This window comes from Ferrimonas gelatinilytica, assembly GCF_039544205.1.
Taxonomy (GTDB): domain Bacteria; phylum Pseudomonadota; class Gammaproteobacteria; order Enterobacterales; family Shewanellaceae; genus Ferrimonas; species Ferrimonas gelatinilytica.
In genome coordinates, this window is sequence record NZ_BAABLF010000008.1 from 57,346 (window position 1) to 114,615 (window position 57,270).

The following is a 57,270-nucleotide window of genomic DNA, read 5'->3' on the forward strand; positions in this document are numbered from 1 at the left end:
GGCACTGGAATAGAGCAGGGTTTTATCAAGAAAAAGACGGTAGAAATCGTTGGAGAGGTCATAATGCGCAGCGATGTTTTTGCGCGCATTGGCCCGCGAGTTGTGACGACGCCAATGACCAACCTTGTGCCCCAGGGAGAGCAGCCAGCCAAACCGGGCTTCCAACCGATCCAGCAGTGCCAAGTTTCGGGCAAACAGTGCGACCAGAGCGGTAAGCTGATCACTCTCCCAATAGCCCTCCATGTAGGCTTCCGCCATGCCGATGCTGCCGCCAAACAGCAGCTTGGGCCAAGCTCGTCCATCGTGGATCACCAGGTTTACTGACCGCCCACCCACTGGCCCCAGCTCGACTCGCTCGCCGCCCTCAAGAATGGTCAGTCGACCGTGTTTAAGCCCACGAAGCAGGCCCAGCGCGGCGTTGCGGCAGAAACGCTGTTCCAGGGTCAGGTCCGGGTAGGGCTGGCTAATCATGGGTCGACTCCTTGCTGTTTCGGGTGGGGGTGAAAACGGGCGCCTTTGCGCCAAAGCTTTATCGCCTCAAGGTAGATCCCCGCGAGGATCTTGACGCTCATCATCGGCGTCCGCCTGATTACGCGGCGAAGGTTCGTGGGGTTCAACGGCTCAGGTTTCAGGTTCACTTCGGCAAAAAATTGCCGCTTGGGATCTCGACAGTCGATACCAATCCGGATCTGCTCCTCATCACAGCGCACTGTCCAGTGGTAATCCAGGGCCATCGGCATGAACGGTGAAACATGGAACGCCTTGCTGTGGGCCCTCTCTCCCGACGACAGAGGCACCAGGTAACAGTGGCGCTCATTCCATGGCGTGTTACTGACCTCCGCCAGCAGGTAACTCCAACCCGAGCCCTGATCCAGCAGGTAGAAGTTGACCGGGCTGAAGTAGATCCCAAAGCAGCGGATCTGGCACAGCATCAGCACCCGCCCCTCCAACCTCTGGCCGGACAGCTCGCTCATGCGGTCGAGCACGGCGGCCTTCAATGGCCCCTGGCCCAGGTAGTCACGGCGTCGAAGGCCGAACCAGGGCCGACGCCACATCGACGCCAGCTCCGGCAGTTCGTCCAGGTCCAGTGCCAGCATGTGCATGGCATAGCGAAAGCGGTGGCGGGGTGGGCGCAGGCGATCGTGACGCACCTCACCGACGGCGATAGCCGAGTTCATAAGCTCACTCCGAAGCGCTCGCACACATCCAGGGCACTGCGAACGCCATCTTCGTGAAAACCGTTGTACCAGTATGCGCCACAGTAATGGGTTCGCCGCTGACCGCAGATAGCGTTTCGCCGCTGCTTGGCAGCTTCCGCGGCGACATCAAACTGCGGATGGGCGTATCGGAACCGGCCCAGCACCTTTTCGGGCGCAATCTCCGTCACCGGGTTAAGCGTCACGCAGTAGGTAGTGGCCCCCGGCAACCGCTGTAGGATGTTCATGTTGTAAGTCACGGCCACGGGAGCATGGGCATCCTCACTGCGCCCCAGCTGGTAGTTCCAGCTGGCCCAGGCGCGAGGTGCTTTGGGCAGTTGCGCGATATCCGTATGCAGCACGACCTCGTTCTCCTGGTACCGGATATCAGACAATATGGCCCGCTCATCCTCACTGGGATCCGCCAGCATGGCGAGTGCCTGATCGCTGTGACACGCCAGTACCACCTGGTCAAACTGATGCTCCTCTCCCCGACTGTCCAGCAGCCTCACGCCATCGGCATCACGCAGGACTTGCTCGATAGCCACCCCCTGCTGCAGGGAGAATCGACCCGCGGCGTGGATCGCCCTAACGTACTGCCAGGAGCCCCCCTCCACCGTGTACCATTGCGGCCGGTTAGTGACCGAGAGCAGACCGTGATGATGGAAAAAGCGCAGGAAGAGGTGCACCGGAAATTCACGCATGTCCGCCAGACTGGTGGACCAGATCGCCGCCCCCATGGGCAGCAAATAGTGGCTCACCATCCAACCTGAAAACCCCTCCTGCTGGAGAAACTCACCCAAGGTGATGTCGGGACAACGCCCCTGCTCCACCAGCTCCCGCCCCAGCTTGTTGAAACGAAGGATCTGCGCCACCATGCGCCAGAACTTGGGGCGAAACAGGTTGCGCCGTTGCGCCAGTAAGGTGTTTAGGTTGTGCCCGTTGTATTCCAGCTTTCCATCCGAGACGGAGAAACTCATCTCGGTCTTTCTACCCTTAATACCCAGGCTGGCAAGCAACGCCTGAAACTTTGGGTAGGTTCGATCGTTGTAGACGATGAAGCCGGTATCCACGGCCATGCCGTCCACCTCCACGGTGTGGGTGTGGCCACCTAGCCAGGACTCGGACTCAAACAACGTCACTCGATGTTTTTGCCCCAGCAGGTGAGCCGTCACCAGCCCCGATACCCCACCACCGACAACGGCGATATTCATGGGCGTTTCATCCATTGACATATCCTTATTTTCAGTCCTTTGGGTAACCAAGAAAGCAGTGTTAGTGTCCAATGCAGACGCCGGGGAAAGGCGATAAACCGACGTCGGCTGGCGAGCCCCTGACGGATCCTTTCGCTGGCTTCCTCCACCGGCATCAGGGTTGGCATGTCGAAGGTGTTACGATCGGTCAACGGTGTTTCGACAAAGCCGGGGGAGATGGCCACCACGCGAACCCCTCGGGGCTCCAGATCCACCGCCAGGGTTTGCGTTAGGTAATGCACCGCAGCCTTGCTGGCACCGTAGGCCTCGGCCCGGGTGAAGGGAAGCAACCGGGCAAGGCTATCAACCAGCGCCAAAGTGCTGCCCGATTGAAGCCTGGGCAGCAGGGGCCCTAGGCAGTGAGAGATGCCGATGAGGTTTGTCGCGACAACAGAATCAAAGGCTTCCCCGTCCCAATTCTCCACATCGAGATATTCACAGGTGCCGGCGTTGAGTATCACCATGTCAGGGCGAGGGCATTCCGTCAGGGCGCGTCGAGCCCCTTCAACGTCCATCACGTCAAAGGAAAGGGGCTGAATCTTATCCGACGCCACCGCTTCGAGTCGTTCAGGATCACGACCGCAGGCGAGCACATCCCACCCGTCTGCCGCGTAATCCCGGGCCAACTGGCGACCGATGCCTGAACTGGCGCCCGTGATCAGAACTGTTGCCATAACTGCCTCATAGTTAACAGAGTTAGCGGGTTTAACGTGCCCTTGCAATGAAAAGATCAGTGAACTAACCGGCCCAGAGCGACGTATGTACAGACATCTTAAGTTGCGCTGAGCGCCTCTGCTTCTTTAAGGAGACGACATGAGTCAGTACCGAGCCCTGCCGCTATTCCCCCTCCCAAGCCATGTGCTTCCAGGCGGACGCATGGCTCTGCGGATCTTCGAGCCCCGCTACTTGAGGATGGTCAAGGAGAGTTACAACGGTACCAACGGATTTGCCATCTGCATGCTCAATGAGCAGGGAAGCGTGGACGCCAACCAGCATATCTGGCCCATCGCGACCCGGGTGCAGATCGTTGACTTTACCCCCCTCGAAGATGGTCTGCTGGGCTTAACCGTCGAGGGGGTAGAGCGGATCGAGATTGGCAGCATTCAAACGCAGTGGGATGGACTTCGAGTCGCGGACGCATCGGCACTGCCTAACTGGCCCGAGCAGCCTGTCAGTGCTGAGCACACTCAGGCCAAGGACTGCCTGAAGCGGGTGTTCGACGACTACCCGGAGCTTCACTCCCTCTATCCACAGCCTCACTTCGATGATGCCAGCTGGGTGGCGCTGCGCTGGCTGGAATTAGTGCCGCTGCCCGGAAACGAGAAGCAGGTGCTCTACCGCCACGCTGATGCTGGCCCTACCCTCACGATGCTCTCCTCTCTGCTGGAGAAACACTGAGGGCCTTCGTGGCTAACTCGGTGATCCCGGGGGAGGGGTGGCGCGTTTAAGTGGAAAATCTCAACCATAGACGGGATACTGAACTCATGTCGTTAGCCACACGGACAGAGCACAGGATGACCACTTCGGCTGAAGCCGGTACCGAACAACACCAGCACTGGTTAACCGCGGTTGCCGAACGCAGGGACAGGCGAGCATTCGCTGAACTTTTTCGCTACTACGCGCCTCGTTTACTCAGTCACGCTCGCAAGCACTTTCAGAACGATGCTTTTGCCGAGGAGATGGTGCAGGAAACCATGACGAAGGTGTGGCTTAAAGCGCACCTTTATCAGAATCACAAGGGCAAGGTTTCGACTTGGCTCTTTACCATCGCGCGAAACGTTCGCTTTGATATGTTGCGGCGGATGCAGGCGAGGCCGGAACAACTCTGTGCCGAGGAGATCTACCTCGATTACGAATCTGAGAGTGACGTCGAACTGGACCACGCACTGGTAGACCAACCGATCCTCAGGCAACAGTTGCTGACTTACTGCGAACGTCTCCCTGAGGGGCAGCGTATCGTTCTTAAAATGATCTATTTTGATGATTTCTCTCAACAGGAGGTGGCCGACGCCCTGTCGATACCGCTGGGTACAGTGAAATCACGCCTGCGGCTGGCGCTGGCTAAAATCCGGGAGTTGCTCGATGACCACCATTAAACACCACCCAGACAACACACTGATCCGGGCCTATGCCGAGGGCACTTTGGCGCCGTCTGTGTCTCTGCTTCTCTCCGCTCACCTGGAGTACTGCCCCAAGTGCCGCGCTGCGGTGCAACAGATGGAGATGCAGTTGTCCGATAGCGTGGTGAGCGCTGAGTCCCGGGGACAGGACTCCGCCACCACGGACCGCCTGCTCGCCAAGCTGCTTCGGGACCTGCCTGAGATAGATGAAAGCTCCCAGGGAAACGAAGTGATGGCGGGAAGCACTGGGGAGATGGGCTCGATATCGGATCTGCCGGAGTTGACCTTGGAAAATCGTCGCTTCGTGCTGCCCCAGGTGTTTGCCAAGCAGTTACACAAAGCCTCAGCCTGGTCTCGCTTACCGGGTAGGTTGCATCAGGCGCGTTTGGGGATAGACAACAGTCACATCCACTTCATCCACATGGATCGCGACAGCCAGGTTCCACCTCATACCCACAGGGGTACAGAGCACACCTTAGTGGTCCATGGCGGTTTTGCCGATGAGCGTGGCGACTACCGGATCGGGGACTTCGTCACCCTGGATGGTCGACACACTCACCAGCCCCATACCGACGATGTGGAGGATTGTCTGGTGATCAGTGCGCTGGATGCGCCGCTGCAGTTCACGTCCGGGTTGGCTCGTATGCTTAACCCGCTCTCCGGGCTGTTCTTTCGCTAACGCGCCATTGACGATTCATCAGGCCCGACAATAGGAAACGCCGCACAAAAGTGCGGCGTTTTGCTACCCACCCCAATGAGCTGCTACTCCTTGTTGCTGAGGTAAACCATCAGGTCCACCAATTGGGGCAGAGTCTCAATACTGGACATGTTGATCTGGTACCGGTTGTTGACGATAAAGCTTGGCACGCTCTGCACCTGGTATTGCTGCTGCTCCACGCTCCAGGCCTTGACCGCTGCCGTCACCGACTCGCTCTTTGCGGCCTGGTCGAACGCCTCACCCTCGAAGCCCGCCTCGACAAACAGCGCACGCAGGTCCGCCAGGTTCTGAATGTCGTTACCGTGATCATCATCCGGCGCACCATGGTTGTGATGCTTGCCCCCAAGGATCTCAAACAGCCGCTCCTTGAGTGCCGCCTTCTGCTCCCCCTGTCCGATCTGCTCCAGGATAGCGAACCCGCGAACCACATCTTCACCGGTCTGATCACCGGAGAAGTTGACATGCTTCTGCTCGAAGGTCACCCCCTGTGCTTCCAGCGCCGGAACGATCATCGGCAGGAAGCGGGACTCCATGTTGTAGCAGGCACCGCAGTAAAGGGAGAAGAACTCGGTGACCAAAGGCCCGTCGCTGACGCCTTGGGGATCCACCACCCGGTAGTGTTTACCCTCGACGAAACTGGCCTGCATCTGTTCGGTCGCTGCCGAGTTCTGAGCACCCTCTTGAGCGGCATTGGAAGCTTCTGGCTGTTCGGAGCAGCCCGCCAGTACCCCAGTCAACAGGAGGGCACACCACGTCATCGTTTTTTTCACATTCACCTCGAACTATATGTCGATCCCCTGGGATCCAAGATTATCCTGTAGCCTAACCCCATGACCCCGGGCCTCGTCAAACCCTCGCTGTAGAATAGCCGGGTAAAGTGTGAAGAGGGCGATATAGCGTTCAAACCCTTTGAACTTGAAAGGGAGATTATCCTTAAGGTCGATGCTGGGGATGGGATATAGTGACAGGCCTTTTTCAGCAAACAGGGAACCTGCTCCATGCGTCTTTTGCTCGCCCTTGGACTCTCTCTGCTCGCCGGCTGTGCGCAAAGGCCTGACACCATAGCGCCAAGGGATTACGCCTTCTCCGCGCAAAGTGACACCAGCCCGAACCGCTTCCGGCTGACCTACTTCGGCCCGCCCGAGCCCCCCCGCCGCAACATGGATCCCACCCCCTCCCCTCGACAAGGGGTAAGCGGAGAGGCACCGGAGTCACTGCCGGGCCAGGGGAACTTAATCAGCGATCACCAGCTCTTCACACTGCTTGAGCAGGAGCTGGACCAACGCCATCTCTGTCTGCAGGGGTACCGGATCCTGTCGCGACGCCCCACCGCCCGGGGTGTGACCATGGAGGGGCAGTGCCTGGACGCAACGCCGGCGGTCAATGCACTCCCGGACAGAGGGCTAAACGACGCGGCGCCCCGAGTGAAGGGCGTTAACTGAACGCTTCACAAACCCTGCCGTAACCGCCGCGGTAACGAGACCAGCCCCACCAAAGCAGAGGTAAGGCGCCCAACAGGGCCAGCCGCAGGGGGGCAGTCAGGGGCAGTAACGCCGCCAAAGCAATCATCAGGGCCGCCCCACTCATCTGGATGCAAACCAGCAGTGCCGAAGCGGTTCCGGCACGCTCACCAAAGGGCAGCAGTGCAGCCCCACCGGAGATCGCCAGCAAGAAGCAGAAACCGATGCTGGAGGCGAAGACCGGCGCCATGAACGCCAGCGGGTGGGCCCAGTCACGCAGCATCACCCATCCCACCATGGCGAGCAGGCATAGCCCCACCCCAAGGGCCAAGCCTCCCCGCTTGCCCAGCCTGGCGATCACCGTGGGCGCAACGAAGGCACCGGAGATATTGATCACCGCATTGGTGCCAAACCAGAGGGCGAAGGCCATGGGCGACTGCGCCATCTCCACCATCAGCACCTCGGGGGCGTAGGAGACGTACGCCAGGATCAGTGACATCGCCAACATGTTCATGATGCTGAAGAACTGGAACACGGGATGGCCAAGAATAGGGGCGTAACGGCCCCAACTGATAAGGGCACCGTGGCTTTGTGTCTTCTCCGGGCGGGTTTCCGGCAGGCGGTGCCAGATCCGCCAGCCGGCGACGGCACCGTAAAGCGCCATGAAGACAAAGTTGGCTCGCCAGTCCCACTGCAGCGTGAGAACACTGCCCAACAGGGGGGCCAGGGCCGGCACGATGCAGATAATCCCGTTGAGGTAGCTGTAGAGCGCGGTCAGCTTATCCTGTGGGAAGCTATCCCGTACCCCGGAGAACGCCGCAACAATGATGGCACAGGTACCCAACCCCTGGAGCAAACGGGAGATCCAGAGCAGTTCAATATTGAACGCCAATGCGCCCATCAAGGCGGAGAGGATGTAAAGCAGGATCCCCCCAATTGCCAGGGGCCGTCGACCATAGCGATCCGCCATGGGGCCAGCCAGCAGCTGCCCCAGCCCCATGCTGAGGACAAAAAGCCCCACCAGGGCCTGCACCGACGCCAGATCCACCGTCAGTGCCTCCGCCATGGCAGGCACCGCCGGCAGGAAGATATCGATCGCCAGGGGGCTGAACACCACCATCAACATGAAAAGGTAAAAGGGGGCGTAACGGGGCGTCGACGGCATCGAGGTTTCCTGGCAGGGGGGATTTGGGGCAGCAATTCTAGGAGATGGCCTTTATGATTAATAATGAATTATCAGAAAGACCATAATTCCAAACTGGAATAGCCCATGTCCGATCTGCACCGTGTCGACCTTAACCTGCTGCAACTGATGCTGATCCTGCTGGAGGAGCGCAGCGTCACCGCGGCGGCTGTGCGGCTGCACCTGAGCCAGTCCGCCGTCAGCAAGCAGTTAACCAAACTTCGCACTCAGCTAGGGAGCCGTTTCAATGACCCCCTCTTTGTGCGCGCCGGGGCGGGTCTGATGCCGACCCCGCTGGCCCAGAGCCTGGAGACCGACCTGCGAACCTGGCTGCAGTTGGGCTGTCGTCTGATCGCGCCCCCCACCTTCACCCCGGAACGGGATCCTGCCCACTTCCGGGTGGCCCTGGCGGAGACCGCGTTTCACTCCATCATTCCCCTGTTGCCGCCGCTGGCACAGCTCGCACCGGGACTCAAACTGAACATGGTGCCCCAACCCCAGGACCAGTTTGAACAACTCAAACGGGGACAGCTGGATCTGCTGATCCTGCCCCGGGACCTAGACCCGAGAGTCAACGCCCCCTGGCACGCGGACCACCTGCCGACCGAGATCCCCAACCGGGAGCTGTTCCGCGCCCACCACATCTGTCTGCTGCGTCGGGATCATCCGGCCCTAAAGGCACAATGGGACCTGGCCGCCATGCTGGCGCTTCAACAGATCCACATCTGGGTGGAGGGGGCGGAGTTCTGGTTGATGGATACGGTGTTGGCCAGCATGGGGCATCGGCGTCAGCCCGGCGCCAAGGTGCCGGACTTCCACAGCGCCGCGCTGATGGCGCAGCATTCGGACATGATGTTTGTGTGTGATGGCCGATTCGGTGCGCGGCTGCAGGAACGCTTTGAGCTGGCCAGCCTGCCACTGCCGTTCGAGTTGGCCAGTATCAGCTACCGCATGCTCTGGCCCCGGTTGCGCCAACGGGATCCGGCGCACCGCTGGCTGAGGGCATTTCTGATCAAGCAGTGCCGGCGTCTGCCCTGAGGCTCAGAACGCTTCGTTAACGGAGAAGTAGAAGCCGCTGTCGCCGTTACCAAACGCCATATCCAGGCGCAGGTTAACCCGCTGCTTCACTTCGAAGCGATAGCCAAAGCCCAGGCTGTGCAACCATTTTTCCCGGCCCAGATCCCTGGCCTCTTCCGCCAGCGTACCGACACCAAACCAATACACCAGGCCATGACGACCGGCCAGGTGATGGCGATACTCCACCTGGCTCAGCAGCATCTGCCGATCCCGGTAGCGGCCGGACTCGTAGCCGCGCAGACGCTGGCTGCCGCCGAGCATGGCCAGTTTGTCCCAGGGGACCGCACCGCGGTTCAGTTCGGCGGCCACCTGCCAGGCCAGGATACCTGGACCCAGTTGCCAGTAATCCCGGTAATCCAGGTTCAGCTTATCGAAATCGGAGTCGCCGCCCAGTGCGGTGTCGTAGATGGCAATATCCGCCTGTAACAGGCGCCCCTCGGAGGGGTTAAGGATAAAATCCCGGGAGTCGAACAACACGTGGGCCGTGATGGCGGTCGTGGTGCTGCTCTCAGGGAAGGGGATCGACGCCGAGGAGAGGATAGGTTGTACCAGCTCCAGATCGTCCGCCTCATCCTGACCAAACTCGAGACCAATCCCGAAATAGGTGCTGGGGAAAACACGGGCAAAGAACTGCGGGTGAAGACGGTATCCCCTGCGGTCAAAGTCGATACGGTTGGCCTCGTTCCGTCCGGCGGTGATGCCGCTGCCATAAAACACCTCCGGAGCGTCCACCACCTCCATATCGATGAACAGGCGGTACTTGTCTTCGCGCCAAAAGGTCTGGCTCAAGATCTGCGCCCCCAGGGCGCCGTTGATGGAGGCAAATCCATTGATGGTCAGCGAGGAGATCTGGGAAACTTGATCTTCCGGGTCGACCACGTAGAGTCCAACCGCCGACACCCCTATCCCAAGCTCCATCTCCGGGGTATAAAAGGGACCGGGCAGGACGCTCCAATCCATCCCCTCATTGGGATCAAAGCCACCATCCGCCCCTAGGTTCTCCAGCAGTGTTTCCATCTTGGCAGAGAGGCGCGTGAACATCCCCGGCGCTTCCTCGCCCTGCTGTGAAGGTGCCGCCCCGGCAAGCTCCTCAACAGGCTCCTGAGCCTGAAGAGGCATGGACAGCAACGCCGTTGCCGTCAATAAAACCTTGTGCATGATACTCCTTATCATTCTATGCGCTTTGCTATGCCGGACGCGCTCTGCGCCCATCTCGGCACCGGGTTAGAAGCGACGCCCCAGCGACAGGAAGCTGGTGTTACGAGCGCCAAAGCCGGTTTCCAGCAGCAACTCCCAGTCGCGGTTGAGTGCATACTGTACTCCAACGACGGTATTCCAAGGCGACGTGCCGCTTTGCACCACTTGAAAATGGGCATCCGGGGCCAGTCGCTCCAGCACACCATTGACCGCATCCGGCAGCCCCAAGTTAAGCAGGCTGCCACCCAGATTTTGGTCCACTTTCTGGTACATTGCCCCGGCAAATAGCCGCAGCTCCCGTCCGCCGTCAAACTGCCAGCGGTACCCGATCCGAGGTGCCGCCACTAAAGTCGTGATCTCTCCGTCGATCAGAGAGAGGTTGGTCAAGGTGTAATTGACGTCCACCAGGGCAAACCAATTCCCTACCCCGCCAGCCAGGGTCGTACCCATACCGTAGGTTGCACCGCTGAGTTCCAGTTGAAACGGCAGGCCAAGAACCTCCGGCGCCAGGTCATTCAGGGTGCCACACAGCAACTTGTTGCCGATGCTCGAAACCAACTCTATATCACAACCAAACTCCCGTATCGGGGCTTCACTGTGACCATCGGTATACCCTAGGATCCCATAGATATTCCAAAAGGGAAACAGCCACATATCTCCCCGAAGCGTTACGTTGTAACCCTCAAACCGGGCGTCGGGCGCATCGATCTGCAACGCTTCCAATACCGGGTGTCCCGTCAAACCGATGCTTTTCACCTCCACCGGGTTACTCATATCCATGTAGGAGAGGGAGAGTCCAAACGGTTTCGGCAGGGTATAGCCGCGGGCCTCAGCCTCTTTCCCCCATATGGGCAAGAGGCGATCATCTGCCAGGACAGGGTGGAAGTTCAGGGTCAGTGCGGGCAGGACAAAACGCAGAGAACGTGACGACATGGTATTTGCGATTCCGTAAAAAAGATCATCTACAGGGGGGCGGTTCGACTCCGGCGAACGCCGGGTGCGCATTATGGCTGCGGAAATCTGTATGCAAGTTGAATCAATGAGTTACGCGACTTGCCCCTCCAGACACCTGAACAGGTAGAATGCGCGCCCCGCAGGACGTGTCGCTAACGTGGCAAAATCGTTACCATTTGGCCTTTTTGTCCTAGGGTTGTAGTGAAGGCCATTTCCAGGGTTATGGATCATGCAAAAACGCCCCCTTTTCAGCCTGTTTTTTATTTTATTCATCAGCGGTTGCAGCAGTGTCGCCTGGCAGAGTCATCCCAGGCCGGATGACGCCACCATTGCCCGCGCGCTCAATGGCAATAACCCTGCCATCGAGCTTTGGGATCTCCCCATGGAGAGCCTGCCCGGTTTTCCTGTTCCCCAGTCAGTCCGCCCCTGCTGTGCTTTCGGCAACAAACAGAAGGTAAAAGTGGGCGCAGTGCCTATCCCCCTGTTCCGGCTTGGTAATACGCTCTCCCCGAATGAGGTCGGGCCGCATAAGTTCGACGCCGGCACCTTTGCCCACACCTCGCGGAAGATGAGTGGGAACGACAACCGGGGCAGTGAGAACAACGGCGTGATCTACACCACCCGGGGAGGCTTTATCGACCTGGCCCATGTTCGCGATACCGCCGACGATACGGTGGCCCTGTTTTTCGAAATCATCCGCCATCTTGGGGAGGACCGCATCATCGAAGTGCCCGACGAGTTGGGTCGACGTTACATCCGGCTAAACGCCACCGATGTCTCCGAACTGACCACCAAGGAGCGCTGGAACCTTGCGGCCGACTTGGCGGCTCGACTGGCCTACTTTAAAGCCGAGTCCCACGAGATCGCCCAGTGGCATGGCTACGCCAGCTTTGCCGGTTGGCCGGAAACCGTGTCCGCGTTCTCACCAGAGGACCTCTACTCGAACATGCTCGGAGCAAAGCTGGCGCGGGCGCTTATCGGGGCAGACCTGGTGCTCAGTAGCGAGCTCTATAACCAGAACATGACCGCCTGGCTGGATGCGACCCTGGAGTGGCTTGGGGCGGTGCGCGAAAGTCAATCCCGCGACCTCTTCACCGTGGTGGACGGGCGCTGGTGGGACTCCTCCCGCCCGATACCGGACAAGTTCATGGTGCTGCTGAGACATTACGACCTTGGCGATCGTCAACTGCCCCATATCGTGCCGTCTGAATGGATCATGGAGAGCGAACTCAAAAAGTCGCTGTTACCTCTGGTTGAGGATCTCCAACCTCCCCACCCGCTCAGCCTGCCGAGCCACTATGGCGATTACGAGCTCGACAGCATGGGAGAGCTGGTCCTTGAGGTCGATGACAAGTACCGCGACAGCTTCGGCGTAATCCCGGTTGATCTGTGGAAACAGGGCTTCACCCAACTACAATTTGCCGAGATTGCTGCCTGGTGTGAGAAGGAGGACGTTCGCCAGCTGGCAAAGCTGGAGCAGGAGTAAACCCAATCGAGCCGGCAGTTGAGAGACTGTCGTCTGGTACCGGCGCCGGTTTTGTGTATAATCGCGCCGCTGCATCGCAGCACACCACTACTAGTTCCCTGCGATATCAGGGAGTTATATTGGAGTGCGGTGGGACGACGGGGAAAACGCCGGCGCCCGACCAAACTCGTTGGGGGGCGGCAAGCATCGGCTTGCCAAACCAAAGAGACCAACCTTCAACGGGAGCCTACGCGTTATGATGTTTTTTGAAGGGTCAGAAAAAAAAGTTGAGGCCGTACTCGAACCCGGTCAGCCCTCTCTGCGACAGCTGGGACGCCCCTTCTGGGCCAAAATTGTTGCCCAGGCCAATGCCGAGATCCTCTCCTCTGTCCACAATGACTGCTGCGACGCCTACCTGCTGTCGGAGTCGAGCCTCTTTGTCTGGGACGATCGCTTCCTGATGCTGACCTGTGGCACCACCACCCTGGTGCATGCGGTCACCGAGTTTCTGACGCACTTCAGCCAGGACCGTCTGGCGATGCTCACCTACCAGCGCAAAAATGAGTACCAGGCTCATCTGCAGAAAAGCTGCTTCAGCGACGATTTGGCGTCGCTGGCACCACACCTGCAAGGCCAGGCCTGGCGCTTCGGGCATCTGGACGGCCACCATAACTACCTGTTCCACCTTGAGCGCCCCTATCAGCCCGCCGCTGATGACGCCACCGGTGAGCTGCTGATGTACCACATCGCCGGAGAAAATGCCGATTACCTGCGCAGCGATCAACAGACGCTGGATGGGATCCGGGAACGTTTCAATTGGGAACAACTGCTGCCGGGCTTCCAACTGGACGACTTCCTGTTCCAGCCCTTCGGCTATTCGATGAACGGGATCCGCGATGATCGCTATGTCACCGTCCACATCACCCCGCAGGAGGAGAGCTCCTACGTCAGCTTCGAGTCCAACCTGCCGGTTGAGGAGCTGGTGCCGATCTTCAACGCCCTGCTGAAGGTACTGCAGCCCCAGAGTTACGACCTGATCAGCTTTAACATGGCCTGCGATCTCGCTCACCGGCCCGAAGCGATCCGCATCGATCACGCCGAGCAATCCCTGGCCAACGGCTACCGTATGGCCTTTGAACACTACCTTTTGCCCGGGCACGAGGTCAGGGCCGCAGATCAGCTGTAACCCTCCTAGATAACAGGATCCTCGTAAATTTCTGGTTGCCACAGTTGCCAGCAGTGATCGGGATCCTGTTTCGCTCCATGTAGGGCACTCTCCGCCCGCTCCATCATGTCGCTCAGATGCAACTCCTCGACGCCGGGATCCACCCCCGGGGGAACCAGCGCCACGCCGATGCTGAGGCGGATCGGACGCTTCTGTCCATCCCGCTGGGGCAGGCCGGCCACTTTCTGTTCGATATGCTCCAACAAACTGTGCAGCTGTGCCTCGTCCAGCTCCGTGAGCACAAGGGCAAACTCGTCACCTCCGTAACGGGCTGCCATCTCGCCGCCCCGCCGGCTGGTGGATTTAAGCAGTCGGGAGAGACGCACCAGCACCAGGTCTCCCTGCCCGTACCCCTGGTCCTCATTGAACTCCTGGAACTGCTCGATATCCAGCAGCAGCAGAGCCAGGCCCCGACGGTAGCGCCTCAACCGACGCCACTCGTGGGACAGAAAGGACTCCAGCGCCGTTCGATTCGGCAGCCCGGTGAGAGGATCGGTACGCTCCAGCGACACCATACGCTCTCGCTGTACCGTCAGCATCCGCATCAATCCATTAAACACCTTCGCCAGTTGATGAAACTCCTGAAGGCGAACCCGGCTGTTGACGGAACGAAACTGCTGGTGCCGCTCCATCGCCCGGATCGCCGCCACCCCATGCTCCATCGGCAGAACCAGCAATCGCCACAGCATCAGCAGGACCAGCAAGGAGAGCAGCACAATGGCCCCCAAGGCTATCCACTCATCCCGCCCGCCCCAGCTTGGTGGCTGGGCCAGGTGACGCATCGAGATCACGGCTGCGGGCTGGTCCAGCGCATCCATCACCAGTACCTGGCGCTCGCTCACGGGTTTGATGACCGCTTCGGGCCGGTCAAGGCGCTCCAGCTCGCCGTCGTCGAGGGTGGCGCTTCTGAGGGTCAACGCCATCCCGCTGCGGGCCTGGATAAAGTCGATGAGCTTGGGATCCAGGCGCCGAACCAGCACCAGGAAGCCATAACCACAATCCTCACCGCTGCTCCGGCAAACCGAGGCAGCGCTGTAGAAATAGAGCTGCCCCTTCTGCCGCAATAAGCCGCTACGACTGCGAGGTCGCTGGGGATGCAGGGTGGGCATCAAACGGGCACGACGGTAGGCCTCCTGGCTCTCCATCAGGTCCCGCATCACACCACTGAAACGCTGCACCAACCTCAGCTCCAGGGCGCTGTTGAAAACGTAGATCCCATCCAGGAAGGGGATCTCGGCCACCACCTGCTCAGGGCGCTGTCCCGCCGCCAGTGTCGTCGCCAGCCGGTCCGACTGCGCCAGCTCCTGGGTCAGGCTTTCCAGTCCCTCCACCCGCCCCTCCAGCAGGAACTCCACCTGCGCCATCTCCTGACGCTGCACTGTCAGAACCTGCCGCTCCACGTAGGGGATCAGAACCCAGGCACGCACCGCCAGGTAACTGGAAAAGAGCAACAGCGCCAGCAGCGCGGTAACGATTAAGGATAACTGTCTCAGGGTCATGCCGGCCTCCTCGCCCACAAGTGTGGCACGACGACACTAAGTTGCCTGTCGATTGCCACAGCACAGGCTCCGCCACGCCCCCGGCCTAAGCCCTGGGCGGAGCAAACCGCCTGTTCCACTCTAAGGATGCCATGACCACCGTAACGCTTTGCCTTTTTTGTGAATTTTTTGATCTTATCGAGATCCGTGGGTGATCACGGTAACCGGTAATCAAACAAAAAGCGCTGCACGAAAAACGGTGCAGCGCCAAGGAGCAGTGGGAGACGATTGGCCGTCGCAGGTCGCGGAATGCAGGCTCAGAACCGGTAGCTGACCTGGCCCGATAGGCTGCGCCCCTGTCCCGGATAGTCACCGCCGGAGAAGGTATCGGCGATGGTCAGGTAGGTCTCATCAAACAGGTTCTCCACCCGCAGCCTGAACACCCAGGCCTCATCGAGGTGATAGCTTGCTGCCGCGCTCACCAGAAAATAGGGATCCAGCTCCACACTGTTGGCCGCATCACCGTAACGGCTGCCGCGGTAGACCAGGTTTGCGCTCACGTTGATCCGCTGCCAGTTGGCATTCAGCGCCCATTTGCCATTGTGACGGGCACTGGAGACCAGTTGCTTACCGCTGTCGCGATCCTCACTGTCACGCCAGCTGTAGCTCAATTGGTGCTCGACCGGGCCGGTCACAAAGGTCACTTCCATCTCGACACCGTCGATGACAGCGTGTCCCAGGTTTTCCGGCCGGTTGCTGGCGAGGTCAAACTGGATCAGATCCTCCGCCTTCTGGCGAAATCCACCCAGGCGCCAGTCTGCACCAATCCAGCTGGCCTCCAATGCCAGCTCCCAGTTATCGGAGGACTCGGGACGCAGATCCGGGTTGCTGAACCCCGGGTAGTAGAGGTCGTAGAAGCTTGGGGCTCGAAAAGCGGTCCCCACCATCGCCACCAGAGAAACCTGCCCCGAAGCGGCCCAGCGTCCCCCCAGCTGCCAGGTGTTGTGGCGGCCAAACTGCGCGTTGTCATCACTGCGCACGCTGGCTTCTGCACTGTGCCCGTCCTGCTCCCAGCGGCCTAGGGCGAACAGGCCGGTGTTATCCCGGTTCAAACTGCCCTCGTCGAAGGGCAAGGGGGTGCCGGTGAACCAGTCCAGGTAGCGGGAGTCGCCGCGCAGCGACTCCCGGCGCCAGTCCGCCCCGCCGGACAGGCTAACGCTGTCACTCACCCGGTAGCGGTTGAGCCAGGCCAGGTTGTGCTGACGCAGATGGGCACGATCCGGTGCCGTTTGGCGGCCGCCGTTGTCGAGATAGTCGTAGCTTTGGCTGTCACTGACCTGGGCCTGCAGTTGACTTTGCCAGTGCTCCCCCTGGTAACGCGCCTCCAACTGCAGATCCAGACTTTCTATCCAGTTCTCTTTACGTTCACGACGATCCGGCATGCCCCAGGCCGGATTGCCCAAGCTCGAGTTATCGTACTGACTGACGTTCTCGAACCAACGCAGGGCGCCATACAGCGCCACCCGTTCCGCCACCGGATTCGCGTAGGAGAGCAACGCACTTTTGCCGGTAAATCCATGGCGGTCACCGTCATTGACCCCGGGTACGGGGTGGACGTTGTACCCGGCCTCATCCTCGTAGGCCAACACCGCCTTGAGCGTTCCCCCGGCCAGGGACTGCTGATGGCGTGCGCTCGCCTCTATCCGCTCGAAGCTGCCGGCTCCCAGGGTCAACGCCGTGCCCTCGGCACCGTCCCGGGTGATGATGTTAATCACGCCACTCATCGCCTCGGAGCCGTACAGGGAGGCCCGGGCTCCGCGAATAAATTCGATACGCTCGATCTGAGCCAGCGGAAAGGCATTGATGTTCACCGGGCCGATGGCTCCGGAGGCGATTCGCATCCCGTCGATCAACACCAGCGTCTGGGCACTGGTGGCCCCCCGTACCGACACGGTGGCATTCTGGCCACGGCCGCCATACTGGTTGATCGAGACGCTGGGCAGTGTCCGCAGCACCTCCGCCAAACTTTTCGCCTGAAGCCGGTCTAGGTCTGCACGATCGATCACCGTGATCGGCGCCAACACCGACTCCGGAGCCTGGGCAAAGCGGTCGCCGGTCACCACCATACGTTCGATGGGGCTGGACTCTGCCTCGGCGTTCTTGGCCGAAGAGCGGCCTGACTCTGCCGCTTGCAGGGGGGCGCAGAGCGCCATGGGGAGCACAGCCAAAAGGGCTGCAGAGGGAAAAACACGGTTCATTCGTTGTTCCTAGTTCGCGTAGGTGACAACAGCGAAGGAGATCGGACTGATGGCCTCAATGACCAATTACCGTTGCGCGCCAGTTCCGGAGTTACACCGGATTCATCCTTTCGCTGTCATGGCTTCCATGCCCGTCAGGGGCAGGGGTTTCCGTCAGTAACTCTGACTGACGAAGGGGGTTTCCTCCTGCCCCAACTGCGCCTTGAGGCGCACGGTCAGGCAGAAGAAGTAGTTGGTCAGCAGGTTACAGAGACGCAGGAGACGTTCATGGACCTCAAGGCCCTCCGCCTCACAGCGAACCAGCTGACGTATGCATTTTTTGGCGCCACTGCGGCACAGGTGCAGGGCCATCACCCCCGGTGATCCTGTCGGCAGCACGAATCCTCCCACAGTACCAAAAGCATGGTGGTGGTCGTAGCGCGCCTTGAGCCAGGTCAGGTCTGCCTCCTGCACCGCCAGCCTGCCCCGTACCGACCCGTTGAGGTGGTACACCAGCGTCTGGATCCGTTCCAGCTCCGGCTGCAGCTCCTCCAGGAGCGCCGTCTCGGATGCCAGCTCCTGGCTCAGAAGTGCCCGGGCAAACCCCACTTGGGAGCAGAGCTCATCGCTTTGCACCTCGAAGTCGGTGCTCGGACCGCGTTCGAAGATGAAGGGGTAGCAAAGCTCCCGCTTGTCGCCACTGAGACGCCTTGGCATCAGTGCTGTGCCAGCCCTGGGTAGCGGCGACTCAGCAGTGCGTAACCGCCGAACAACACGGCACTGAATAGCCAGGTGCTGGCCAGATCGTGCTGCATAAAGGGCAGGCCCATCACCCAGCACTGCACCAGTCCCTCCCAGCTGTGCGGGTAGAAATCGGTGACCGCCCACATGCCAGTGTTAGTAATGAAGAAGAACTGGACGCTGCTGAATACCCCGGCCAGGGCGATCGTCGCGACGCTACGTTGCTGACGCAACAGCATGCCGATACCGGCGGTGATGGCGGTGGCCAGGTAAACAAACAGCATGGTTTCGTGCAGGCCGATCACCAAGTCGCCCAGCAGCATCGCCACCAGCGGCACCGTGAGAGCCAGGCGTTTACTGGTAAACATCGCCCCGGCAAACAGACCCATGGCGGCAACGGGCGTAAAGTTGAACGGATGCGGCAGTACCCGGTACAGCGCACACAGGGCTATCATGACCAGGACCGCTATAACTTTATTATTCATGAGTTTCTCCGGAGTTCTTCCCCGTCGGATACACTTGGGGCCGGACAAGGATACTGCGTTGCGAGCCGCAGTTCCAGCTGGACGGCTAGAAATCTTAACGTCCACATAACCCACAGTTAGCAGAGAACACCATGCCCCATCTCAGACTCGAATACGCCCAATCTCTGGAGCACCAAAGCGACATCGCCACCCTGGTCACACAGCTGCATCTTGCCGCGCTGGCCACGGGAGCGTTCCAGGCAGAAAACATCAAGGTCCGTGCCCTGCCCTGTCCCCACTACAGCACCGGTGGCCGTCAGGTGCCCAGTGCCCACCTGGAGGTTAAGATCCTGCCTGGGCGTCCGCCAGAGCAGCTGCGCCATATCAGCCGTCACCTGCTGGACTGCCTGATTGCGCTGCTGCCCGAGGGGACCGAGTTGAGCGTCAACGTGTGCGATCTGGCAAAGCACGGCTACAGCAAACAGCGGGGCCAAAGCCGGGCTTGAATGGCCGTGGGTAGCCCCCAGCCCTTGAGGCTGACGCACAAACCTTGCACGAACGCCTCTTCGCCCCTTGCCGATGGGTACAAAGGGGGTAAGTATTGAACCATCGCTGACTGTTGGAGTGTCGCTATGGATCTGGAATTAACCCTCAACGAAGCCCGGGTGATCGGCTGCATGCTGGAAAAGGAGACGACCACCCCGGATCTCTATCCTCTTACCCTTAACGCCCTGAGAAGTGCCTGCAACCAGAAGAGTAACCGTGACCCGGTGCTCGCCCTGTCCGAAGGTGAGGTTCAACATACCCTCAACCAACTCAGGGATAAGCGCCTGATCCAGGAGGAGGGTGGCAGCCGCGCCAGCAAGTACAAGCATCGCTTCTGCAACACCGCCTTTGGCGGGCTCCAGCTAACGCCCCAGGAGCGGGGCATTGTCTGTGTCCTCCTGCTGCGCGGCCCGCAGACACCGGGCGAGTTGCGTGCCCGCACTCAGCGTTTATGCGAATTTAACAATGTCGGTGAGGTGGAGGCGGTACTCAACACCATGGCGGAAAAGGGCTTTGTGGTGCAACTACCCCGGGAGGCGGGCAAGCGTGAGAGCCGTTACGCCCACCTGTTCTCCGGCGCTGTTGCCTCAGTCACCACCGCCGACGTCGTCGCCGATGATAAAGCCCGGCTGCTCAGCCTGGAGCAGGAGAACCGGGTGCTTAAGGCCGAGATCGCCCGCCTGCAGGCGCAGCTCGCGGCCTACCGGTCACAATAGGGTCCCCAAAGTGGCCCGAAAGGCGCGCACAGAAAAAGGGAGCTCAGGCTCCCTTTTTCGTTGATTCATCCCCCGGCGCAGCCGGGTTAGAGCAGTTGGCGGCGGAACCGATGGCACTCGGCCCAAAACAGGCTCAGCCATAAGCGGCGCAGGTGCCGACGGATCCTCAGGCCATACGCAGGCAGCTTTATTTTGAATCCCAGCACCACGGTCAGGTGACCACAGAACGCCAGAAAATAGAGCAACCAGGGCTGTTGTACGATCAAGGCCAGAGGAAGACTAATCAGGATAAGGCCCCAGCCGAAAAATTTCAGTGTTTGATTTAACATGGTCAAGCTCCAAATCAGACAAAAGGCTTAACCGGCGCCGGCATCGCATCGGGCGATGACGTTATTGCATGCTCACTAAATTTAGCCCCGCCCCAGGCCACTTCCACCGAACTAACAACCATGAAATGGAAAGTTTTTCCGATGTTTTAAGGGGGGAGTGAAACAAGATCCACTAATCAGGAAGTTAGGAAAAATAAGGGAAATGTTCGCTTTTAAGAAAGTAAAATCGAATATTTTTGTCATTATGAGCGAGGATACCGAAGCCGTCGGTAACAGTGACCTCGCCTCGGGGTCCAGCGAGGGACTGACAACAGGGAATACACGATGTGAAGTCGAGGAACGAGGAGGAACTTTGCCAGGGCAGAGGACGATAAAGCTGCCCTGCAGATGACCGAAGGGAGAGCCTGGCGGTCACCAATCCAGTCCGGCCTGAGCCTTGATCCCGGCCTCGAAAGCATGCTTTACCGGGGTAATTTCTGACACCGTATCCGCCATCTCCAGTAGACGCCGATGACACGCCCGACCTGTGATCACCACGTGCTGGTGAGGAGGCCGCGCCGCGATGGCATCACACACCGCTTCGACATCCAGGTAGTGATAGCTGAGCATGTAGGTCAATTCATCCAGCAACACCAGGTCCACCGCGGGATCCGCCAGCGCACGACGGATCTGAGCCCACACCGCTTCCGCCGCCGCGGTATCAGCAGCACGATCCTGGGTATCCCAGGTAAATCCGGTGTCCATCACGTAAAAGGGGACACCCAGCTCGGTCAGGATATTGCGCTCGCCACACTCCCACTGACCCTTGATAAACTGGGCCACTGCACAGCGTTTGCCATGGCCCACGGCCCTGAGAACGGTGCCAAACCCGGCGGTGGACTTGCCCTTACCGTTACCGGTCAGTACCAGCAGCACGCCCCGCTCTTCGCTGGCCGCCGCCACCTTCGCGTCCACCTTGGCTTTGAGCCTCTGCTGACGCTCCCGGTGTTTCTCCTGGTCCCGCTTCTCCATCAATCACTCCCTGGCCAGCCTCGGCCCCATGTTTCCGGTGGTAGCTCACTGTGCCGCAACTTCCTCCCCGACGCCAGTGACCTCACCTTTGGCCTGGCAATGGCCCGTAAACGCATCGATCCGCTGGGTCATGTAGGAAAAAAACGGGTTCCATTTCTGCCGCAACACCTCGGAGGATGGGATCACGAACATCCCCTTCTCACCGCTGATGGCGGCATGGCCCAGGTAAACATGCTCACGTTCAGGGTCCTGGTGGGGCCCCAGCAGTGGATCAGACTCGGCGATCGGCAGGCCAACATGAGAGAGCGAATGGACCCGCTCTGGCCAACTGAGGTTAAGTTCTTCGGTTTGTTGGGAAGGAAACTCCCGGGCGTGCACCCGACGATCCCCAGGACCACGGTTTTCCACCAGGGTGGTCCGAAACGGCAGCGACGATCGCTGGAAAAATCCCTGGTAGGTCTGGAACGGATCCTGGGTCAGCAGCTGCTGATCGATCCAGGTACGGTTGACATCAAACAAGACCAGTTCATCGGGATCCGCCGCGAGGGTGAGGTAAAGCGAGTCCAGCAGAGCGCCGGTATCCACCGTTTCATCGATGATGGAGTTAAAGGAGAGCATCGGCGGCAGGGTGGCCAGGCGTTCCTCGTCCAGCTGCTCAATCATCGACCGGTTGGACTCGATCAACCGGTACACGATGTCGGCCGCATTGACCGGGAAGGAGCTGTACTTGAAGGGGTGGTACTCCGGCGACAGACTCTCCCAGGCCAGCTTATCCAACTCCAACCAGCGACCCAGCCTTGCCTGCCAGGCCGCCCCGGCGGCAATGGGGGACAGGCCGATGGCCGGGCTGACAAACACCATGGCGCACAGATCCACCGGCTGATCCTCACTCAAACGCGCCAGTTCATGGTTCAGCGCCAGCGCCGCCCCGGTGGAGAATCCGACCAGCAGTACAGGACGCTGAGAATCCTGCGCCTTGAGATGTGCAACCGCCAGGCTCACCGCGGCCGCAAGATCCTGCCATCGCAGATCCACCAGTGCCGACGGCAGCGTACCGTGTCCCGGCAGGCGCAACCCCAGTACGTGCGCCCGACGGGTGAAATGACGTGCCAGGTGAGAAAGATAGTAAGGGGAGTCGGACATGCCATGCACAAGCAGCACTGCTAGGGGCGCATCCGGGTTGGCCCACTCGAAGCTTCGATTCCAGTTTTGTGGCCACTGCGCAGGATCGGATCGGCTGCCGCTAAAATAGCGGTTAAAGGGCACCGGCTCCGTCCCCTTTAAAGCGGACGCCAATTTACGCTCCTTCTCGGCAAACAGCGCTGACTCAAGGGCCAGGTAGGCGTCAAAGTCGTCAACCTCACGGTGGGCGGTAAACTCCTCGGTCAGCGTCAGGGTATGCCAGGGGCTCAGGGTCGGCTTCTGGTTCAGCCACCACACCGCCACCGACAGCAGTGTCACGGCACCGCCGAGCGCCATCCAAAACAGCAGCACCAGCAGGCGCCGCTCCAGTCTCAGGATCCCCATGCTCACTCCGTCCCCCTCATCACTCACGACTTTATCCTAGCCACTGGTGCAAACCGCGCGGTTTACCCTGACGGGCTCAGGCTAAGAGCCAGCCCCCTATCTTCGTTGGCACCGCAAGCGTAATGATACGCAAGACTTTGAAGTAACCTGCAGATAAACAATTATAAAGTGTTAACTCCCGCCGGTTTGAAGCGGTCAGACACCGCAAGTCAGAAACGCCATGGAGGTGGCCAGGAAAAGGGTTTTGGAGCTTGTCTTACGCTTTGTCTTTTACCTCTCGCCACTGCCCACGGGTTCGCCTCTGGTATCCCCCATCGGAGTTCGCTAGTATGGACGTCTATATGGATAAAGGGCCATCCGACAACAGGTTGGCCCCAGGTAAAGGAAGTGGTTGCATGTCTCATCCCCGTTTCGCCTCCCACCCCGTCGACGCCGCCTTAAGAGCGGCAATGACAGAACGCATCCTAATCCTGGATGGCGCGATGGGCACCATGATCCAGGCCCATAAGCTGGAGGAGGAGGACTACCGGGGAGCACGCTTCGCCGACTGGCCCTCCCCCCTTAAGGGCAACAACGACCTGCTGTCCCTGACCCAGCCAGAGATCATCCGGGCGATCCACACCGCCTATCTTGAGGCCGGTGCAGACATCATCGAAACCAACACCTTCAACAGCACAACCATCGCCATGGCAGACTACAACATGGCTTCGCTGTCCCGGGAGATCAACCTTGAATCGGCCCGTCTGGCCCGCACTGCTGCTGATGCCGTCACCGCCACAACCGGCCGACAACGCTTTGTGGCTGGGGTGCTAGGACCCACCAACCGGACCTGCTCCATCTCCCCGGATGTGAACGACCCCGGCTTTCGCAATGTGAACTTCGACCAACTGGTGGCCGCCTACACCGAGTCGACCGAAGCCCTGCTGGAGGGCGGCGCGGATCTGATTTTGGTGGAGACAGTATTCGATACCCTCAATGCCAAGGCCGCGCTCTTTGCAATCGACAGCGTCTTCGAGGCCCGGGCCCAATCCTGGCCGGTGATGATCTCCGGCACCATCACCGACGCCTCCGGTCGTACCCTGACCGGCCAAACCACCGAGGCCTTCTATAACTCTCTGCGCCACATCAACCCCATCGCCATGGGCCTCAACTGCGCCCTGGGGCCCAGGGAGTTGGTGCCCTACATCAGCGAACTCAACCGCATCAGCGAATGCGCCGTCTCCGCCCACCCCAACGCCGGTCTGCCTAACGAGATGGGCGGCTATGACGAAACCCCGGCGCAGATGGCCAGGATCATCGGCCAGTGGGCGGCCGACGGCTGGCTCAACATCGTCGGTGGCTGCTGCGGCACCACCCCGGATCACATCCGTGCCATCGCCGAAGCGGTCAAAGATCATGCCCCACGCAAAGCACCGGCTCATCTTGTCGAAGGTACCCAAGTGGCGACCCGGCTGTCCGGTCTGGAGCCCTGTAACTTCGATGACGACTCGCTCTTTATCAACGTGGGTGAGCGCACCAATGTCACCGGCTCCGCCCGTTTCCTGCGCCTAATCAAGGAGGGGGACTATGAGACCGCTCTGGAGGTCGCCCGGCAGCAGGTCGAGAGTGGTGCCCAGATCATCGATATCAATATGGATGAGGGGATGCTGGACGCGGAAGCGGCGATGGTGAAGTTCCTCAATCTCTGTGCCGGTGAGCCGGAGATTTCCAAGGTGCCCATCATGATCGACTCCTCCAAGTGGTCGGTGATCGAGGCGGGACTCAAGTGCATCCAGGGCAAAGGGGTGGTCAACTCCATCTCCCTCAAGGAGGGGGAGGAGGCGTTCATCCGTCAGGCCCGACTGATCCGGCGCTACGGCGCCGCAGCGGTAGTGATGGCCTTCGATGAGACTGGTCAGGCGGACACCTATGAACGCAAGGTGGCGATCTGCACCCGGGCCTACCGGGTACTGACGGAGAAAGCCGGTTTTGCCCCGGAGGACATCATCTTCGATCCCAATGTCTTCGCCATCGCCACCGGCATCGAGGAACACGACAACTACGCGGTGGACTTTATCCAGGCGTGCCGCACCATTCGCGATACCCTCCCCCACGCCCGCCTCTCCGGCGGCGTCTCCAACGTCTCCTTCTCCTTCCGCGGCAACAACCCGGTACGCGAGGCGATCCACGCGGTTTTTCTCTATCACGCCATTCGAAACGGTCTCTCCATGGGGATCGTCAACGCCGGACAACTGGCGATCTACGATGACATTCCCGCCCCCCTGCTGGAACGGGTGGAGGACGTGGTGCTCAACCGGCGCAGCGATGGCACCGAGCGTCTGCTGGAGATCGCCGAGACCTATCGAGGCGGTGGCCAGGCGGAAAAGGATCCCAAGGAGGCACACTGGCGCAGCTGGCCTGTCAATAAGCGGCTGGAACATGCGCTGGTCAAGGGGATCACCGAGTTTATCGACGAAGATACCGAGGAAGCACGCCAGGCCGCCGATAAACCGCTGTCGGTGATCGAGGGTCCGCTGATGGATGGCATGAACGTGGTCGGTGATCTCTTCGGCGCCGGTAAGATGTTCCTGCCCCAGGTGGTGAAATCCGCCCGGGTGATGAAGAAGGCGGTGGCCTACCTCAACCCCTATATCGAGGCAGACAAGGTGGCGGGCCAATCCAACGGCAAGGTACTCATGGCCACGGTGAAGGGGGATGTGCATGACATTGGTAAGAACATCGTTGCGGTGGTGCTGCAGTGCAACGGCTTCGAGGTGATTGATCTAGGAGTCATGGTACCGGTGGAGAAGATCATCGAAGTCGCCAAGGCGGAACAGGTTGATGTGATCGGCATGTCGGGACTGATCACCCCCTCGCTGGACGAGATGATCCACAACGTCAAGGCATTCACCCGGGCCGGCATCACCTGTCCAGTGATCATCGGCGGGGCCACCACCTCTAAGATCCACACCGCGGTCAAAATCTTCGAGCACTACGAGCATGGTGCCCTCTACGTCGCGGATGCCTCCAGGACGGTCCCCGTAGTGTCCCAGCTGGTGGGCCCGGAGCGTGCCGCCTTTATTACCCGCCACTACCAGGAGTACGCCGAGCTGAAGGCCAAACGGGAGGCACAGGGCAGCCGCAAAACCCTCATCTCGCTGGATGCCGCCCGTGCCAACCGCAACCAGATCGACTGGGCGACTTACCAGCCGGCAGTGCCTAAAACTCTGGGCCTACAGGTATTCAAGGACTACCCCCTGACGGACCTGGTGGATCGCATCGACTGGACCCCCTTCTTCCGCAGCTGGGGGCTGCATGGCAAGTACCCGCAGATCTTCAAAAACCCCACGGTGGGGGAGGAAGCCCAGGAGCTGTATGACAACGCCCAATTGATGCTGAAGCAGATCATCGAGGCGCGGTGGCTGACCGCCGCCGCAGTGATTGGCCTGTTCCCCGCCAACACCTGCGATAACCATGACGATATCGCGCTCTACAGCGACGAGCAGCGCAGTGAGGAGTTACTGCGGCTGCATATGCTGCGCCAGCAGGTGGAGCGGATCGACAACAATAACTTCGCCCTCTCCGACTTTGTCGCCCCCCGAAGCAGTGGCAAAGTGGATTACATGGGCGCTTTCGCCGTTACTGCCGGGATCGGCATCGATGCCCATGTGCAGCGATTCGAGCAGGCCGGCGATGACTACAGCGCCATCATGCTCAAGTCCCTCGCAGACCGCCTGGCCGAGGCGTTTGCCGAGCGGATGCACGAACGGGTTCGCAAGGAGTTCTGGGGCTACGCCGCCGACGAGCAGCTCGACAACGAGGCGCTGATCCGGGAAAAATACAAGGGGATCCGTCCGGCGCCAGGCTACCCCGCCTGCCCGGACCACACCGAGAAGGGACTGCTGTGGCAACTGCTGGAGCCGGAAAAACATATCGGTCTCAGGATCACCGAGAACTTCGCCATGTACCCGACCGCAGCGGTTTCCGGCTGGTACTTCGCCCATCCGGAATCCCGCTACTTTGGGGTCACCGACATCGGTCAGGACCAGGTCGAAGATTATGCCGAACGAACCGGCATGACCGTGGCCGAAGCCCAAAAGTGGCTGGCGCCGATCCTCAGCTACTAACTCCGAATAGGGCGATCCATCCCCGACGCCCTGGCCAAAGATTAAGCCACCCGGTCCGGTTGATTAAGCAGGTCAACCGGACCACTCAATCTTTCAGTAAAAATGATGAGGATGCGATTTCGCATGAACATCAGCCACTCACAGTGAATAACCTTCCTTTTGGGGTCTCTGCGTCAGCTGATACCGACTCTTCGCTGTTCTCCCTCTCCCCGCAAAACCGCGCCAGTACCGGCTTGGTAGGGAATTCTTTTCAATAACTCCGATACCTAGCCGCGCTCTCGTCAGTCGGTCCGCTCGAACACCTGACTCATAAAGCTGCGAAAGAACTACAGGTTTTGCCCGGTGGGACGAGCGGGCGCCACGATTTTTCTGCCTAAACTTGAGTTCATTACATGATTCATGATCCAGGCCGTAACGGAGCCAAACGATGAAGCAGCATAAAAACAAGCAGAGAGGCCTGACGGCCGTCGAATACGCCATTGTTGGCGCACTTGTTGCCGGGAGCATGACGGCCGCCTTCTCCTCCTTAGGCAGCACCACCGCTGGCCATATCGTGAACCTGGCCAGCAGCTGGTCCGATGCTGGAGGCAGTGGCGGCTATGGCACCCCCGGTGGCAGCGGCGGGGCAACCTCTCCCGGCGATAGCGGTGGCGGCACCGCACCCGGGACCGGCGGCGGGGCCACCTCTCCCGGCAATAGCGGTGGCGGCACCACACCCGGAGCCGGCGGCGGGGCCACCTCTCCCGGCGATAGCGGTGGCGGCACCGCACCGGGAGCCGGCGGCGGGGCAACCTCTCCCGGCGATAGCAGTGGCGGCTCGACACCCGGAACTGGCGGCGGGGCAACCTCCCCCGGCGATAGCAGCGGCGGCACCACACCCGGAACTGGCGGCGGGGCAACCTCCCCCGGAGGCAGCAGCGGCGGCACCACACCCGGAAGTGGCGGCGGGGCAACCTCTCCTGGCGATAGCAGCGGCAGCTCCACACCCGGAACCGGCGGTGGGGCCCCCTCCACCGGCTCCGCTTCCTCCGCGGGTGATAGCGCAAACCCGGGCGAGAGGGAGTTGGCCGCCAGCACGGGTGCTCAAGGGGGTGGTGCAGGGTCGGGCAGCGGAGGGGCGGGTGTAGGGGCATCCGACCACGGTGGCGAGCTGCTGAGCAGCACAACCGGTAACGAGGCCGGGGGGGGAGCCTCGCAACCCGGTGCCACCTCACCCGGGACGGCCGGCAGCGCCGGCGATTCGAACGCCGATGCAGCCAATGCCGGGGGAAGCAGCACCTTGGCTGCAGCAATGCAAAACCATGGAACCTGGCTTTGGTTATTGATCCTGCTCGCCCTGCTTGGGCTACTGATGCTCAAACGTAAAGAGGAGCCCCAACCTCAGCAGGAGTGATCCAACACCAGGCAGAGGTCGCGAAGCTTACAACGGGCCGGGGGCATCTCCCCCGGCCTTTTTCTTGCTCCCCTCCCCTGGGTTTTCCCTTGGGGACCTTCATTGGCCAGTCGTTTGGCTGGCACACTACCTTCCTGATCGTTTCCGGCCTTGGCCTTCGGTAACGTCCCTGGACTCCAGGTGTATGTGGTCCAGCTGGCAGAAAAATACACGCCAAACGCCGTAGATGTCGCCTCGGGGTTGAACATCGCCGCCTTCAACGTGGGAATCGCCTCGGGGGCCTGGGGCGGTGGCCTGGTGGTCGACCTGCATGGTCTGATGCAAACTCCCTGGATCGGTGCCCTGATCGTTCTGCTGGCGCTAACCCGACTCAGCGGCCGCCTGGACAGAAGCGCATCGGCCGCCCCGTGCCCGGCCTAAGCCCACTGGATTCGGTACTCTTCGCCACTGTGTTGCCACGGGTTATCAAGCCCCCGGCCTTACGGTGGCGAAACGCCCTTTGCGGGTCACACTGAGTATCTAAAGGCCGACAAAAAAACCTATCGCCAAGGCATTAACGATGTCGATAAAGAAGCCACACACCAAGGGGACGATAATAAATGCTTGGTGGCTGGCACCATATTGCTGGGTGACTGCCGTCATGTTAACGATGGCCGTGGCAGTAGAGCCCAGGGTGATGCCACCAAACCCGGCACTGACCACCACCGCATCGTAGTTTCGCCCCATGAGACGATAAACAAGCACAGCGGTAAACAGTACCGATAGGGTGATCTGCAACACCATCACGACCGAGATGTAGCCCAGCAGTCCCTCGAGCTCCCACAGTTGCAACCCCATTAAGGCCATGGTCAGGAACATCCCCAGGCAGATGTCGGAGATCAGTGCCAGACCCAGGGTCCCCTGCTCCTCCCAACGCCTTTTACGGTTGCGAGTTAGCCAACGACCCAGGTTTCCAATGAGGATCCCGGCCAGGAGGCAACTGACGAACATCGGCAAGCGCACCCCGGCCTCTTCCAATGATTCGTTGAGGCTGTAACCGGTTATCAGTGTGACATTGAGCCAAAGCCAGGCCCAAAGCACACCGTAGTAGGTCAGCTCGGTGTGCTGGCCCGCGTCGTGTTGTACCCCGATATCCAGCTCAGCATCGCCGGAAGGTTCAACTTTATGCCTATTCAACAGATACCTGGCAATGGGACCGCCGACCACACAAGCGGCAATCAATCCCACGGTGTTAGATGCCACACCCAGTTCTAGGGCATTTTCGATACCAAGCTCTTCGACGAAGGTTGGCGCCCAGGCCAAGACGGTCCCCACACCTCCGGTCAAACTTATGGAGCCGGAAAGCAAGCCCGCCTTGGGATCCATGCCAAACATGGTGGCCACGCCCATCCCCATCAGGTTTTGCAGGATGATGAAACTGGCAGCGAGAGCCAGCAGAATAAACAGTGGTCGGCCGCCCTCGATCAATGTCTTCAGGTTTGCCCGCAAACCGATGCCAGCGAAGAAGTAAAGCAACAGCATATCCCTGGCATTGAGGGAGAAGTTCACTTGGCGATCAAATCCGTAGTAAAGCACCGCCACCGTCGCTGCACAGAGGAAGCCCCCTATCACTGGCTCCGGAATGGAGTATTGCCGTAACAGTGCGGACCGTTGAGTACACTCTTTGCCAATGAACAACAGCAAGATGGCGATAGTGAAAGCGACAAAAGCTTCGACATTGACAACCACAGGCTCCGAGGCATCCATTTCAGTCTCCACGAGAAGTAAGAACTCGTTTTTGGATGTAGCCGTTTAATCATAGCCAGCGCATTCGCATCTAAGTTTTTTACCCGTAGCGACTGAGAGGTTCCGATTAGTTGGCGAGCTCCTATTAGCGCCACGGTTTAGCACCATGTTTTGGCAACAGAATTATCGAATTTCCCAATTGCCGTCTGGTCAGGGCCAGCTCCAGGCCTGAGTGGCGCACAGATCGGCCGGCTCATATTGCTCTGAGCCTTTTAAAGAGAAAGGAAGTCGAATGGGATGGACAGCGAGCGAAAAACGCCCTTGTGGAACTGGCGTTGAAGGTAGAGATGATAATAAGGACTTCGTCTGAGGTTTAACTCAATGTATGCCCATCGAAGCGGGTTGAGGGATCCCTGTCTTACGCACTCTGCTTCGTCGCACGGCAGTTCAGGAAACACCTGCCCCCTGCCAACGGAGTGCTACTACCCATTAAATTAACCTGACGTCGACATCGGACCCGCCACGACAGCATTCGGCAAAGGTCTAACAACAAACCCATTAGGCACGATAATTCCCTATCAGGAGAAGGGGACCACTCGACACCGGTGAGGTTGGTTCCTGAGCAGCCCGACGGTCTCTATCTTGTAACGAGGCGCCCCGGCTTGTCGACCGGGGCGCCGATTAGGCACTCATCTTGCGGGATCCTGTGGAAACAACGCCGGCCGAAAACCGAACCGGCAAAAACACCAGGCGCTTACTCCCGGCCGTTGGCTTCAACCCCGTAATCCTGAAAAACCGTACTGCGCCCCCGCTCTCGCCTTGGGGCACGACTGCGACTGCCGCGCTCGTAAAACTCCTCGTCATTACGTTTCATTTTGCGCACACGCCGATCCATCGGTTGCAGCCACTCGTTGGGAATCGTCTTCATCTTCCTTATCACCTAGTGAGATTCACGCCTTGAGTTTGGCGCGATCCCACAGCGAGGAAAAACAAAATAATCTTGTGGTGAGCGATACCCTTTTTAATCGCAATCACGTCTGCAGTTCACGGTTGCAGGGCGAAATGGATAACGCTCTGGGCTTAGCTCCCGTGGTGACGCTGATGATGGCGTTGAAGGCGTATCAGACGCAAAACAATGGCAAACCGGCTCAAGATAAAGAGCACCAAAAGAAGGGCGGCACTCAGCCGGGCGATGCGCTCCCCCTGGGTATTGGCGGACGCCATCATGGGTTCGATACAGAGTGCCGCGGCCACAACACCGATCAGTCCGAGAGTGGTCAGGATCCCGATCGCTATCCAGTCATCTTTTACCGGCTTTCGGGGTGTCTCCTTTTGCCACTGGCGATCGAATAGGGCGGTGCCGCAGAGGGCGAGGTAATAGAGAGAGAGGCTGCCGTTGATCGCCACCACGAAGAGATCCATCCCATCGACGCTCAGCAGAAGCAGCATCAGGGTGGTCAGCGCAGCGATGGCGCACTTCACTTTTATCGACATAGGTTGCCATTGGGCCCGGGGAGAGTAGAGGAACCCGTAATGCTAACGATCCCATGGCGACAGCTCAAGCACCCAGCCGGCCACCTAAAGAGCATAAGTTCTAAAACGAAAAAAGCCGGGAGATCACCCGGCTAAAAAACACGCTTTCGCCGTTATTCCGGCTGACCAAAAAGCTGGGTCTGGTGAGCAGCGTAGGCGGCGTTGAAGGCCGGCTCCTGAAACTTCTTCAAGCCCATATCCGCAAAATCCGCCATCGGAGGATTGCGCTTCAATTGTGCCTTGATCTCTGTGTGGGATATCAAGGTGACATCCACCTCGCCCAGTTGGATTGCCGCTTCCATTTTGAAGCCCGGCGCACCGCCGGCAAACTTGCCTTTCTGGGCCCGTTGGATGATCACCACCCTGTCCACCTGGTAATCGCTCATCAACTTGTGGAAGGCAAAGTGAAACTGGCGCATCCCCTCGGCAGTCTCGCTGCCGGAGCAGGCCAGTGAGCGTTGACGGCATTCCGGCAGGTAGTAGCTCTCTACTTTGTAATCCAGTAAGCACAACACCGCTTCGGAACCCTTGAGTTCCACACCACAGATCCGCATATCGCCCCTTACATTAGCATTCACGTTTGGCGCGCATTGTAGCCCATCTTTACGCAGGAGCCGGTATGGAATCGCAAAACTCCGACCCACCCCACCCTTTGTTCTCCCCATCATCGATGGCAATTGCACAACCGAATCCACCCCGGCCACGATTGCGAGTCCCATCACAAGTTGGATAGGGAGACGGAGCTATACTGCGGCTCTCCCCCTTTGGGACGGTGGCTTCGACACCGCGACCAGAGGATACCTGAATTGAAATTGCAGCGATATTTTCAGTTTGGTCGGTACGGCGAGACGGCGCTGGGCAAGAAACTGACTAAACTCAAAATATCTTCGCCAGAGGATCCAAGTTCATGAACATCTATTTTATTTTGGCCGGCGTGATCGGGTTAATCGGTGCCTTGATGCACATCTTTATGGGATTCGGTGGCCTTCATAAATGGCTAGAAAAACATGGTAATACCCAGATGGAAGACCATATGCATGGCCTGCTCAGCTTCTTCTGGCACTTCGGTTCCATGCTGGTTCTCTCCCTCTCGGCTCTGCTTTTGCTTGAGGGACTGAACCTGATCCCGATCCACGCTCACCTGCAGTGGTTTATCTGCGTCATCTGGCTCATCATGACCCTCTTCTACATCCTGCTGCTGCGCCCCTATCGCCAGGAGCAAGGCGTCATGCTGCCCGCCTACGCCGGAGTGATTTCGAGTGTGCTGATCCTCATTGGCATTTTCTAACTCAACGCCCGCTGGGGCTGTCGAAGACCGGGTGCTTCGTCGCTGTTGCTAGTCGACCTCGTAGCCGGTCATCTCGATAAACCCCACCCCCAGCGACTCACTCCCCTCCGGCCCGGCGACAATCACGGGGCCTTCCCAGTAAGGGATAGAGAGTTGATTTCGTTGATCACGACTGCGAGTAGCCACGGAAAAGTGGTGCTCGCTCTCCCCCAGGATGACACCCACCTCCCACGCCACTGGGTATTTAGCACCATCCAGCCTGACCCAGTCCACGGCTTGCCACAGGATCTGCTCCGGCAGCAACGCCGTCACCTCCCCCTCCGGCGAGATCCAGGAGCCGGCGCAATGGCGCAGATCCGGGTTCTGACCACGTTCAGGTCGCAGACAGAACAGCATTAGGGAGGCATCCGAGTCGAGCTGGACGCTGAGCCAGTCCCAGCCGGAGAAACGACTATCGAGGAAACGAGACGACCACTCTCTGTCCAACCAGGCTTTGCCACTGACCGGCACCCAGCCCTCAGCCCCTTTCAGGTGGCCTTGGACTTGCAACCTCGGCAGGCTGTAGTAGTAAGAGGCAAGGGCACCGTCACCGCTTTTCTCGCTGTAGCCCCCTACGCCATGGGCCACCAGGGGACTGTCATCCAGAGTCAGCGCAAGGGCGAACCCCTCATCAGAAGCCACCAAGTTCAAAGGCAGGAACGCCTCACCCTGGCTCTGTAAGCGCCAGTGATCGATCCAGGCGATGAAGGGCTCTGCCCGCACGCCCGCTGGGGCCTGATCGGGCCCGCCGAGACCACCCCGCCCCCAGCGCTCCCAGGCACGATGGGGCCCCCGACTCGCAGGCGGTGACCACGCGAGGTGGGCCATGTACCACTGCCCTTGCCACCAGCCTCCCTCCTGCACTGGCTCCGGACCAAGCATGCGAAACAGTGTCCACTGTACACCATGTACCTCTCCCCCCGGCCCCTGCAACGTTGCCGTCAGGTACCACCACTCGATCCCTTGCTCCGGATGGGGGCCGTGGTCCTCTGGGAAGCGCAATGTTCGCCCCGGCCTAACCGCCTCTCCCCGCTCCGCACCCAACGAGAAGCCCCGCTGTCGCTCTGGCGTCGTCGGGGGCTGGCAGCCCAGTATCACCAGGGCGCCCATCAGCAAAGTGATGCGCAAACTCAAGGCTACCCAATCCCTCCCCATCACACCTCCTCCCGGCTCAATTGGCCCACCAGTGCCGAGCGTGACTGCCACCAGATCGGCCCGACGGCCACCAGGACCAGGACACCACAGGCCATCAGCAGCCCCGACAGCCAATCCCCGCTGCCAAATTGAACCGGCATGCTCCAGCCAAAAGCCAGCGGGTTCACCTTGCTCACCAGCTGCCAGCCCAGCACGAGACCCGATGCCACGGCCACCAGGGCCACCAGTAAGGTCTGGCAGCCCAGCTGGAGCAGTCGTGCACTGGCGATTTGCCCCCGGGTCATGCCCAGGGTGCTGACCACTGCCTGCTGGTGTTGCCAGCCTTGCTGCTGTGCCGCCAGGGAGGCAAACCAGGAGATCAACGCAACCACCAACGTTAACCAGGCCAAGGCATCCGTGATGGCGAAGGTTTTTCGAAACAATCCGTTAGCCTGCTGACGCAAAGTACGTTGAGCGATCAGACTGGCCGCAGGGATATCCAACTCGTTCTGCAGCTGCTCCAGAGTCTCATCCAACTGCACGCCCTGGGCCAGCTTAAGCGACAATCCGTCACTGGGTGCCTGACCAAACGCCGCTTCGAGTCGGCGATGCCAAACCACCAACTCACTGCTGGGGTTCCCATAGTCGTAGAACACCCCAGCCACCCGGCAGACAAAAGGAAGCGCACCGCTATCGAGTGTCAGTTGCTGCCCAAGGCGAAGATCCTTTCGCATCGCCAGAGGCTCATTAACCAGGCACCCCTCCATGCCCAGCTCCGCCCACCAGTTCGCACTCGCCGATTTAAACGCCATAAAGGGCCAAGGTTTGTCGGTAGCGCCGTACCCCTTAAGCAATACCGACTCACCCTCTAACTGTCCCTGACGTTGACTGCGGGTTTGCACCTCGGCAATGGCGGGGAGCGCCTCCAGGCGGGGCCGCTGCTGCCGCAAAGTGGCGTCGTCGCTGTAGTAGTAGATGTCCGCGTGCAAGCGTGTATCGAGAAATCCCCCCAGGGCAAACTCGAAAGACCCGACCAGGACACGCGTGGCGATGGCCGAGGCAAGCGCCAGGGTGATCGCGGCGATGGGCACCACCAGTCGACGGCTCGACGCCGACAGATCCCAGAGTCCCCAGGCCAAGGGAGCCTGCAACCAGGGGGCGGCCCGAGCCAGGGCGGCACTGCCGAGTTCAAGCACCAACGGCAGCAGAAGCAGGGTCAGCAGGACAGTGACACCGAGCAGCGTCAGGGCTTCACCCTGATTATCGGCGGTGAACTGAAGTGACAGAACCAGCAAGGCCGCAAAAGCAACCGCTCCACGGTGCCAGCGCGCTAATAGCCGTTCCCGATAGAGTAACCAAAGCAGCATGATGCCCATCGCAAGAAGCAAGACAACAAAGCAAAAGACGGCGTCACCCCAGCCCCAGTTCAACTGCAACGACCTCTCCATCTGGTATAGGGAGACCAGAGTATCGGAGACCCCGGGGGCAAGGTAACGGGCGAGGGCGATCCCGATCTGGCTCCCCAAGGTGCCTGCCACCGCCGTCCAGAGTATCAATTCCAGCGCCAGCGCCAGTGCCCACTGCCGACGGGTGAAACCGAGCTGGTGTAGGATCCGGACACTGAATTGGCGATGCTGCACCAAACGTTCCAGAGCGTGAAAGGCCAGCAGCAACCCCACCAGGAAGCTCAACACGGAGAGTGCCGTCAGGTTCAGGTTAAAGGCCTCGAGAAGATGGGGGTCGCCACTTCGAGCCACGGAACGAAGCACCTGGTCATCGTGCAGCTGGTTTTCCAACCACTGCTGCTGGGACGGTGTCAACTCAGGCAGTGCCAGATAGGAGAACCACGGACCGGTATCGGCCAGCAGGGCTGCGGGGCCGATATCCATCAGCAACCAGGGACCCACATCGGAGCGCAGCGCCAAAGGGGGCAATCGCTGACCGTCGGCGGTCGACAACACGTCGCCCTCCCGCCAACCTGCACGGGCGGCCAGTTGGTCATCAACCACCGTCTGCCAACCCCGGTTACCGAGATAGGGGCCCGGAGGCAGGGGCTCGGCGCGAAGCCTGACCCAGCGACCATCAGACAGCCCAAGACGAGTATCCAGTATTGGGCGGGCAGTGATCCCGGCCCGTACTGTCTGCAGGTACAGATCCCGATGGATCCGCTCTCCCGAGAGCAGGGAGTGAACGCGCCAGGGAAAGGGGCTGTCCAACCCCTTCTCGGCCTGGGAAAAGCTCTGCCGGGCGGCGGCGTTGAGTGACTCAACCCCACTGAGCAGTGCGGCCGCCAGCACCAGTCCGAGGGCGAGCCAAAGGTGAAGCCAGCGATGCCGACGCATCTCTCCTAAGGAAAGCGCAATGAAGTCCCTTATCATGGCTTGCCCAGCCAATGCAGTTTCTGCTCTGCGAGCATCAGTCGGTGAGGGAACTGGTGTGCCAACTCGTTGCTGTGGGTCACCATCAGCAACGTTGCGCTTTGTGCCTCGGCCAGCCGCTGCAACTGGGTGACTACGATCTGGCTATTGCGCTCATCCAGGTTCCCGGTCGGCTCGTCGGCCAGGATCAGGGAGGGGTTGTGGATCAGGGCCCTGCATACCGCCACCCGCTGCTGCTCTCCACCGGAGAGGCGATCCGGATAACGATTGAGAAGCTCAGTGAGTCCCAGGCTCTGGGTCAAAGGCTGGAAGCGCTCTGCCCGGTCATGGCCATACTTGAGCCGGTGTGGAAGAAGAATATTGTGTCGAACCGTGAGCGCCGGCAGAAGCTGGAAACCCTGGAAGACGATCCCGATATTCCGACGATAGCGAGCCAGCTCGTCACTGCTCATCTTGGCCAGCTGATGCTCCGCCACCTGGATCTGCCCCCGCTGAAGCGGTTCCAGCCCCGCCAGCAGGTTCATCAGGGTGGTCTTGCCACTGCCGCTATCGCCGAGCAAGGCACAGTGCTGGCCCTGGGCCAGGGTCAAACTGAGTCCGTCAAAGATGACTCGCTGCCGTTCCCCGTCCCGACGGGCAAAGTGCAACCCCTGGATCTCGATCATCCTTCCTCCTGACCGCTGTGGCAGAGATACCAACGAGCATGGCAGACCGCCGCGCACCTTGAGCTTTATCAAACGTTTCAGGCGGCAGAAAGATCACCCTGTTGGCCTGTCAACACGACGGCATTGCCGACGCAATGGCGCCAGGCTCGGTGGACAATGCGCGGCATTTGGGGCCAAGTTCCTCGACAAGAGAAAGCAGGCGAGATTAACCCGGAGCGAGGGCGAGGATTGGGAACCTATGGCTCGGCGTTCGCACTCCCAACTCCCTGTCATGGCAAGGTTGCCCTGTCTTGGCACCACGATTGTCGTAGAAACTGGCAAGCAGGAAGTTGAGCTCCTCGTCATCCAGCAGTGGCGCATCCCGAACCATCGGTTCGGGCACGGCCCAATATAGCCCACTGCCCTTTTCGGACTTTACCGAGGTGTCCGATCGATGAGGGGCCACGCCTTCGACTTTAGGCTCCCGAGTTAAAGATTCATGGGGTTGAGGCTTTGTACCCGGTCCTTGGAACTGGCACTGGATAAACGCCAACTCCTCGTCAGAGAGCAGGGCCTGCTCCCGAGGCGCTCTTCCCAGTGCCTGCTCCCCCGCGCCGACGGGGAAAGCGGCTACCCACATCGATGAAACAAGTTTCTGATCACCTTCGGTTTGATTCAAAGCCGAACGCTCGCTGCGTTCGTCTGCAGGAAGGGGCGCCCTGAGGCGTCGACGCGGAGCGTTAACCTGTCCTAAAGAGAGAAGAGAGGCAGAGAGACGACCCGGCTTTTCCTCCTCAACAAGGTCCGGTTGCGCAGCCCGCTGGGGCCGGACGGGTTGCGACGAAGCCGGAGCCTGTGCGTTCATTGCACGAAGATGCAGATCGGCACTTTGGTCACTCGGATCCGGTTCGAGGAGGCTCTCCTCCATAAGCGCCCGAATGCCTGACAGTCCCGTTCTCTCGAGAGACTTTCCCCCCAATACCAACGAGTTACCACCGCTTAGTGTTGCCATCTCCCTCTCCTTGGGGTGTCCCTGCCCCCTTAACGCTCTTGTCGAAAACCGGTCAGCATCGCTCTATGCCCGATCGGCCAAGGTCAGTCTCACTCAGTGTTCACGACCGACCCGGCTGACTTCAGGCATACATGTTCCTGCGGATCAGGCGTTCAACGAAAAACTCCAAGTGGCCACTTGGGTTACTGGGGACCGGCCAGGTAAGGATCTTGCTAGCCAGGCCTTGATAGGCAACGGCTGCCGGCGAACGAGGAAAGGCCTCCACGACAGTCTGTTGCTGCCGCACCGCCTTGCGAACATGATCATCCAGGGGCACAGTGGCCACCAGCTCCAGCGCCACGTCAAGAAAACGGTCCGTCACCTTGGCAAGCTTGGCGTGCAGTTCCATCCCCTCCCGGGCTGTGCGGACCATGTTGGCCACAACGCGAAAACGGAACACGCCATGTTCACGGGAGAGCAGCTTGATCAAGGCATACGCATCGGTAAAGGAAGCGGGCTCGTCGCACACGACCACCATCACCTCCTGCGCCGCCCGGGCAAAGCTCATCACCATGTCAGAGATCCCCGCCGCGGTATCGACGATCAGGCAGTCAAACTGGCTCTCCAGATTGGAAAATGACTGGATAAGGGCGGCGTGCTGGGCCTCTGTCATCTCCACCATCGCACGGCTGCCGGACGCTGCCGGTACGATTTTGATCCCCAGGGGGCCCTCCACAAGCACCTGCTCCAGGGAGCACTCACCGGAGATCACGTGCGACAGATTGTGCTTGGCTCGGATCCCCAGTTGCACATCGACATTCGCCAACCCCAAATCGGCATCAAGCACCAAGACTCGCTGCCCCTGCTCCGCCAGGGCAACCGCCGTATTGATCGATACGTTGGTTTTACCCACCCCCCCTTTCCCGCCCGTCACTGCGATGACTCGGACCATGCTTTCGTTGTTCACTTCCATTTTTTTATCAGTCCACTTGTTCATACTAAAAACCTTCCCAGCTCTCGCCAGAGGGGCTGAGGTAACGCCCCGGGCTGCTTTGTGGGGCCTCACCTTGGCCGTCGTTTTTTTGGCGCCGCCCCTCAAGTCACGTAACAAGCAACTATCTTGCCAAGAAAGATTGCCTCAAGCCGGTGAGCATCAGCAACCTATTAAAAGCGCGTGAAAACCATCGGGAACCTATCCAGTGACGATACTCAAAACGCACAGAAGTGATGAACGGATTCTGGCGTCACTATCCGCATGGCAACAAAAAGCCCCGTCATCTGAACGATGACGGGGCCTGGTAATACAGCCTGCTGCAGCCTCCGGGCCGAAGGGATCAGCCCTCCTTGTTCATGCCGTACTTTCGCATCTTTTCCACCAAGGTAGTCCGCCGCATCCCCAAGAGTTCGGCGGCGCGGGCAACCACATGCTGCCCCTGTTCCAGGGCTTGCCGGATCATATCGATCTCAAGATCCGCTAGCATATCCTTCAGGTTAAGGCCATCCTCCGGCAATTCACTGGAGAAACGGGATTCCCGAACCTCCACCTGCTCCTCACCACTGAATAGGGCGGCAAACACATCCTGCTCCTGCTCCTCCTCCGGGTAGTCAACGGAGAACTCCGGCACCTCCAGGTGCCGGTACTTGCGGGGCAGATCGTTGACATCAACCAGACTGCCGGGATAGAGGATCACCATACGCTCCACCAGGTTGGAAAGCTCCCGGACGTTGCCAGACCAGGGGTGCGCCACCAGCGATTCGATAGCCCGCTTGGTAAAACGTACCTTGCCTTTACCCTCCCCTTCGATACGACTGACCAGCTCATTGAGCAGCAGGGGAATGTCGTCGGTACGCTCCCGCAGCGCCGGCATCTCGATGGGAAACACATTGAGCCGGTAATAGAGATCTTCACGGAAATCGCCGGACTCGATCATCCGTTCCAGGTTGCGGTGGGTTGCGGCCACGATGCGGACATTGGCCCGGATGGCACGGTTCCCCCCGACCCGTTCGAAGCTTCGCTCCTGAAGAACGCGGAGGATCTTGACCTGCATATGCGGCGGCATATCCCCAATCTCATCGAGGAACAGGGTTCCGCCTTCGGCCATCTCAAAGCGCCCTTTGCGGGTGGAGATCGCCCCGGTAAAGGCGCCTTTCTCATGGCCAAAGAGCTCGCTCTCCAGTAAGTCCGGAGGGATAGCACCACAGTTAACCGGAATGAAGGGGCCGTCCCGCTGGGCGGAGAGGTAATGGATATTACGCGCCACCACCTCCTTGCCAGTGCCGGACTCCCCGGTCACCAGCACACTCGCCGCAGTCTCGGCCACCTGGCTGATCAGGTGGCGAACTTGAGCAATGGCTTCGCTGCGCCCGACCAGGGAGCGAAAGAGCTTGGTCTGGTTTGGACTGGTGGGGGAGACCTCATGGCGCACCCGCTGATAAACCTGGCAGTAATGAAGCAACTCGGTCAATTGGCCATAGCTGTAGGGCTCGGTCAAGGCTCCGACCATATTGGGCGCGCTGACACGGCTCGGGCCCAACCCGAGCACCGGTTGACGGGCATGGCGCTGAACCAAGGAGTGCGCCTCCCCATCGAGCAGCCCCTCATCCAGGAGGACGGCGCGGTACCGTGTGCGGCTCAAGCGCTGATCCAGCTCTTTGAGGGGAACCGACTCCACCTCCTCGCCGAGAAAACGGAGGAGATAAGCCAGCTTCTCCTGACGGGCGTTTTGCTCGTCGACCAGCAAAATACGTTGTTCTGTCTGCATGGTTTCGCTTACCAGAGGGTTACTTTGCCCGAGAGAATCAGCCATAACATCGAAAGAAACTGCTGATATCCCCGTGAGTTAACATTATTCCCCCATTGTAACCGGCATCGCGTCTAGCGCAACAGAGCCGAGCTTTTATCCTAAACCGCGCGATCTCCACTGCCGCCATAGCCAACAAACCGGGGATTAAGGGGCCACTCCCTGGCCAGATAGCCGGCGCTAACGGCCCGTCAGAGGCCGCTTTCGCAACTCAGGGAACCATGGCTGTCGCTGCGTTCGTCTGTTTTTAGGTAGTCAGCAGAGGCGGGAAAAGTTCTCGGGCAATGCAGGGAAAGAAAATCCGGCAGATCGAAATGGCCAGATAAAAAAGGGGCGTCGTGTTCTTGGCGCTTGGGGAAAGAGGTGCAAGATAAATAGTGGGCCTTGAACCGAGAACCGCAGACTGCGACAAAAAAACCGGCCAGGCGGCCGGTCTATAACTTAGTGAGACAGCTTAGTCCCAAGCCAGCTCACGGAAATGGCGGCGACACATGGAAACGTAGCGATCATTACCGCCGATCTGCACTTGGGCACCGTCCCGCACCGGCTCGCCGGTTTCATTAAGTCGGACGACCATATTCGCCTTGCGACCACAGTGACAGATGGTTTTCAGCTCCACCAGCTTGTCGGCCCAGGCCAGCAGATGCTGGGCACCTTCGAACAGTTCACCACGAAAGTCGGTTCGCAAACCGTAACAGAGTACAGGGATCGACAGCTTATCCACGATCTCCGTCAGCTGACGCACCTGGCCTCGGGTCAGAAACTGGCACTCATCCACCAGCACGCAGTCGATCTTGCCCTGAGCCAACTGCTCAGACACCAACGTCATCAGATTGTCACCGCTGGCGAAGATCAGCGCATCGGACTCCAGGCCAATACGTGAGGTCACCTTGCCCACCCCGAAGCGGTCATCCAACGCCGCAGTGAGCACCAAAGGCGCCATCCCCCGTTCCCGGTAGTTGTACGCGGACTGAAGCAGTGAGGTGGATTTGCCGGCGTTCATCGCCGAATAGTAGAAGTAGAGTTGTGCCAATGTGCTGTCCCCTGAAGCTGTGGCGTCATCCTATAAAAAACCGGCGGTGTAGACCACCGCCGGCTTAGTAGAGCGTTACCCGCCCGTCGTTTTCACGATCGGGCTTGCGCCATCACTTGACGATCACTGATACCGCGCAGCAGCAAAACAGCGACCACCAGTGCCACCAGGCTGCAGGTGAAGCCCAGCATGGCGGAACCGGTTAACCCGATAGTGAGATAACCCAGCCCGGCGATCAGGGCCACGGTCAGCGCATAGGGCAACTGGGTGGTCACGTGGTCAATATGGTGGCAACCGGCACCGGTGCCGGAGAGTACCGTGGTATCCGAGATAGGAGAGCAGTGATCCCCAAACACAGCGCCGGCCAGCACGGCGGCCATCAGCGGCAGCACCATGCTGATGTCAGCCGCAATGCCAACATCGGCGGCGATAGGCAGCATGATGGCAAAGGTGCCCCAGCTGGTGCCCGTTGCAAAGGCACAGATCCCCGCCAGGATGAAGATCAGGACCGGCAGCAGCCACATCGGCAGCGAGGCCTGGATAAAGGAGGCCAGGTAGGTGCCGGTCTCCAGATCACCGATGACACCGGCAATGGTCCAGGCAAACAGCAGGATGTACACCGCCGGCAGCATCGACTTGGTGCCGCTAACCAGTGCCTGGCCCACCACGGAGGCGCGGACACCCTGGCGCAGGGTCATCAGGATGGCCACCACCAGGCTCACCAAAGAGGCGTAAAACAGCGCCATGGTGGTGGCGGTATTTTCCAGTGCGCCCATCAGGCTGAAGGGCTGATCATCCGCCGCCAGGGCGGCGTTCCCGGTAGCAAGGATGAAGTATACCGAAGCGACCATCAGTACCAGGATCGGCATCATCAGACCCCAGACCGAACCGTTATCCGCTTCCGGCAGGCTCTTATCCACCCCCGGCGGGTTACCCTTGGACGCGTCCCAAAGCTGCCCCTGGCTCCGAGCGCGCTGAGCCGCACTGGCCATGGGACCGATACGGATATCAAAGATGATCACGCAGGCCAGCATCAGCAGGGCGAAGATGGCGTACAGGTTCATCGGGATCATCTGCAGGAAACTGGTCAGGGCACCGAAGTCGGTCAGGTCACGGGCGGCGAAGATCCCCCCCAGCAAACCGACGATATAGGCACCCCAGGAGGAGATGGGGGCAAGCACACACACGGGAGCGGCGGTGCTGTCCACACCGTATGCCAGCTCTTCGCGGGATACCTTGTGGTCATCCGATACCGGCTTGGCCACGGAACCTGTGGTCAAGGTATTGAAGTAGTCATCGATGAAGAGCACAAAGCCCAGAGCCATGGTCATCAGGCGCGCATCTTTACGGGTATGGATCCGGCGGCGGGCCCAGTGGGCAAACGCCTTGGCGGCGCCACTGGCGGTGATCAGGGCAATCGTCATCCCCAGCGCCAGCAAAAAGCCCAGCAGAGGCACGTTCCAGTCATCAATAGCGCCATCGCTCCAGAACAGGCCCACTGCCCGTCCGAGCAGGTCACTCAAAGAGGTCAGCGGTGAAAAACCGTTCACCAGAAGCACACCGATCAGGATCCCGATCCCCAGGGAGAGCAGAACACGGCGGGTCAACACCGCCAATACAATGGCCACCAACGGGGGCAGCAGGGAGAACGCCGTATCGGCAAATTGGAAAGAAACCATCTTTTTATATTGTCATCTTTTTTAAGATGGAGGCGACTGACACGGCAATACGCCGTGGGGGGAATGCATGAGAGATGATCCACCGTCCTTTCAGTAGCGCTCCATAGTTAATCTGGACCTGTCTTCCTAACAGAGATCACTATGGCAGTGCTGTGCCTGTTCGACACAGCCCCAGCAGTGAAGGGCGACCCCTTGACCACTTCGGCACTGACTCCTTTGGCCCGGCGTCCTCGGTTATCCACCTCGTCCGGGTTACTGATAGGCAGTGCACCTCTACCTTGCTTAGGCAGCAGTTGTAGCTAGATAGTCACAACCGCGGGGCATTCTAACCATAGCCATCGGGGGCTTTGCCAGAAGATGATGCCACTTTGTGAGCGAGGTCACATTATTTTTTTAGCAGAGCGATTAGGTCCGGCAGGCATTGGCTGATATCCCCCTGCAGGGCGTAATCCGCCCACTGCATCAACGGGGTCTGCTCGTCGGTGTCGATGGCCACGACGATACCCGCGTCTTTGATCCCGGCCAGGTGCTGGTCCGCTCCGGAGATCCCCACGGCAATGTAGAGCCTTGGCGCAATGATCGCACCGCTTTGGCCTATCTGAACCGCGTTATCCACCAGTCGCAGGTCCACCGCTCCCCGGGAGCCGCCAATGGCCGCTCCAAGCTGATCCGCCAACGCCTCAATCAGCGGCATCTGCGCCGACGCAACGCCACGGCCCACCCCGATCACAATCTCTGCAGAGTGCAGCCTTGGTCGCGACAGGGGCAGGGCCTGCTGGCTCAGCACCTCACTGCCGCAACTGTGCTGCGAGAGAGTGACCCTCTCTACCTGTAATGGGGTGCCCGACACCTCGGGCGCGAAGGCGCTGGTTCGCAGCGTCATAAGCAACGGTCTTTGCTGCGACTCAACCGTTTGCCACACGGCACCAGCATGGCTGGCCCGAATCACCCGGTTAGAAGATTCAATCGCCACCACCTCAGAGACCATTGCCCGGTCCAGCAGGGCCGCCAGGTGAGGCAAGAGATCCTTACCGAATGAATCGGAGGCCATCAGGATATGGGAAAATTCCTGAGCACCAATCCACTGCGCCAGGCTTCGTGCCCACCTTGTAACCAGGATAGGCTCAGGGATCTCGGCATGAAGCAGGCGCTCAACGCCGGAGAGGCTGCGCAAAGGCTCTGCCGCCCCGGCTTCTCCAAGCACCAGCAGTGAGTTCATGCTGGGCAAATGCTTAAGGGCAGCAGTGAGTCGAGCACACTGGTCAGATGCCGCCGTCCCCCCCTGGGTCAGGAGCAGAACCTTCATTAAATCCCCTTTTGTTACGTCATTCTGTTCATGAGGAACAACGGTTGTTCCGGAGCTTAGCGCACTGAGCGCCCTTGAAAATCGTCACAGTGCCGCCGTAAGGCTGAAGCGCGAACGGTGTCATGCGAATATCAACATCGAATTCGACACGCCAGTGGTCTTATCCAGTGACGTTTGTCCCCCTTCAGCCAAAGGAAGTCGATAATCGCGTGATCACTCGCAATGCGATACCCGTTCTCACTCCAGGGGGAACGGCTTGCTCATCACCACCATAAAACTCAAATAAAAGAATACCGATCCGCTGATAAAGTCCTTAACAAACATAGAGTAGAGTGGAGGCTTCTCTTTCCGTCATGATTGGACTTTAAGGTCGCACATTTAAAATGTACGCCGCTGGAGACAGGCGACAAATACGCAATTCTCATGATGGCCTATCGCAACAGCGTTTCAGCTCCGGCCTGTAGAGCTACCCAGCCAATGGCTTATTGAAGACCTGGTCACGGTTTTTCATGCACCAGCAAACCTGAATCAACGGAAAGAACATGGCGCCCTAGGCCTGAGCACAATTGCTTTCTCTTACTGCAAGGAAGTATCCCATCGACGGCGCCATCTCTGCATCGGCAAAAGTCCGGTGAGCGATCTTGATCACAAAAACCTGTCTTATGACAAGAAAATGGCGTCAGTCTGATTACACCTGTTGCCACTCATTTCGTTGTTTCTTTAATCAACAGAAGAGAATAAAAATAAGCTGCTCGTTGGGTTTGCTTTTTAATAGAAAAGTTTTATTCTTCCCTTTGAATCTGATATCTCCCGACAATGACAATAAAGGACACTCCTAATGGCAGATTTTCTGGAAGTCTTGACCCACGGTCGACGCCTCAAAGCACAACTTAAAAACCTGAGTGTGAGTGAGCTGCGTGAAGTGATCGTTAAAATGCAGGTCATTGCTGATGAGTTCGAAGAGGAAGAGAAGGCGGAGCAGGAAGCCAATGCTGAGCGCCTTGCAAAGATCGAAGCCATTCGGAAGCAACTGGCCGAAGATGGCATTGCCCTGGAAGAACTGGGTGCCGTAACAGAAAAAACCAGCCGTAAAAAGCGCGCTCCTCGGCCGCCAAAATATGAGATCATGGTCGACGGTGAGCGTATTACCTGGACCGGTCAGGGCCGCACCCCCAAGGCGATCAAAGAGCGCCTGGATGCCGGTGCCTCCCTGGAAGATTTCTTGATCAAGAAATCCTGATCTGGCACCGCCAAATCAATCGGATGATGATCAAAAACCGACCGCCCATGCGGTCGGTTTTTTATGCTTTTTATTTTACATATCAAGGCTATAGCGCTTAACTCCCTCTCAGCTTTGTGCGTCAACAAATAGTTGGCTCAGTCTATTCGAGTGCATTTTTCAGCAACTAACGCGAGGGGAGATCACTCACCCATGTCACCGCTTTGGGCATTAGGAGCTCACAAAGAGAGGTAGTATTAGCCTGCCCCTGCTACGACACGGGGAACATAACCCCCTTTTGAGATCCACCGTCATTATCCAGCAACCTTTTCACCGGTCATGCCAATGGGTCCTTAGCCACTCTCCCACCGGGCCTCCATTTCGACCTTAAGCCTAAATTAACACTTCCCGAAGCCACTAAATCTTTACGTAAGAATAAAGGAGGATTCAGTGACTCAACGTCATCGCGAGTCCACGACTCCGTATCCTGGCAGCTCTCCGAAGGCCCCCAACCATACAAAGGAAGGACTTCAATACGCCCTGAAAATAAGAACGCAGGAAAATAACCGAGATCGTCAATTCAAAGTGATCACTTTGGCAGACAACTTTTAACGCATCCTCCAGTGTCAGCAACTGACCAAGAGCACCGATTAAAGAGAGTAAAGCTGCTACCTTCGCTCTGAGCCCATTGCCAGATGACCAAAGAAGTCAGCATGAAAAGTGCTAAGCCGTGATTCATAGAAAGCCCGGAGCCGAGCGTAAAAGTACCCTTTCACGATGACATCTTGGCAAACGTTTGTTTTTTAGCCAGCCTCAATAGCAATGAAGTCAGACCCTTTCCAGCGATAAAGCTACGGGATGGCAGTGCCGCCCCCACCCTGAGGCTCTTCGCATCAACAGAGCCGCCCCGGCGGGAAAGGGACACTCTGGTAGTAAGGCTGTTACAATCTCCCTAGTATCCCTTGCCTTAAGGCTTTGCTATGCGACGATTAAGCGCCCTCTCTTTGCTGCTGTTGACGGCGTGCAGCAACGACTATCGATTCTCCAGCAACCTGGATCCGGACAATTTCGAAGACTATTTCGCTGCCGGAAATGTTGTCCTGGTGGATACCCTGCCGCCCCAGGCGGAGGCGCTGGGCGTGGTAGAAGGGCAGAGTTGTCAGCGAGAGGCTCAGGATCCGGCCCCCAATGGGGCCGAGGCCCGTACCGATATGCGGCGCAACGCGGCTCAGCTGGGTGCAGATGCGGTCAAGCTGCTGCGCTGCAGCGAGGTGGATCCCGAAGCCAGCGGCTGCCTGGCGCTGATGGTCTGTTATGGCCAGGCGTTGCGAACCGCAAAATGAAACAGAGTATTGAAGCGGTGGCCCTGTGCCGCTCACCCTATAAGCAAAAGTTCGCCATTCCCCGCCAACCCAACCTGGTACCCGCCGCCATCGCCCGACTGGAGATGCAGGGCGAGTGCAACCGAGCCGAGTGCTTGCGCGGTTTGGACCAATTTTCCCACCTCTGGGTGCTGTTCTCCTTCCATGAGAACCTGGCACAGGGCTGGAAACCCACGGTGCGTCCTCCCCGCCTTGGGGGCAACGCCCGTATCGGTGTCTTCGCCAGCCGGGCAACCTTTCGCCCCAACGGTCTGGGGATGTCGGTGGTCCGATTGCACCGCATCGGCCAAGAGGGAAAGCAGCATTTCGTGGAGATCGCCGGGGCGGACCTGCTCGATGGCACCCCCATATTCGACATTAAGCCCTACATCCCCTACTCCGATGCGCTGCCCGATGCCCAGGGAGGGTACGCCCAAACCCCGCCCCCATCGATGCCGATGCGGGTTCTGCCCCAGGCGCTTGCCGCGATGGAGGAGGCTGAGCGCGCTCACCCCGGTTTTCGCACCTTGGCCGAGCAAGTTCTGGCCCAGGATCCCCGCCCCGCCTACCAGCGGGAGGCCGGCCGCGAATACGGTGTCCAGTTGCATGATCGGGATCTGCGCTGGCAGGTGATCGAGGACACCAACTGTGTCACCGATGTGGTGAAGTGTTAGCTGGGTTTCGGCCCAAGTCATGAGCAAGTACAAGAGTGTTCGAGCCGATGGAAGCCAACCAGGACCCCATAAACCCGTCTCACCTCTCCCCGGAGGATCGTTACCGGGCCCAGCATCAGCGTCGACTGGCCTGGATGCCCTGGCTTTATTACCGCCTAAAGGCCAAGCACCTGGCCTGGGCGCGACCCTGGCAGCAGGCACTGCAGAAAACCTTGAGTGAACTTGAGACGGTGCAATTCGGTGACGAGTGCTTTATCCCACCGGACCTGGCCCTTTTTGCCGAGCCGGGCAGGCAGATCCGTTTTGGTGACCGCTGCATGGTGGCCGCCCAGTGCTTCCTGCATGGCCCAATAACTCTTGGCGACGAAGTGAGCATTAACCATGGCTGTAGCCTCGACGGTGGCCGAGCCGGGATCCAAATTGGCGCCCAAACCCGCATCGCCCACCATGTCTCCATCTATGCCTTTAACCATGGTATGGCCCTGGACCGGCCGCTCTATCAGCAGGGGGTCAGCTCCATCGGCGTCACCATCGGCAGGGATGTGTGGATTGGTGCCCGGACCGGCATCGTTGACGGAGTCACTATTGGCGATCATGCGGTGATCGGCATGGGCAGCGTGGTGACCCGGGACGTGCCCCCCTATGCGAAGGTAGCCGGCAACCCGGCCAGGGTGATCGGCGACCGACGGGATGGGGCATCCGGATAGTGCCATGATCCGGCCGAGAGTCGGATCACCCACCGGGCTAACGCGTAGGGTGCCAACAGAAAACTATCACCATCAATACGCGGCATTGGGGCGGCACAACAAGCCTCTTGCTGCGTGACCGGCCGGCAGGGATACCGCAACCAAGTCAACATCGGGCTCAAAGCCTGGACCGAGCAGGCTAACCGGCCCATTGACCCCGCGCGTCGCCATAGACTTGTGGCGTTGGACTGATAAAATAGTTGGCTGAATTTTCCCTAGGTGAATGACTGCAAATGCGTACCAGCCAAACCCTCATCTCCACCCTCAAGGAGACCCCCTCCGACGCCGAGATCGTCAGCCATCAGCTGATGCTGCGCGCCGGTATGATCCGCAAACTGGCCGCTGGCCTCTACTCCTGGTTGCCCAGCGGACTGCGTGTACTGCGGAAGGTGGAAACCATTGTCCGCGAAGAGATGAACCGTGCCGGCGCCGTCGAGACCCTGATGCCGGTGGTGCAGCCAGCGGATCTTTGGCAGGAAACCGGTCGCTGGGATGACATGGGTGCTGAGATGCTGCGGCTCAAAGATCGCCATCAGCGTGACTTCGTGCTGGGCCCGACCCACGAAGAGGTGATCACCGACATCGTGCGCAACGAGATCAAATCCTACAAACAGCTGCCCATCAACCTGTATCAGATCCAGACCAAGTTTCGGGATGAGCGTCGCCCCCGCTTTGGCGTCATGCGCGCCCGCGAATTCACCATGAAGGACGCCTACTCCTTCCACCTGGACCAGGCCACCATGGACGTCACTTACCAGTCCATGTACGCCGCCTACTGTCGAATCATCGAGCGCATGGGGCTGGCTTACCGCCCGGTACTGGCGGACACCGGCGCCATTGGGGGCAGCCACTCCCACGAGTTCCAGGTCCTGGCACAAAGCGGTGAGGATGCCATCGCCTACAGCACCGAAAGTGACTACGCTGCCAATATCGAGAAAGCGGAAGCGCTGGCCCTGGGCGAGCGCGGCGAGCCCGCCATGGCGATGACCCTGGTGGACACGCCAAATGCCAAAACCATCGACGAGCTGGTGAGCCAGCACGGCATTGCCATCGAGAAAACCGTCAAGACCTTGATCGTCAAAGCCAGCGACGAAGTGGAGAGCGAGTTGGTAGCCCTGATGGTTCGTGGCGACCACGAGCTGAACGAAGTCAAAGCGGAGCACCTGCCCCAGGTGGCCAAGCCGCTGGAGTTCGCCACCGAAGAAGCCATCCGCAGTGCCATTGGTGCCGGTCCGGGTTCATTGGGCCCGGTGGGCCTTGAGCTGCCGCTGATCATTGATCGCTCCGTCGCTACCCTGAACGACTTCGGCGCTGGTGCCAATGTCGACGGTCAACACCACTTTGGCATCAACTGGGATCGCGATGTGCCGCTGCCGACGGTTGCAGACCTGCGGAACGTGGTCGCCGGCGACGCCAGCCCCTGTGGCAAAGGTACCCTGGAGATCGCCCGTGGCATCGAAGTGGGCCACATCTTCCAGCTGGGTACCAAGTACTCCGAGTCCATGAACGCCACCGTACTCAACGAGCAGGGCAAGGCCACGCCGTTGATCATGGGCTGTTACGGTATCGGGGTTTCCCGCCTGGTGGCCGCTGCCATCGAGCAGAACCATGACGATCGCGGCATCATCTGGCCGGACGCCATTGCGCCCTACCAGGTCTCCATCATCCCGATGAACATGCACAAGTCCCACCGTGTGGCCGAACTGGCGGAGACACTCTACGCCGAGCTCAGCGCCGCGGGCATCGAAGTGCTCTTCGATGATCGCAAGGAGCGCCCCGGGGTGATGTTTGCGGATCACGAGCTGATCGGCATTCCCCACAACATCGTCATCGGCGAACGTGGCATCGATGCGGGCAACATCGAGTACAAGTCCCGCCGCAGCGGCGAGAAATCCGATGTCGCCATTGAGCAGGTGGTCAGCTTCATCCAGCAGCAGCTGGCACTGTAAGCTTCCCCTCCTCAAGGTTCCGCAGAGCCAGCCGGTTTCGGCTGGCTTTTTTATTGCTTCATTTCCACCAAACGTCGCAAAGAGCACATCAAAATCACATGCATTCAAACAGTCTTATCAGCGAAAATTTATCGCAAAGTATTAAAAATCAAGAGCGAAAGATGTAGGAAACTTTACAGTCGAAATAAATTAATTCGAATACGAATGATTGATTGCAGCCATCTACCGAGGTAAGTTTTCCCCAAGATCGTTGTCTGTGAGGCGGGATGCCTCTTAAGCACAGCGCACCGAGGCTCGTCGCCTGGATGATGCCGGCGTTCGATCCAAGGTTTGGCTTTGTGAGTGGGAAAAACCCCCTAACTTAGAAGCATTCACCTAGAGTCAGTCGATGCGGTCCGCGCCTGGCCGCCCATAGGAGAAGGAGAACAATATGGTGGAGTTTCTGATGCCGCCTGTCCTGAAGGACAGTGACGGCAATGAGCGCCGGGTTGGTGTTGAACTGGAGTTTGGAGATGCGCCGATCAAGGAGACCGCGAGCGCGTTGCAGTCGAGACTTGGGGGGGATCTCCGTTTCGAAAACCCCTACGTGGCCCATCTGGAGAATACGCCCCTTGGCGACCTGCGAATCGAGCGGGATGCCGAGCTGCTCAACACGGTGCCCTATCGGGAGTGGTTAAAGTCCCTGGATATCGATTTCGATGCCGGCACCCTGGCCGCGGAGCTGGAACAGGGCGTCGATGCCCTCAGCAGTCGACTGGTCCCCGCCGAAGTGGTGACCGAACCGCTGCCCATGAGTGAGCTAAAAATTTTGCACCCCCTGATTGAGGCCCTGACACAGCTCGGCGCCAGCGGCACCGACGCTTCCTGGCTCAACGCCTACGGCTTGCACTTCAACCCCTCGGTACCCGATTGCGAGGCCGACACCCTAACTGCCTACACCCAGGCTTTCGCCCTGCTCTATCCTCGCTTCATCGACGCCGGTGAGATCGACAAGACCCGGCGCTGGCTCACCTCCTATATCAACCCCTTTCCGAACACCTACCTGGCGCGGATCTTGACCCCGGACTACCAACCGGATCAAACCGGATTTATTGATGATTACCTGAAGGACAATGCGGACCGCAACCGGGCACTGGACCTGCTTCCCCTGCTTAAGAATATCGATGCGGATAGGGTTGAGTCAGCACTGCCCGAGGCACAACGCAGCCTGGTTAAAGCCCGACCCGCGTTCCACTACCGCCTGTCAGATTGCCGAATCGGTGATCCCAACTGGCAGATAGAAAAGGAGTGGCGACGTTGGTGGCAGGTCGAGCAACTGGCCCACGATGACTCGATGCGCCAGGAGCTTTTGAGCGCCTGGAGCAAAGCACAGGATGATGCCGCCTACCTGGCACAGCTGGACACAGCCATGGCACAAGCGGACTGGAACCAGGGAGGTTAATATGGGCCGTCGTGTACGCATCGGAGTGACCGGGCCCACCCAGGGAGGCGACCTGGCCTGGCTAATGACCCGACTGGCACTGTGGCGTGCCGGCGCCGAGGCGGTGCGGCTGCGCAGTGGCCGCCCCATCGACTGGCAAAACCTGGATGGCCTAGTGCTGGGTGGTGGCAGCGATCTTGCCCCGGACCTCTACAATGAAGGCAACGGCGATCAGGACGAGGAGACCAAGCTTCCAACCACGGGGCGAGGTTGGCGCGACCTCACCGTGGCCCTGCTACTCTGGCTACTGCGCCGACTGTTCAGTCTCAATGTCCGTCAGCCTAAAGCCGATGCAGAGCGGGACCGCATGGAGCAGGTACTGTGCCGCTTCGCCCTGCATCGTGGCCTGCCGATTCTCGGGATCTGCCGAGGAGCGCAGCTGCTGAACGTGGTCAACGGCGGTAGCCTGCACCAGAATGCTGACGCGTTTTACACCGAGAGCCCCAAACTTCGCACCGTGCTGCCAAAGCGGCCGGTTCGCTTGGCCCAGGATAGCCGCCTGGCGGCCCTGCTGGGACAACAGCGATGCCGGGTGAACGCCCTGCATGACCAGGCGGTGGATCGGCCAGGACGGCAGATCGCGATCACCGCCTGGGACAAAAATCGCCTGGTACAGGCGATCGAACACACCGAACGTCCCTTCGTGATCGGCGTTCAATGGCATCCTGAGTACCTGCCCCAGGTCAAGCGCCAACAGCGACTCTTTCGGGCCCTGGTGGCCCAAGCAAAGCAACGGAGCCAGCCATCTTGAGCCTCTTTGGTACCACCCCGAGCGACCTGGATCTGGAAGATCTGCTGCAGCTGATCATCGGCGCCTTTGCCCTGGCCGTGCCGGTCTCCTTTTCCGAGGAGGCCTGGCACCTGGGGGAGACCCTTCCCACCCTCAACTTGCTGCTGGTGGTGCTGCTCTCCCTGGGGTTTCTCTCCATCTACGCCGCACAGAGCCTGTTCCAGGGCCGTATCCGCGATCGCCTTCCCCGCTACCTGCTGCGACTGATTCTGGCCTACGGTATCACCCTGGTGGTGGTCTCCCTGGTGCTGTTGGCGCTGGACAAATGGCCGCTGCTGACTGAACCGGCGGATGCCCTCCGGCGTACCCTGGTGGTATCCCTACCCGCCTCAATGGGGGCGATCGTCGTCGACGCCCTGGATAAAGAGTAACCAAGAGAGGCAGGAACCATTCTGAGGGTTTACCCTCAAGCATACCCACCGACAAATAGGAGTGAAATCATGGCGAACGAAGGTTACCACGAGCCTATCAATGAACTGAGTGACGAGACCCGTGACATGCACCGCGCCATCACCTCCCTGATGGAGGAGCTGGAAGCCGTGGATTGGTACAACCAACGGGTGGATGCCTGCCAGGATGAAAGCCTGAAAAAGATCCTCGCTCACAACCGGGACGAGGAGAAGGAGCACGCTGCCATGGTACTGGAGTGGATCCGCCGCCGGGATCCCTTCTTTGATAAACAGCTCAAGCGATTTTTGTTCACCGAGGATCCCATCACCCACGATTGAACCGGGTGCCCGCTTGTAGTCACAAGTTGCTCTTTTTAGGTCATAATTGAGGTTAACTCGGCGGGAAACGGAGCACCATGACCTCCCAGCACCTTAATGGCTACGGCCTTCAACTCAGCGGCGGCGGCGCTCGAGCCGCCTACCAAATTGGGGTACTCAAGGCCGTGGCCGAGCTCTACCCCAGAAACCACGGACTCCCCTTTCCCATCCTCTGCGGTACCTCCGCCGGCGCCATCAATGCAGTAACCCTGGCCTGCTACGCCAGTTGCTTCCATCTCGGGGTTCGTAAGCTGGAGTACATCTGGCGCCACTTTCAGACTCACCAGGTCTACCGGGCCGATCCCGTCGGGGTCAGTCGCCAGCTGCTGCGGCTGCTGCATCGCGGCGATGGCAAGCCGCCGAGCCTCTTTGACAGCGCACCTTTGCGAGATCTGATCCACCAGGTACTGCCGCTGGAACGGCTGGAGCGCCATATTGAGCAGGGCTACCTGAGGGCCGTGACCCTCTCCGCCACCCGCTACTACCACCCCTGCTCCGTCAGCTTCTACCAGGGCCATCCGGAGATCGTACCTTGGCGACGCTCACGCCGTTTCGGTCAGCCCACCACAATAACCGCTGAACACCTAATGGCCTCCGCCGCCATCCCCTTCGTATTCCCCTCCATCCAACTGGATAACGACCACTACGGCGATGGCTCCGTGCTGCAGATGTCCCCCCTCAGTCCCCCCATTCACTTGGGCGCGGAACGGATCCTGGTGGTGAACCTGGACAGTCCGCACCGTGCCCTGCCGCTGACCCAACGGCGCCGGGCACCGGACAGCAGTGACATCGCCGGTCACCTGCTGGACACCATCTTCTCCGACACGCTCAACTCGGATCTGGAGCGCCTGGAGCGGATCAACCGCAGCCTCTCGCTGATCCCCCCCAAACAACGTCCCAGCCAGCCCCTGAAGGTGATCGAAACCCTGGTATTGAAGCCCTCGGAAGATATCGATGCCATCGCGCGTCAGCACTACCGCAAGCTGCCCTGGGCGGTTCGCTGGATGCTCAAGGGGATTGGGGTGGATGGTGATAGCGAATCGAGCCTGCTCAGCTACATGATGTTTGAGGCCCCCTACTGCAGCACCCTCATCGAGCTGGGTTACCACGATGCCCTGGCCCGGCAGGGGGAGCTGAAACACTTCTTCCGGCTGAACTAAGCCGAAATCAGTAGCCGTCCAGCAGCCGCCGTTCCGCCTTCTCCATCTTGGCCGGTGGGCCCTGCAGCAGCAGACTGTCGCCGACCATCATGCAGAGGGTCCCATCCGGATTGAGGCGCACACCGTCTCGCCGCACCGCCTCTACGGTAACCGGTGCAAGCTTGTCTCCCACATCAGCCAGGGTATGGCCCACCGCCCAGGCATCCCGGGTTAACACCACCGCGTGGAGCTGCTCCGGGGCCAGATCCTGGCCGCTGAAGAAGCCGTGCAGGGTTCGGTAGTGACGACGCCGCTCCTGCTCCAGACGTTTGAGGATCGAGGGAAGGGGGACATCCAGACGATACAGGACCTGGGAAACCAGCATCAGGCTGCCCTCCAGCGACTCGGGGATCACCTGGTCTGCACCGGCACTGCGCAGCGCCTCCAGGGTAGTATCATCCCGGGTCCGAACCAGCACCGGCAGGTCCGGTTTCATCTGCCGGATGCAGTCGAGCTGGTTGAAGATGGTGCGGCGGTTGTCGTAGGTCACCACCACCATTTTGGCCCTGCCCAACCCCGCATCGGTTAAAATTTCGCTGCGCCTGGCATCACCGTAGATCACCGGCTCGCCACCGCCCCGCGCTTCCCGAACCCGCACCGGATCCAGGTCCACCGCCAGGTAGGGTATCCCCTCGCGGCGCAGGAAGCGGGCCAGCGTCTGCCCCACCCGACCATAGCCCAGCAGCAGCACATGTCCGGTCATCGCCGCCGGCGCCCCCGGTGGGTCCGACAGCAGGCGATCCCCGCCTCCAAGTATCCACTTGGCCAGGCCGATGCAGTGATTGATCAGGGTCGGAGCCAGGGCCATGGAGAGCACACCAGTCACCACCAGCAGATTGGCCAGGGCGGAATCGATCACCTGCCAGCCCAGTGCCAGGCCAATGAGGATAAAGCTGAACTCACCCATCTGCGCCAGGCAGACCCCGGTTGCCAGCGCATCCTTGCTCTTCTCCCCGGAGAGCATCGCCACCAGGGTCACCAGCAGCGCCTTGACCACCATGATGCAGGGAAGCATCACCAGCAACAGCGGCCAGTGTGCCACCACCAGGGAAAGATCCAGCAACATCCCCACAGAGACGAAGAACACCCCCATCAGGAGATCGCGAAAGGGGCGGATATCCGCTTCCAGCTGCTGCCGGTACTGACTCTCGCCCAGCAGCATCCCCGCCAGAAACGCTCCCAGGGCCATGGAGAGGCCGAGGGCCAGGGTGACATAACCGGTGGCCAGCGCCACCACCAATGTGGTCAGGACGAAGAGTTCATGGGAGCGGGTGCGGGCCACCTCATCGAAGATCTTTGGCAGCAGGAAGCCACCGGCCCAGAGCAGAGCGGTAAAGACGGCACCGGCCTTGAGCAGCGCCAATCCCACGTCGGCCATCAGCGCGGTGCCGGTCAGGTCCGAGCCCAGCATGGGGATGACGATCAGCAGCGGGATCACCGCCAGATCCTGAAACAGCAGCACGGAGACCGACAGCTCACCATGGCGCCGGTTGAGCCAGCCGAGCTCATCCAACTGGCGCAGCACAATGGCGGTGGAGGAGAGTGCGATGGCAGCCCCCACCACCACGGCGGTTCGCCATTCAATCCCCAGCGCCAGGGCAATCAGAGCCGCCAGCACGCCGGTGAGCCCCACCTGGGCCGAACCTAGGCCAAACACCCGGCTGCGCATCGCCCAGAGTCGCGGCAGGGAAAACTCCAGACCAAGGGAAAACATCAGGAACACGATGCCAAGCTCAGCCACTAGGTGGATCTGCTCGGTGCCGAGCCAGGCCAGGCCCTCCGGACCGGCGGCCAGCCCCAGCCCCAACCAGGCCAGAATCGGCGGCAATCCGAGGCGGCGCGTCAACCACAGCGCCAGGATCGCCATCAATGCCAAGACCAACCCTAACCCCAGTGCGCTATCGAGCATCCTCTCTCCTTTTCGGCATCCCTTGCCGTTACTCCACCCGAACCGGTACCCAGCCCACGCCACTCTCAGCCAGGGCACTCTGTTCCAACCACAGCCCCAGCGCCGCCACCACTTCATCATCGTAACAGAGCATCGCGATCCCGTCCCGCTGCCAAGGGGGGACACCATACTCCTGCCACAGTTTCTTCAGACTGCGGGAACCGCTTCGGCCCAGGGGGCGCAGCCGCGT

The 57,270-nt window shown here is 59.6% G+C and carries 52 protein-coding genes, 1 pseudogene and 1 riboswitch (2 of these 54 cut by a window edge); of the genes and pseudogenes, 23 read left to right on the forward strand and 30 right to left on the reverse strand.

Annotated features, from left to right (window positions below):
• The 4 genes in view from ABD997_RS07530 to ABD997_RS07545 are tightly spaced (each overlapping or abutting the next) and all read right to left on the reverse strand, a layout consistent with a single transcriptional unit that may run on beyond the window.
• Positions 1-471, reverse strand: the 5' end (the start) of a protein-coding gene (locus tag ABD997_RS07530) for a class I SAM-dependent methyltransferase (RefSeq protein ID WP_345316398.1). 738 nt of this gene lie to the left of the window's left edge; the window shows 471 of its 1,209 coding nt (coding positions 1-471); its start codon is at positions 469-471; its stop codon lies beyond the left edge, outside the window.
• On the reverse strand, positions 468-1,178 hold the full coding sequence (locus ABD997_RS07535; RefSeq protein ID WP_345316399.1) for a DUF1365 domain-containing protein: 711 nt from the start codon (positions 1,176-1,178) through the stop codon (positions 468-470). Before ABD997_RS07535 ends, ABD997_RS07530 begins: the two co-directional genes overlap by 4 nt.
• A complete protein-coding gene (locus ABD997_RS07540) occupies positions 1,175-2,425 on the reverse strand; it encodes an NAD(P)/FAD-dependent oxidoreductase (RefSeq protein WP_345316400.1) in 1,251 nt (416 codons plus the stop codon). Before ABD997_RS07540 ends, ABD997_RS07535 begins: the two co-directional genes overlap by 4 nt.
• Positions 2,407-3,123, reverse strand: coding sequence for an SDR family NAD(P)-dependent oxidoreductase (locus ABD997_RS07545; RefSeq protein WP_345316401.1), 717 nt, complete (start codon positions 3,121-3,123; stop codon positions 2,407-2,409). The genes ABD997_RS07540 and ABD997_RS07545 overlap by 19 nt, the downstream gene beginning before the upstream one ends.
• 139 nt (positions 3,124-3,262) lie before the next feature.
• Between ABD997_RS07545 and ABD997_RS07550 the strand changes: the two genes are divergently transcribed.
• From ABD997_RS07550 to ABD997_RS07560, 3 genes are all read left to right on the forward strand, one after another.
• Positions 3,263-3,847, forward strand: a complete 585-nt coding sequence (locus ABD997_RS07550) for an LON peptidase substrate-binding domain-containing protein (RefSeq protein WP_345316402.1) — start codon at positions 3,263-3,265, stop codon at positions 3,845-3,847.
• A 116-nt stretch (positions 3,848-3,963) separates the two neighbouring features.
• The gene (locus tag ABD997_RS07555; RefSeq protein WP_345316403.1) at positions 3,964-4,545 is read left to right on the forward strand and encodes a sigma-70 family RNA polymerase sigma factor; all 582 of its coding nucleotides are present in this window, start codon (positions 3,964-3,966) and stop codon (positions 4,543-4,545) included.
• Entirely contained in the window at positions 4,532-5,248 is a 717-nt protein-coding gene (locus ABD997_RS07560; protein WP_345316404.1) for a ChrR family anti-sigma-E factor, read from the forward strand. The genes ABD997_RS07555 and ABD997_RS07560 overlap by 14 nt, the downstream gene beginning before the upstream one ends.
• 83 nt (positions 5,249-5,331) lie before the next feature.
• Here ABD997_RS07560 and ABD997_RS07565 read toward each other — a convergent pair whose 3' ends face one another.
• Positions 5,332-6,045, reverse strand: a complete 714-nt coding sequence (locus ABD997_RS07565; protein ID WP_345316405.1) for a thiol:disulfide interchange protein DsbA/DsbL — start codon at positions 6,043-6,045, stop codon at positions 5,332-5,334.
• A 240-nt stretch (positions 6,046-6,285) separates the two neighbouring features.
• Between ABD997_RS07565 and ABD997_RS07570 the strand changes: the two genes are divergently transcribed.
• Entirely contained in the window at positions 6,286-6,729 is a 444-nt protein-coding gene (locus ABD997_RS07570) for a hypothetical protein (RefSeq protein ID WP_345316406.1), read from the forward strand.
• Here ABD997_RS07570 and ABD997_RS07575 read toward each other — a convergent pair.
• Positions 6,722-7,912, reverse strand: coding sequence for a multidrug effflux MFS transporter (locus ABD997_RS07575; protein WP_345316407.1), 1,191 nt, complete (start codon positions 7,910-7,912; stop codon positions 6,722-6,724). The two genes, ABD997_RS07570 and ABD997_RS07575, sit on opposite strands and share 8 nt — an antisense overlap.
• A gap of 105 nt (positions 7,913-8,017) precedes the next feature.
• On the opposite strand from ABD997_RS07575, the gene ABD997_RS07580 reads away from it, so the two are divergent.
• Positions 8,018-8,968 (forward strand): LysR family transcriptional regulator, encoded by a 951-nt coding sequence (locus ABD997_RS07580; RefSeq protein ID WP_345316408.1) that lies wholly within the window; start codon positions 8,018-8,020, stop codon positions 8,966-8,968.
• A 3-nt stretch (positions 8,969-8,971) separates the two neighbouring features.
• Here ABD997_RS07580 and ABD997_RS07585 read toward each other — a convergent pair whose 3' ends face one another.
• Positions 8,972-10,165, reverse strand: coding sequence for a BamA/TamA family outer membrane protein (locus ABD997_RS07585; protein ID WP_345316409.1), 1,194 nt, complete (start codon positions 10,163-10,165; stop codon positions 8,972-8,974).
• Between the two features lie 66 nt (positions 10,166-10,231).
• Positions 10,232-11,137 carry a hypothetical protein gene (locus ABD997_RS07590; protein WP_345316410.1) on the reverse strand — a complete coding sequence of 302 codons (906 nt, stop codon included), beginning with the start codon at positions 11,135-11,137 and terminating at the stop codon, positions 10,232-10,234.
• A gap of 250 nt (positions 11,138-11,387) precedes the next feature.
• Between ABD997_RS07590 and ABD997_RS07595 the strand changes: the two genes are divergently transcribed.
• Together ABD997_RS07595 and ABD997_RS07600 are read left to right on the forward strand one after the other, a co-directional pair.
• Positions 11,388-12,644 carry a DUF4056 domain-containing protein gene (locus ABD997_RS07595; RefSeq protein WP_345316411.1) on the forward strand — a complete coding sequence of 419 codons (1,257 nt, stop codon included), beginning with the start codon at positions 11,388-11,390 and terminating at the stop codon, positions 12,642-12,644.
• Positions 12,645-12,879: 235 nt separating this feature from the next.
• The gene (locus ABD997_RS07600) at positions 12,880-13,809 is read left to right on the forward strand and encodes an adenosylmethionine decarboxylase (RefSeq protein WP_345316412.1); all 930 of its coding nucleotides are present in this window, start codon (positions 12,880-12,882) and stop codon (positions 13,807-13,809) included.
• Between the two features lie 5 nt (positions 13,810-13,814).
• Here the strand turns inward: ABD997_RS07600 and ABD997_RS07605 are convergent, their stop codons facing one another.
• The 4 genes from ABD997_RS07605 to ABD997_RS07620 all read right to left on the reverse strand — a co-directional run bounded on the left by ABD997_RS07605 (position 13,815) and on the right by ABD997_RS07620 (position 18,789).
• Positions 13,815-15,347, reverse strand: a complete 1,533-nt coding sequence (locus ABD997_RS07605) for a GGDEF domain-containing protein (protein WP_345316413.1) — start codon at positions 15,345-15,347, stop codon at positions 13,815-13,817.
• Between the two features lie 296 nt (positions 15,348-15,643).
• Positions 15,644-17,584 carry a TonB-dependent receptor domain-containing protein gene (locus ABD997_RS07610; RefSeq protein ID WP_345316414.1) on the reverse strand — a complete coding sequence of 647 codons (1,941 nt, stop codon included), beginning with the start codon at positions 17,582-17,584 and terminating at the stop codon, positions 15,644-15,646.
• A gap of 153 nt (positions 17,585-17,737) precedes the next feature.
• Complete coding sequence (locus ABD997_RS07615) at positions 17,738-18,280, reverse strand: ATP--cob(I)alamin adenosyltransferase (RefSeq protein WP_345316415.1); 543 nt, start codon at positions 18,278-18,280, stop codon at positions 17,738-17,740.
• A complete protein-coding gene (locus tag ABD997_RS07620; protein ID WP_345316416.1) occupies positions 18,280-18,789 on the reverse strand; it encodes a DUF6580 family putative transport protein in 510 nt (169 codons plus the stop codon). Before ABD997_RS07620 ends, ABD997_RS07615 begins: the two co-directional genes overlap by 1 nt.
• A gap of 131 nt (positions 18,790-18,920) precedes the next feature.
• Between ABD997_RS07620 and ABD997_RS07625 the strand changes: the two genes are divergently transcribed.
• Together ABD997_RS07625 and ABD997_RS07630 are read left to right on the forward strand one after the other, a co-directional pair.
• Complete coding sequence (locus ABD997_RS07625) at positions 18,921-19,274, forward strand: 5-carboxymethyl-2-hydroxymuconate Delta-isomerase (RefSeq protein WP_345316417.1); 354 nt, start codon at positions 18,921-18,923, stop codon at positions 19,272-19,274.
• A 132-nt stretch (positions 19,275-19,406) separates the two neighbouring features.
• Entirely contained in the window at positions 19,407-20,030 is a 624-nt protein-coding gene (locus tag ABD997_RS07630) for a YceH family protein (protein WP_345316585.1), read from the forward strand.
• A gap of 86 nt (positions 20,031-20,116) precedes the next feature.
• Here the strand turns inward: ABD997_RS07630 and ABD997_RS07635 are convergent, their stop codons facing one another.
• The 3 genes from ABD997_RS07635 to ABD997_RS07645 all read right to left on the reverse strand — a co-directional run bounded on the left by ABD997_RS07635 (position 20,117) and on the right by ABD997_RS07645 (position 22,924).
• Positions 20,117-20,359, reverse strand: a complete 243-nt coding sequence (locus tag ABD997_RS07635) for a hypothetical protein (protein WP_345316418.1) — start codon at positions 20,357-20,359, stop codon at positions 20,117-20,119.
• A gap of 411 nt (positions 20,360-20,770) precedes the next feature.
• Positions 20,771-21,370 (reverse strand): cob(I)yrinic acid a,c-diamide adenosyltransferase, encoded by a 600-nt coding sequence (cobO, locus tag ABD997_RS07640; protein ID WP_345316419.1) that lies wholly within the window; start codon positions 21,368-21,370, stop codon positions 20,771-20,773.
• Between the two features lie 45 nt (positions 21,371-21,415).
• Positions 21,416-22,924, reverse strand: a complete 1,509-nt coding sequence (locus tag ABD997_RS07645; RefSeq protein WP_345316420.1) for an alpha/beta hydrolase — start codon at positions 22,922-22,924, stop codon at positions 21,416-21,418.
• A gap of 368 nt (positions 22,925-23,292) precedes the next feature.
• Between ABD997_RS07645 and metH the strand changes: the two genes are divergently transcribed.
• The 3 genes and pseudogenes from metH to ABD997_RS07660 form a co-directional block, all read left to right on the forward strand.
• The gene (gene metH, locus ABD997_RS07650; RefSeq protein ID WP_345316421.1) at positions 23,293-27,003 is read left to right on the forward strand and encodes a methionine synthase; all 3,711 of its coding nucleotides are present in this window, start codon (positions 23,293-23,295) and stop codon (positions 27,001-27,003) included.
• Between the two features lie 427 nt (positions 27,004-27,430).
• Positions 27,431-28,396, forward strand: coding sequence for a Flp family type IVb pilin (locus tag ABD997_RS07655; protein ID WP_345316422.1), 966 nt, complete (start codon positions 27,431-27,433; stop codon positions 28,394-28,396).
• A gap of 147 nt (positions 28,397-28,543) precedes the next feature.
• A pseudogene (locus ABD997_RS07660) lies at positions 28,544-28,816 on the forward strand (MFS transporter); the annotation flags it as partial.
• A gap of 99 nt (positions 28,817-28,915) precedes the next feature.
• On the opposite strand, the gene gltS reads toward ABD997_RS07660, so the two are convergent.
• The 4 genes from gltS to ABD997_RS07680 form a co-directional block, all read right to left on the reverse strand.
• Positions 28,916-30,142 (reverse strand): sodium/glutamate symporter, encoded by a 1,227-nt coding sequence (gene gltS, locus ABD997_RS07665; RefSeq protein WP_345316423.1) that lies wholly within the window; start codon positions 30,140-30,142, stop codon positions 28,916-28,918.
• Between the two features lie 733 nt (positions 30,143-30,875).
• Positions 30,876-31,049 (reverse strand): hypothetical protein, encoded by a 174-nt coding sequence (locus ABD997_RS07670; RefSeq protein ID WP_345316424.1) that lies wholly within the window; start codon positions 31,047-31,049, stop codon positions 30,876-30,878.
• 152 nt (positions 31,050-31,201) lie between these two features.
• Positions 31,202-31,615: a hypothetical protein gene (locus ABD997_RS07675; protein ID WP_345316425.1), complete on the reverse strand. Its 414-nt coding sequence runs from the start codon at positions 31,613-31,615 to the stop codon at positions 31,202-31,204.
• Between the two features lie 152 nt (positions 31,616-31,767).
• Positions 31,768-32,208, reverse strand: a complete 441-nt coding sequence (locus ABD997_RS07680; protein ID WP_345316426.1) for a DUF3010 family protein — start codon at positions 32,206-32,208, stop codon at positions 31,768-31,770.
• Between the two features lie 353 nt (positions 32,209-32,561).
• Here ABD997_RS07680 and ABD997_RS07685 point away from each other — a divergent pair, with 353 nt between their 5' ends.
• Complete coding sequence (locus ABD997_RS07685; protein ID WP_345316427.1) at positions 32,562-32,942, forward strand: hypothetical protein; 381 nt, start codon at positions 32,562-32,564, stop codon at positions 32,940-32,942.
• Positions 32,943-32,990: 48 nt separating this feature from the next.
• Here the strand turns inward: ABD997_RS07685 and ABD997_RS07690 are convergent, their stop codons facing one another.
• The 9 genes from ABD997_RS07690 to ABD997_RS07730 all read right to left on the reverse strand — a co-directional run bounded on the left by ABD997_RS07690 (position 32,991) and on the right by ABD997_RS07730 (position 44,947).
• Positions 32,991-34,136, reverse strand: coding sequence for a lipocalin-like domain-containing protein (locus ABD997_RS07690; RefSeq protein ID WP_345316428.1), 1,146 nt, complete (start codon positions 34,134-34,136; stop codon positions 32,991-32,993).
• Positions 34,136-36,457 (reverse strand): FtsX-like permease family protein, encoded by a 2,322-nt coding sequence (locus tag ABD997_RS07695; RefSeq protein ID WP_345316429.1) that lies wholly within the window; start codon positions 36,455-36,457, stop codon positions 34,136-34,138. The genes ABD997_RS07690 and ABD997_RS07695 overlap by 1 nt, the downstream gene beginning before the upstream one ends.
• Positions 36,458-36,489: 32 nt before the next feature.
• Positions 36,490-37,158, reverse strand: a complete 669-nt coding sequence (locus tag ABD997_RS07700) for an ABC transporter ATP-binding protein (RefSeq protein WP_345316430.1) — start codon at positions 37,156-37,158, stop codon at positions 36,490-36,492.
• Positions 37,159-37,363: 205 nt separating this feature from the next.
• The gene (locus ABD997_RS07705) at positions 37,364-37,777 is read right to left on the reverse strand and encodes a hypothetical protein (RefSeq protein ID WP_345316431.1); all 414 of its coding nucleotides are present in this window, start codon (positions 37,775-37,777) and stop codon (positions 37,364-37,366) included.
• 493 nt (positions 37,778-38,270) lie between these two features.
• Positions 38,271-39,125, reverse strand: a complete 855-nt coding sequence (locus ABD997_RS07710; RefSeq protein WP_345316432.1) for a MinD/ParA family protein — start codon at positions 39,123-39,125, stop codon at positions 38,271-38,273.
• Positions 39,126-39,462: 337 nt separating this feature from the next.
• Positions 39,463-40,890, reverse strand: a complete 1,428-nt coding sequence (locus tag ABD997_RS07715; RefSeq protein ID WP_345316433.1) for a sigma-54 dependent transcriptional regulator — start codon at positions 40,888-40,890, stop codon at positions 39,463-39,465.
• 493 nt (positions 40,891-41,383) lie between these two features.
• Entirely contained in the window at positions 41,384-41,962 is a 579-nt protein-coding gene (locus tag ABD997_RS07720; RefSeq protein WP_345316434.1) for a thymidine kinase, read from the reverse strand.
• Positions 41,963-42,054: 92 nt separating this feature from the next.
• Positions 42,055-43,641, reverse strand: a complete 1,587-nt coding sequence (locus tag ABD997_RS07725; protein WP_345316435.1) for a Na+/H+ antiporter NhaC family protein — start codon at positions 43,639-43,641, stop codon at positions 42,055-42,057.
• An 86-nt stretch (positions 43,642-43,727) separates the two neighbouring features.
• Positions 43,728-43,925, reverse strand: a riboswitch (Lysine riboswitch).
• A 101-nt stretch (positions 43,926-44,026) separates the two neighbouring features.
• Positions 44,027-44,947 carry an electron transfer flavoprotein subunit alpha/FixB family protein gene (locus tag ABD997_RS07730; RefSeq protein WP_345316436.1) on the reverse strand — a complete coding sequence of 307 codons (921 nt, stop codon included), beginning with the start codon at positions 44,945-44,947 and terminating at the stop codon, positions 44,027-44,029.
• An 838-nt stretch (positions 44,948-45,785) separates the two neighbouring features.
• On the opposite strand from ABD997_RS07730, the gene ABD997_RS07735 reads away from it, so the two are divergent.
• The 10 genes from ABD997_RS07735 to ABD997_RS07780 all read left to right on the forward strand — a co-directional run bounded on the left by ABD997_RS07735 (position 45,786) and on the right by ABD997_RS07780 (position 55,093).
• Positions 45,786-46,187 (forward strand): H-NS histone family protein, encoded by a 402-nt coding sequence (locus ABD997_RS07735; protein WP_345316437.1) that lies wholly within the window; start codon positions 45,786-45,788, stop codon positions 46,185-46,187.
• A 959-nt stretch (positions 46,188-47,146) separates the two neighbouring features.
• Positions 47,147-47,509, forward strand: a complete 363-nt coding sequence (rcsF, locus tag ABD997_RS07740; protein WP_345316438.1) for an Rcs stress response system protein RcsF — start codon at positions 47,147-47,149, stop codon at positions 47,507-47,509.
• On the forward strand, positions 47,506-48,201 hold the full coding sequence (gene tsaA / locus ABD997_RS07745) for a tRNA (N6-threonylcarbamoyladenosine(37)-N6)-methyltransferase TrmO (protein ID WP_345316439.1): 696 nt from the start codon (positions 47,506-47,508) through the stop codon (positions 48,199-48,201). The genes rcsF and tsaA overlap by 4 nt, the downstream gene beginning before the upstream one ends.
• A gap of 47 nt (positions 48,202-48,248) precedes the next feature.
• The gene (locus tag ABD997_RS07750; RefSeq protein WP_345316440.1) at positions 48,249-48,908 is read left to right on the forward strand and encodes an acyltransferase; all 660 of its coding nucleotides are present in this window, start codon (positions 48,249-48,251) and stop codon (positions 48,906-48,908) included.
• A 272-nt stretch (positions 48,909-49,180) separates the two neighbouring features.
• The gene (locus tag ABD997_RS07755; protein ID WP_345316441.1) at positions 49,181-50,896 is read left to right on the forward strand and encodes a proline--tRNA ligase; all 1,716 of its coding nucleotides are present in this window, start codon (positions 49,181-49,183) and stop codon (positions 50,894-50,896) included.
• Positions 50,897-51,326: 430 nt separating this feature from the next.
• Positions 51,327-52,337, forward strand: coding sequence for an amidoligase family protein (locus ABD997_RS07760; RefSeq protein WP_345316442.1), 1,011 nt, complete (start codon positions 51,327-51,329; stop codon positions 52,335-52,337).
• A gap of 1 nt (position 52,338) precedes the next feature.
• Entirely contained in the window at positions 52,339-53,127 is a 789-nt protein-coding gene (locus tag ABD997_RS07765) for a gamma-glutamyl-gamma-aminobutyrate hydrolase family protein (RefSeq protein WP_345316443.1), read from the forward strand.
• Complete coding sequence (locus ABD997_RS07770; protein ID WP_345316444.1) at positions 53,124-53,537, forward strand: DUF2391 family protein; 414 nt, start codon at positions 53,124-53,126, stop codon at positions 53,535-53,537. Before ABD997_RS07765 ends, ABD997_RS07770 begins: the two co-directional genes overlap by 4 nt.
• Before the next feature lie 69 nt (positions 53,538-53,606).
• Positions 53,607-53,894, forward strand: a complete 288-nt coding sequence (locus ABD997_RS07775; protein WP_345316445.1) for an encapsulin-associated ferritin-like protein — start codon at positions 53,607-53,609, stop codon at positions 53,892-53,894.
• A gap of 77 nt (positions 53,895-53,971) precedes the next feature.
• Positions 53,972-55,093 carry a patatin-like phospholipase family protein gene (locus ABD997_RS07780; RefSeq protein ID WP_345316446.1) on the forward strand — a complete coding sequence of 374 codons (1,122 nt, stop codon included), beginning with the start codon at positions 53,972-53,974 and terminating at the stop codon, positions 55,091-55,093.
• Positions 55,094-55,100: 7 nt separating this feature from the next.
• On the opposite strand, the gene ABD997_RS07785 is transcribed toward ABD997_RS07780, so the two are convergent.
• Entirely contained in the window at positions 55,101-57,041 is a 1,941-nt protein-coding gene (locus tag ABD997_RS07785) for a cation:proton antiporter domain-containing protein (RefSeq protein ID WP_345316447.1), read from the reverse strand.
• Positions 57,042-57,069: 28 nt separating this feature from the next.
• Positions 57,070-57,270, reverse strand: partial view of a tRNA lysidine(34) synthetase TilS gene (gene tilS / locus ABD997_RS07790; RefSeq protein ID WP_345316448.1) — the final stretch only. The gene runs 1,209 nt beyond the window's last position; the window shows 201 of its 1,410 coding nt (coding positions 1,210-1,410); its start codon lies off the right edge, out of view; the stop codon is at positions 57,070-57,072.

Bases quoted from the DNA above. Each gene is read 5' to 3' on its own strand.
- ABD997_RS07700 (WP_345316430.1), bottom strand. From the start codon at position 37,158: ATGATCGAGATCCAGGGGTTGCACTTTGCCCGTCGGGACGGGGAACGG.
- ABD997_RS07605 (WP_345316413.1), bottom strand. From the start codon at position 15,347: ATGACCCTGAGACAGTTATCCTTAATCGTTACCGCGCTGCTGGCGCTG.
- ABD997_RS07575 (WP_345316407.1), bottom strand. From the start codon at position 7,912: ATGCCGTCGACGCCCCGTTACGCCCCCTTTTACCTTTTCATGTTGATG.
- ABD997_RS07580 (WP_345316408.1), top strand. From the start codon at position 8,018: ATGTCCGATCTGCACCGTGTCGACCTTAACCTGCTGCAACTGATGCTG.
- rcsF (WP_345316438.1), top strand. From the start codon at position 47,147: ATGCGACGATTAAGCGCCCTCTCTTTGCTGCTGTTGACGGCGTGCAGC.
- ABD997_RS07725 (WP_345316435.1), bottom strand. From the start codon at position 43,641: ATGGTTTCTTTCCAATTTGCCGATACGGCGTTCTCCCTGCTGCCCCCG.
- ABD997_RS07705 (WP_345316431.1), bottom strand. From the start codon at position 37,777: ATGTGGGTAGCCGCTTTCCCCGTCGGCGCGGGGGAGCAGGCACTGGGA.
- ABD997_RS07590 (WP_345316410.1), bottom strand. From the start codon at position 11,137: ATGTCGTCACGTTCTCTGCGTTTTGTCCTGCCCGCACTGACCCTGAAC.
- ABD997_RS07620 (WP_345316416.1), bottom strand. From the start codon at position 18,789: ATGAATAATAAAGTTATAGCGGTCCTGGTCATGATAGCCCTGTGTGCG.
- ABD997_RS07730 (WP_345316436.1), bottom strand. From the start codon at position 44,947: ATGAAGGTTCTGCTCCTGACCCAGGGGGGGACGGCGGCATCTGACCAG.
- ABD997_RS07570 (WP_345316406.1), top strand. From the start codon at position 6,286: ATGCGTCTTTTGCTCGCCCTTGGACTCTCTCTGCTCGCCGGCTGTGCG.
- ABD997_RS07765 (WP_345316443.1), top strand. From the start codon at position 52,339: ATGGGCCGTCGTGTACGCATCGGAGTGACCGGGCCCACCCAGGGAGGC.
- ABD997_RS07585 (WP_345316409.1), bottom strand. From the start codon at position 10,165: ATGCACAAGGTTTTATTGACGGCAACGGCGTTGCTGTCCATGCCTCTT.
- ABD997_RS07785 (WP_345316447.1), bottom strand. From the start codon at position 57,041: ATGCTCGATAGCGCACTGGGGTTAGGGTTGGTCTTGGCATTGATGGCG.
- ABD997_RS07655 (WP_345316422.1), top strand. From the start codon at position 27,431: ATGAAGCAGCATAAAAACAAGCAGAGAGGCCTGACGGCCGTCGAATAC.
- ABD997_RS07560 (WP_345316404.1), top strand. From the start codon at position 4,532: ATGACCACCATTAAACACCACCCAGACAACACACTGATCCGGGCCTAT.
- tsaA (WP_345316439.1), top strand. From the start codon at position 47,506: ATGAAACAGAGTATTGAAGCGGTGGCCCTGTGCCGCTCACCCTATAAG.
- ABD997_RS07775 (WP_345316445.1), top strand. From the start codon at position 53,607: ATGGCGAACGAAGGTTACCACGAGCCTATCAATGAACTGAGTGACGAG.
- ABD997_RS07625 (WP_345316417.1), top strand. From the start codon at position 18,921: ATGCCCCATCTCAGACTCGAATACGCCCAATCTCTGGAGCACCAAAGC.
- ABD997_RS07535 (WP_345316399.1), bottom strand. From the start codon at position 1,178: ATGAACTCGGCTATCGCCGTCGGTGAGGTGCGTCACGATCGCCTGCGC.
- ABD997_RS07695 (WP_345316429.1), bottom strand. From the start codon at position 36,457: ATGCGTCGGCATCGCTGGCTTCACCTTTGGCTCGCCCTCGGACTGGTG.
- ABD997_RS07555 (WP_345316403.1), top strand. From the start codon at position 3,964: ATGACCACTTCGGCTGAAGCCGGTACCGAACAACACCAGCACTGGTTA.
- ABD997_RS07610 (WP_345316414.1), bottom strand. From the start codon at position 17,584: ATGAACCGTGTTTTTCCCTCTGCAGCCCTTTTGGCTGTGCTCCCCATG.
- ABD997_RS07600 (WP_345316412.1), top strand. From the start codon at position 12,880: ATGATGTTTTTTGAAGGGTCAGAAAAAAAAGTTGAGGCCGTACTCGAA.
- ABD997_RS07670 (WP_345316424.1), bottom strand. From the start codon at position 31,049: ATGAAGACGATTCCCAACGAGTGGCTGCAACCGATGGATCGGCGTGTG.
- ABD997_RS07595 (WP_345316411.1), top strand. From the start codon at position 11,388: ATGCAAAAACGCCCCCTTTTCAGCCTGTTTTTTATTTTATTCATCAGC.
- ABD997_RS07635 (WP_345316418.1), bottom strand. From the start codon at position 20,359: ATGTTAAATCAAACACTGAAATTTTTCGGCTGGGGCCTTATCCTGATT.
- ABD997_RS07675 (WP_345316425.1), bottom strand. From the start codon at position 31,615: ATGTCGATAAAAGTGAAGTGCGCCATCGCTGCGCTGACCACCCTGATG.
- cobO (WP_345316419.1), bottom strand. From the start codon at position 21,370: ATGGAGAAGCGGGACCAGGAGAAACACCGGGAGCGTCAGCAGAGGCTC.
- ABD997_RS07710 (WP_345316432.1), bottom strand. From the start codon at position 39,125: ATGAACAAGTGGACTGATAAAAAAATGGAAGTGAACAACGAAAGCATG.
- ABD997_RS07565 (WP_345316405.1), bottom strand. From the start codon at position 6,045: ATGACGTGGTGTGCCCTCCTGTTGACTGGGGTACTGGCGGGCTGCTCC.
- ABD997_RS07750 (WP_345316440.1), top strand. From the start codon at position 48,249: ATGGAAGCCAACCAGGACCCCATAAACCCGTCTCACCTCTCCCCGGAG.
- metH (WP_345316421.1), top strand. From the start codon at position 23,293: ATGTCTCATCCCCGTTTCGCCTCCCACCCCGTCGACGCCGCCTTAAGA.
- ABD997_RS07550 (WP_345316402.1), top strand. From the start codon at position 3,263: ATGAGTCAGTACCGAGCCCTGCCGCTATTCCCCCTCCCAAGCCATGTG.
- ABD997_RS07760 (WP_345316442.1), top strand. From the start codon at position 51,327: ATGGTGGAGTTTCTGATGCCGCCTGTCCTGAAGGACAGTGACGGCAAT.
- ABD997_RS07680 (WP_345316426.1), bottom strand. From the start codon at position 32,208: ATGCGGATCTGTGGTGTGGAACTCAAGGGTTCCGAAGCGGTGTTGTGC.
- ABD997_RS07615 (WP_345316415.1), bottom strand. From the start codon at position 18,280: ATGCCAAGGCGTCTCAGTGGCGACAAGCGGGAGCTTTGCTACCCCTTC.
- ABD997_RS07690 (WP_345316428.1), bottom strand. From the start codon at position 34,136: ATGGGGAGGGATTGGGTAGCCTTGAGTTTGCGCATCACTTTGCTGATG.
- ABD997_RS07545 (WP_345316401.1), bottom strand. From the start codon at position 3,123: ATGGCAACAGTTCTGATCACGGGCGCCAGTTCAGGCATCGGTCGCCAG.
- ABD997_RS07755 (WP_345316441.1), top strand. From the start codon at position 49,181: ATGCGTACCAGCCAAACCCTCATCTCCACCCTCAAGGAGACCCCCTCC.
- ABD997_RS07715 (WP_345316433.1), bottom strand. From the start codon at position 40,890: ATGCAGACAGAACAACGTATTTTGCTGGTCGACGAGCAAAACGCCCGT.
- ABD997_RS07540 (WP_345316400.1), bottom strand. From the start codon at position 2,425: ATGGATGAAACGCCCATGAATATCGCCGTTGTCGGTGGTGGGGTATCG.
- ABD997_RS07735 (WP_345316437.1), top strand. From the start codon at position 45,786: ATGGCAGATTTTCTGGAAGTCTTGACCCACGGTCGACGCCTCAAAGCA.
- gltS (WP_345316423.1), bottom strand. From the start codon at position 30,142: ATGGATGCCTCGGAGCCTGTGGTTGTCAATGTCGAAGCTTTTGTCGCT.
- ABD997_RS07780 (WP_345316446.1), top strand. From the start codon at position 53,972: ATGACCTCCCAGCACCTTAATGGCTACGGCCTTCAACTCAGCGGCGGC.
- ABD997_RS07685 (WP_345316427.1), top strand. From the start codon at position 32,562: ATGAACATCTATTTTATTTTGGCCGGCGTGATCGGGTTAATCGGTGCC.